The following is a 57,426-nucleotide window of genomic DNA, read 5'->3' as shown; positions in this document are numbered from 1 at the left end:
GGTACGCTGAGCGACGCGGTGGCGGCGCTGACCGGACTGCCCGCCGCGACGCCAGTGGCCGCCGGGGCGCTGGATGTCTGTAGCGCCGCGCTGGGCTGCGGCGCGGTCAACGAAGGGGATATCTACACGATCCTCGGCACCACCTGCTGTACCGGAATCGTTTGCCGCGGTCCGCAGACGGTGAACGAGGCGACGCGCTTCGTCACTCACACCGAAGCCGGGCAGGTGATCTCGCTGTTTCCGATGCAGGCCGGTACGCCAAACATTGACTGGCTGCAGCAGCATATTTCGCTGGACGCCGATCTGGGTCGGCTGGAGCAGGCGATCGCGGAGGTGGAGCCAGGCAGCGGCGGCGTCTTCTGGCAGCCGTATCTCAATGGCGAACGCGCGCCGTTTTACAGCCCTGATGCGCGGGCCGGCTTTATCGGCATTAGCCCGCACACCACCCGCGCCGAACTACAGCGCGCGGTGTTTGAAGGCCTGGCCTTCGCCATTGTCGATGCGCTGCAGGGTTATCCCCAGGGCGGCGAGCTGTATCTGACCGGCGGCGGCGCAGCCTCGGCCACCTGGCTGCAGATTATCGCCGACTGTACCGGGCGCACGGTGGTCTCCAGCGCCTTTAATGAACTAAGCGCGCGCGGTGCGGCGATTCTGGCGGCCCGCAGCGTCGCGGCGCTGGCCGAGACGCCTCCGCTGGCGCAGACCCGCTATCAGCCGCGCCCTCAGGCGCATGCCCGCTACGCGGCGCTGTATCCCGTTTATCGCCTGCTGCGTGAGCAGATGCTGCCGGTATGGCAGGCCAGGCAGGCCGCTCTTCAACGTCTTTCTCAGGAAGTACAACCATGAAAATCGTTTTTACCGCCGAGCATGCTGGCGACCTTAGCGCCTTCCACCAGCTGGGTGAGCTGCTGGTGGAGGGGTGGGCGCTGGGCAAACCGAAACTCAGCGCCGGTCAGCTGATTGAGCTGGCCCACGACGCTGAGGTGCTGGTGACCAGCTATGATGAGGTGACGGATGCGGTGATGGCCGCCTGTCCGCGCCTGCAGGTTATCGCCTGTACCCGCGCGAATCCGGTGAATATTGATACCCAGGCCGCGCAGGCGCGCGGCATCCGGGTACTCTACACCCCGGGGCGCAATGCCGATGCCGCCGCGGAGCTGACGCTTGGCCTGATGCTCAGCCTGGCGCGCCATATTCCGCAATCCCATGCGGCGCTGAAGCGGGGGGAATTCACGCAGGCTGACAATGCCGCCGCCGCCACCCAGCAGGGGCTGCGCCGGGATGTGGTCTGGGACGTGAGTCCGGAAAGCCCCTATGAAGTGTTTAAGGGCAGTGAACTGCGCAATAAAACGCTGGGCCTGGTGGGGTATGGCAACATTGGCCGCCGGGTGGCGCGTATCGCCCGGGCGTTCGGTATGGCGGTGCGGGTGGTGGATCCGTTCGTCGCCGCAGAGGATATCAATGAGCCAGGGTTACAGAAAACCACCCTGGAGGCGCTGTTCCGAGAGGCGGATATCGTCAGCCTGCATCTGAGCAGCGGGCCGCACAGCGACGGGCTGGTGAATGCGGCGCTGTTAAACAGCATGAAGCCCGGCGCGCTGCTGATCAATACCTCCCGCGCGGCGGTGGTCGACGAAGCGGCGCTGATTGAGGCTCTGCGTCACGGCCCGTTGGGCGGCGCGGCGCTGGACGTGTATCATCGCGAACCGCTGTGGCGCGATCACCCTTTTGTCACCGAGTTCGATAACGTGATTATCACGCCGCATATCGCCGGGGCCACCCGGGAGAGTATCGCCAAACACACGGCGATGATTGCCGCCGATCTTCAGCGCTATGTCGCCGGGGAGCCGCTGCTGTACCAGTGGCGTTAAGCCGCTTGCGTCGCCGCGGCGGCGCGGGCCCGGCGTCAGGGGCGATGGGCCGCCATAAAAGCCTGGGTCTGTTCCCAGTCTACCACCCCGGCATCCGAGCCCATCCCGGTCGCCACCAGCGCGGCCACCGCCGAGGCGACGTCGCACGCCGCTTTCACGCTGAGCCCGCGCGCCAGCGCGGCAATAAACCCGCCGCAGTAGCTGTCGCCGCAGCCGGTGGTATCCACCGCCTCGACGGGCCACGGCGCAATATGCTCCAGCGCGCCATCGCGGCCGATAAGCCAGGAGCCGTTCTCGCCGTCTTTCAGAATGCAGGTGCCCACGCCCAGCGCAAAGAAGAAGCGGGCGATGGCCTCCGGCTGCGTCTCCCCGGAGAGAAAGGCGGCTTCCTCCAGCGAAGGCATAAAATAATCCACCGACGGCAGCAGGGGCCGCAGCAGTTCCAGGGTGTGTTCATTCGGCGCGATAAGGTCAAAGCTGGTGGTGACTCCACGCATTTTGGCCGCCTGCAGCAGCCGTGCGCTCTGTCCCTGGTCCATTGCCGCCAGCAGTCCGGTCCCGCCGTGATGCAGGAAGCGACAGTCAAGGACGGCGTCAAATTCCGCTTCACTGACGAACAGGGCGTCAGACGCGCCCCGACAGTGCAGGGCCGGACGTTCGCCGTTGGGGCGAATCGGCAGGATCGTCGCCGAGGTCTCCTTCAGCGCGGTGCGCTGGATAAGCGAGCAGTCAATGCCCAGCCGGGCATAGCTGGCGAGGATAAAGTCGGCCTTTTCATCTTCGCCCAGGCAGGCCACCGCCGCGGTGCGGATCCCGAGCTTCGCGGCGTTAATATTAGCCCCCGCGGCGGTGCCGGCGGGGTTGAGGCGAATTTGCTCAATAAAAGCGACGCCACCGCGCGGCGGGATCGCCACCACCGGGCGCCCGGCGATATCCAGAATAGTCAGGCCGACAAATACGGCGTCAAAGGTTGCCATCGTTCTCCCGTTTAGCGATGCGTTTGGCGCAGACGCGCCTGCCAGAAGGATAGGGCGAGGGCCACCACCAGAATCACGCCGACCAGCGCGTCCTTCACCAGATAATTGAGCCCCATCAGGTTCAGACCATTATCAATAATGGCGAGGAACAGCACGCCGCCGAGGGTGCCGGCGATGCTGACCCGGCCCAGACGGTTAAAGGCGGTGCCGATAAACACCGCCGCAATGGCGTCCATCAGGTAAGACTGCCCGGCCAGCGGGGTAAATTGCCGCAGGTTGGCGGAGAGGATCACCCCGCCGACGGCGCAGAGGGCTGAGGCGGCCACCAGCACGCCGAGCATGGTCAGGCGATCGCGGATCCCGGCGATGCGCGCCGCTTCGCTGTTCTGACCGATGGCGCGGATATATTTGCCCCACAGGGTGCGCTCGGTCACCAGCCAGGCCGCCAGCCACAGCGCCAGCACGATCGCTACCGGCGTGGGGATCCCGCCAAGGTTACCCACCGCCAGGTCGTGATACTCGGGAGCCATCCGCCGATAGGCTATCGCGCCGCCGCCATCGGTATAGATACGTTCGGCGCTGCTGGCGATAAACCAGGTGCCGAGGGTGGCGAGGAAGGGGCGGATCCGGCAGATGAGGATCAGAAAGGCATTGAGCAGACCAATCAGCACCCCGCCGAGCAGGGCGCAGCCCACCGCCGCCTGCCACGGCAGATGCCAGGTTTTCAGGGCGACGAGGGCGAAGGCGGCGCCGAAATCGAGCGCGACGCCCACCGACAGGTCAATCGCCCCGGCGCTGACAATCAGGGTCATCGCCATCGCCACAATCAGCAGGATCGCGCTGCCCTGCAGCAGGTTGGCCCAGTTATCCACGGTTAAAAATACTGGATTCGCCCAGCCGAACAGGGCGATGGCCAGCAGGGTGATGATGCCGAATCCGGCCCGCGACAGCCAGGCCAGCGGGCTGCTGGCCGTCTGTTCCGCAGGAGCTGGGGTTTTCAGAGTGATTTGGCTCATGCCTCGCCTCCTTTGTGTCTGACCGCCGAGGCCGCCAGTACCACCAGGATCAGGCCGCCTTTAATGGCGCCCATCCAGAAGATATTGACCCCCAGCAGGCCGAGTCCGTTAGAGAGGGCGTTAACCAGAATCGCCCCCAGCAGCGCGCCCCAGATGGTGACTACCCGACGGCGGGAGAAGGCGGCGCCGATAAAGGTCGCGAGCACGGTTTCCAGCAGCAGCGGCGTGGCCGTTCCGCTGGAGCTGCCGGAGCCCTGGCTGAGCAGCGGCAGAATAGCCAGCCCGGCGGCGATGCCGGCTAACAGCCAGACCTGCAGGGTTAAGCGGCGCACGTTCAGGCCGCTCATTTGCGCCATATCGCGATTGCCGCCCACCGCCTGCACATGCTGACCGAAGCGGGAGTGATGGAGCAGGAACTGGAACAGGATAAATACCCCCAGCAGATAGACCAGCGGCCAGGGCAGGCCGAGGAGGCTGTTATCGCGAAAGGCGACCATCAGCGGATCGCTGACCGCGATGCGCCGCTGGCCGGTCAGCAGGTCCGTCAGGCCGGTAAACGCCACGGAGGTCGAGAGGGTAGCCAGCAGCGGCGGCAGGCCGGCCGCCAGCACCAGGAAGCCGTTGATCGCCCCGCAGAGCAGGCAAACCGCCGCCAGCAGCGCCAGCAGCAGGAGATACGGCGTGTGCCATTCGGCCAGCCCGAGGCTGAGCAGCGCGACGCCGAGCACCGCCGTCGCCGGCAGGGAGAGGTCGATGCCGCCGGAGACCACGTCATCTCCGCCAACGGCGATGACGCAGACCAGGCCGAAACAGAGGATCGCCAGCGGAACGCTCTGGACCAGCATCAGGCTGATATTTTGCCAGCTGAGGAAGTAGGGCGACTGCACGCTCAGCCACACCAGCAGCGCCAGAAACAGGATCAGGGGGAATTTTTCAACAAGCGTCGCCAGGCCCGGACGGCCGCGACGCTGGATAGCGGTATTCATGGTGAAGGCTCCTGTCCGCCGTTGATCGCCACCAGCAGGGCGTCGAGGGTCAGCCCGCGGGTGGGCAGATTCGCCGCCAGCGCACCGCGCCAGAGGACGAGGATCCGGTCGCATAGTCCGAGCAGTTCGGTGGCGTCGCTGGAGGAGACCAGCACCGCCCGCCCTTTATCGGCCAGCTGGCGCGTACGTTGATAAATATCGCGGCGGGCGCCGATATCAACCCCGAGGGTGGGTTCATCGAGAATAAACAGCCGGGCATCGGTGCCGAGCCAGCGGGCGAGGATCGCTTTTTGCTGGTTGCCGCCGCTCATGTAGCGTACCGGCAGCGCCGGGCGACCCGGGCGGATCGCCAGCTGTTCTATCCAGTCGCGCGCTTTCCTCTCGGCGATCCCCCGCCGCTCCCAGCCAAAGGTGGCGGTCTCCGGCAGCGAGGCGAGATTAATATTGTCGGCGGTGGTGAAGGACAGGATCAGCCCCTGATGGCGGCGGTCGCGCGGGACCAGCGCCATTCCGGCGCGGATCGCCTGCTTTGGCGTACGGATTCGTCGCGGCAGGCCGTCGAGATGGATAGTGCCGCGCTCCGCCGGACGCAAGCCGTAGAGTAAGTCCACCAGCACATCGCGCCCGGCGCCGAGCAGGCCGGCGACGCCGACGATCTCCCCCGGGTGAATATCAAAAGAGAGATCCTGCAGCTGCCGTCCGTCGCTCAGCTGGCGCACCGAGAGCAGCGGAGCCTCCCCGTTGTCTGCCGCCGGGCGCTGGCGCGGAGTATACAGCTGGTCGATTTCCCGGCCGACCATCATGGCGATCAGCGCCTCGGTATTCTGCAGCAGGTCGCGGTCGGGATAACCGACCACTTCCCCGTTGCGCAGCACAGTGCCGCGGTCGCAGAGGCTGGCTATCTCATTGAGATAGTGGGAAATATACAGAATGGCAATGCCCTGGTCGCGCAGGCGCAGGATGGCGGAGGTGACCAGACTGGCCTCCTGGGCCTCGAGGGGGGCGGTGGGCTCGTCGAACACCACCAGCCGCGCCGCGCCGTCGATCAGCGCGCGGGCAATCTGCACCAGCTTGCGCTCGGCCAGGCTCAGGTCTCGCACCAGGCGTTCGGGGTCGATCGCCAACTGCCAGTTTTGCTGGAAAAATTGCGCCGTGGCGGCCTTCATCCGTCGGCGATCCAGCGCCCCCCAGCGGGTGCGATACTCCTGGCCCAGAAACACCGATTCCGCGACGGTAAAGTGCGGGATCAGGTTGAGCTCCTGGTGGATAACGCGGATGCCGGCGGCTTCGATGGCTGCCGGGTTGCCGAGGGGCAGCGGGCGACCGTCGAGGGTCGCGCTGCCGCTGTCGGCCTGATAAACGCCGGCGAGGATCTTGATCAGCGTCGATTTACCGGCGCCGTTCTCGCCAATCAGGCCATGAATCTCCCCCGGATTGAGGCGCAGGGTAACCGCATTAAGCGCCATTACGCTGGCAAAACGTTTGCCGATCTGGTCCATGACCAGACCCGCGGCGGGGCGCTCCCCGCCAGGGTGTTGATTTATCACTGCAGTTCGCCGTATCCCAACTGTTTATACACCGCTTTCGCTTCCTGCGGACCTTTCACCGGTATCACCGGGATAAAGGTTTGCACCGGCAGTTTCTGACCGGCAAAGTAGCGGGCCACGTTGTCGGCGGAGGTCTGGCCGATCAGATGCGGCTGCTGCGCGACGTTGGCCACGAAGGGACTGCCGGGCTCCGCCATGATCTCCAGCGTTTCCGGACCGGCGTCGATGGCCGTCACTTTCACGTCCTTATCACGACCAGTCTCTTCCAGCGCCTGGACGATACCGATGGCCGGTTGATCCCAGCAGGCGACATGGATGGCATCCAGTTTGCCTTTCGGATACTGGCTGAGTAATTCGAGGGTTTTCTTCCGCGCGTCTTCCGGCGAGTTGGCGAACTGTTCCGCGAGCTCGGGCTGGATAATATGAATATCCGGGTAATCCTTAAGGACATATTTCCACTGATCGTAACGAATTCCGCAAATACGCAGCGCGCTGGAGAACGCATTAAATACAGCGACGTTGCCTTTACCACCTAATTCGTCCGCCATGTAGCGACCGATGGTGGAGCCCAGAGTGTAGTTATCGGAGGTAGTATTATTGACCGAATATTGTGAAACATGATCCACGGTGAATACCGGGATACCAGCATCACGTAATGCTTTAAATTTGGGTTCGACGGCGCTGTCGCCGAGAATACTAATTACCGCATCCACCTTGCGTGACAGTAAAATATCGTGATTATTGGCATGAACCTGATTATCCCGGCCGCCATCGACGCCAATGACTTTGCCTCCCAGTTTCTCCACTTCCTCTGTCGCGCCTTTAAAAGCTTCGCGATCCCAGAAATGCTGGGTGCCTACAACGGCAACGCCAATGGTTTTTCCCTGTAAGGAGAGGGTATCAGCGGCAGTGACGCTCAACGAGGCAAGGGAAAGCAGTCCCAGCGCGGCAGGCAATAATTTTCTCTTCTGCGACATTGTTATTATGATCCTGTGATGAAGGTGGTTGCGGACCGGTAGCATGACAAGAAGCACCTCGCCACCTCAAATACAAAATAAGTCTAAGTTATGCCGGCAATGTTATATCGCGGAAACGCCAGAGAAAAAGTTTATTTTGTCATGAAGAACCTGAAAATATTTCATGATGGCGGATAGGCCTTTTTATTTTGTGGTTTTATTTTTGGCTTGTTCCGTGTTTATTTAGCAGATAAAGACAATTTTCTGTTTATTATGAGTGTATGGGAAATACGGCATCTAGAGAGAAAAAGAGAAGATTGCGCGGGCTAAAGCTTTTTTTAGCAGCGCAATGTCTGGCCGGGTAAGCAATATTACCGCATTTCCCCGCTTTATTTTAACGAACCTTAGGCTGAGAAGAACGCGGGCGCTATGAAGAAACAGCATAATTATACGGTGATGCACTGGGGAACCTGGCAGGTGGAGAGCCGCGAGGGCGAGATCGTGGCGGTTAAGCCGGTGCCCTGGGATAAAAACCCTTCACGCATCGGTCAGTCGCTCCCCGACGCGGTGACCAGCCAAACGCGCATTCGTCGCCCGGCGGTACGCGCCGGCTATCTGCAGCACGGGCCGGCGTCACGAGAAGGGCGAGGCAAGGAGCCCTTTGTCGAAGTCAGCTGGGAGGTGGCCCTGGACCTGGTGGCTCGCGAGCTGCGCTCGGTCAAGGCGCGCTGCGGCAATGAGGCGATTTACGGCGGCTCCTACGGCTGGGCCAGCGCCGGGCGCTTTCACCATGCGCAGAGCCAGCTGCACCGTTTTCTTAAGGGCTTTGGCGGGTATACCGCCAGCACCAATACCTATAGCAGCGCCGCGGGCGAGCGTATTCTGCCGCATATCCTTGGGCCGCTGAGCCCGCTACATCGTCAGCATACCCATTTTTCCGAGCTGGCGCGGGAGTGTCAGCTGTTTGTCGCGATTGGCGGCCTGCCGCTGCGCAATGCCCAGGTCAACGGCGGCGGCGCCAATGACCATATGTTGCCGTACTGGCTGGATAAGATGCAGGCCAACGGCACGCGGTTTATTAATATCAGTCCGGTGCGCAATGACCTCAGCGCGGTGCCCGACGCCGAGTGGCTGGCCATTCGGCCGGGCACCGATACCGCACTGCTGCTGGCGCTGAGCTATGTGCTGATCGCTGAGTCCCTTTACGACCAGGCGTTTATCGCCAGCCATACCGTCGGGTTTGCCCCTTACCGCGCTTATCTGTTGGGCGAGCATGACGGCATAGCGAAAACACCGGCGTGGGCGGCGGCAATTACCGGCCTTGACGCCCAGCGCATCGCCGAGCTGGCGCGGGAGATGGCCCGCCACCGGACGATGGTGAATATCTCCTGGTCCATCCAGCGCGCCCGTCAGGGGGAGCAGGCCTACTGGGCGACGGTGGCCCTGACCGCGCTGCTGGGACAGATCGGCACGCCGGGCGGCGGCCTCGGGTTTGGCTATGCCTGTACCAACCTGGCGGGGGCGGTGCGAAAAGCGTTTTCCGGCCCGCGCTTGCCCGCCGGCGAAAATGCGGTGGACAGCGTTATCCCGGTGGCGCGGCTGTCCGATATGCTGCTGCACCCGGGAGAAGCCTATGAGTTCGACGGTCAGCTGCTGCATTATCCCGACATCCGTCTGGTCTACTGGGCCGGAGGCAATGCGTTTCACCATCACCAGGATATTAACCGGCTGTGCGAGGCCTGGCGCCGTCCGGAGACGGTGGTGGTGCATGAGCAGTACTGGACCGCGCAGGCCAAATTCTCTGACATCGTTCTGCCGGCTACCACCTCGCTGGAGCGAGAGGATATCGGCAGCGGCGGTCATGACGGATTTATGATTGCCATGAGCGCGCAGATCCCGCCGGTGGGCGAGGCGCGTGATGATTACGCTATTTTCCTCGATCTTGCCGGGCGGCTGGGCTTCGGCGAACTGTTCAGCGAGGGGCGGGACGCCGGGCAGTGGCTGCGCCATCTCTATGAGGAGTCAAGGCCGCGGGCGCAGGAGGAGGGCATTGCGCTGCCCTCGTTCGAGGATTTCTGGCAGCAAGGGGTGCTGGAGTACAGTGCGCCGGAGCGGCCGCAGGTCTTTCTCGCCGATTTTCGCGCCGATCCGCAGCGCTATCCGCTTTCCACGCCCTCCGGTAAGATTGAACTCTTTTCCTCTACCGTCGCCGGGTTTGGCTATCGCGAATGCCCTGGCCATCCCTGGTGGGATGAGGAAGAGGCTGCCCGGCAACGACTGGAGGCGGCGCGCTGGCCGCTTCATCTGCTCTCCAGTCAGCCACGCGCCCGCCTGCACAGCCAGTATGATCACGGCAGCGTCAGTCGGGCGACGAAAATTCAGGGACGCGAACCGCTGTGGATGCATCCGCGGGACGCGCAGGCAAGAGACATCCGCGAAGGCAGCGTGGTGAAGGTGTATAACGACCGCGGGGCGATTCTGGCGGGCGTGCATTTGAGTGAACAGATTTTGCCGGGGGTGGTACAGATGTCCACCGGCGCCTGGTATGACCCTTTGGATCCGAATGAAAAAGGAACCCTCGATAAGCACGGTAATCCCAACGTGTTAACCGAGGATCGCGGCAGTTCGCGCCTGGGGCAGGGCTGTAGCGCCCAGAGTTGTTGGGTGGAAATCGCCCCGTGGCGAGAGGAACTGCCGCCGATCACCGCCTTTGACCCGCCGAAGTTTATTGCGGTTTAAGCGTGGGAGGATCGCCGGCGGCGGGGCGGGTAGCCCGGAGAAGGCGCAGTATGCGCCGCCTCCGGGAAAGCGCGGGCCAGGCAGTTTAAGGCTCCTGACCAGGCGGTAATGGATGACAGGACGACGTTACGCCAGCCGTGGGTAGGCGCTGGCGATATCGTCGCCGGTAAACTGGGCGATCCAGCCTTCCGGGTTATCAAAAATGCGAATGGCGGTGAAGTTCGGTTCTGATCCCATATCAAACCAGTGCGGAGTGTGGGCAGGAACCGAAATCAGATCGTTCTTTTCGCACAGCACCTGGAACACCTCGTCACCAATGTGCAGGCAGAACAGACCGGCGCCCTCGACAAAAAACCTGACCTCGTCTTCGCCATGGGTGTGCTCATTCAGGAATTTTTCCCGCAGCGCCTCTTTCTGCGGGTTATCGGCGCGCAGGCTGATGACGTCCCAGCTCTGATAGCCCTTTTCGGCGACCAGTTTGTCAATCGCATGCTGATAGGCGGCAATCACCGTTTCTGCGCTGGGGTCTGCGCCGAGGTCGCGGTCGGCCTGCCAGCGTTCGAAACGGACGCCTTTGGCGTTAAGCTGCTCCTGAATCGCTTTGGCGTCGGTGCTGTGCCAGACCGGCGTTTGCGGATCGGTCACAGAAAATAGGGTTAATGCGCTCATGCTGGGATCTGCTCCGGATGAATGTCGTCAAAACGCTGAACCTGAGGGTGGTGGCTTGCCGGGTCGCGATCGCCGCGTACCAACTGGACAGTGCGCAACCCCGCGGCTTCGGCGGCGTCGAGTTCCTGATGGATATCCGACAGGAACAGGATGGCCCCGGGGGCGTGGCCCAGGTGTTCAGCAATGTTGCGGTAGGACTGCGCTTCGCGTTTAGCGCCTACCAGGGTATCGAAATAGCCCGTAAACAGATGAGTAATATCACCTTCATCGCTGTAGCCAAATAACAATTTCTGCGCTGCCACGGAGCCAGAAGAATATACATACAAATCAATGCCCTGTGCTTTCCACTTCTCCAGCGCCGGCAGCACGTCCGGGTAGAGATGGCCGGTAAAGTCGCCGTTGAGGTAGCCATCGCGCCAGATGATCCCCTGGAGTGCCTTCAGCGCAGTGGATTTACGGTCTTCGTCCATAAAGGCGAAGAGGGTAGCAATCAGGTCGGCGGTGCTGGCGGCGGGGGAGTCTGTCTCTCGGCGCAAGTTGTCGAGAATCGTTCTCACCGGCTCAGCGTGCTGTTGAGCGGTCACAAAGCCGGCCAGTCGTTCGCGGGCGTAGGGGAACAGCACGTTATGCACGAAGCGGATATCGCTGGTAGTGCCTTCGATGTCGGTCACGATGGCGCGGATCATGGTTTCTCCAGAGTGGGCGTAGCGTGGAATAACATTAGCATTTAGACGTCTAAGCGTCTTGATTGCCAAATATTAACATCGTGTTATAGTGGCTTCAACAACAGCATTACAATCGGTAAAACAAGAATGAGCAATAACCCGTTGATTCCAGAGAGTAAACTTCCGGCGCTCGGTACCACCATTTTTACCCAGATGAGCGCCCTGGCCCAGCAGCATCAGGCCATCAACCTATCTCAGGGCTTTCCCGATTTTGACGGCCCGCGCTATCTTCAGGAGCGTCTGGCGTACCACGTGGCGCAGGGGGCGAACCAGTATGCCCCGATGACCGGCGTGCCGGCGCTGCGCGAGGCGATCGCTGACAAGACGGCGGAGCTGTATGGATATCGACCCGACGTCAACAGCGATATCACGGTCACCGCCGGGGCGACGGAGGCCCTGTACGCGGCGATCACCGCCCTGGTGCGCCGTGGCGACGAGGTGGTCTGTTTCGATCCCAGCTACGACAGCTATGCTCCCGCGGTGGCGCTGGCCGGCGGCGAATTACGCCGTATTGCCCTTCAGCCGCCGCATTTTCGCGTCGACTGGCAGCAGTTTGCCGCGACGCTGAGCGACAAAACCCGGCTGGTGATCCTCAATACCCCGCACAACCCCTCGGCCACGGTCTGGCAACGCGAGGATTTTGCCGCCCTGTGGCAGGCGATAGCCGAACGTGAGATCTATGTTCTCAGCGACGAGGTCTATGAGCATATCAACTTTGCCGAAAACGGCCACGCCAGCGTGCTGGCGCATCCGCAGCTGCGCGAGCGGGCGGTGGCAGTCTCTTCGTTTGGCAAAACGTTTCATATGACCGGCTGGAAGGTTGGCTACTGCGTGGCCCCGGCGGCCATCAGCGCGGAGTTGCGTAAGGTTCATCAGTATCTGACCTTCTCGGTGAATACCCCGGCGCAGCTGGCGATCGCCGATATGCTGCGCGAGGCGCCAGAGCACTATCTCGAGCTGCCGGCGTTTTATCGTGAACGCCGCGATCTGTTTATTGAGGCGCTGCGCCCCAGCCGGCTGAAACTCCTGCCATGTGAGGGCACCTACTTCCTGCTGGCGGACTACAGCGCCCTCTCCGATCTTGACGACGTGAGCTTCTGCCGCTGGCTGACGACAGAGGTTGGGGTGGCGGCGATCCCGCTCTCCGTCTTCTGCGCCGACCCGTTCCCGCACAAGCTGATCCGTTTGTGCTTCGCTAAACAACCGGAGACCCTGCTGGCCGCGGCGGCGCGTTTGTGCCAGCTATAGTTATTTAATGGTCCATGCCTGAGAGAACTGGCGGCCGGCGAACATTTCCGTCAGGCCGCTGATTTGCTTCAGACGCAGTACCTCATCGGCATCCATCCCCAACTCTTTGCCGATCTTTTGCGGTGTCCAGCCGAGCCGGGTCAGCTCGCGCACAATCTCCGACATGGCGTGGATTTGGTGACGTCCCCGCGCCCGGTTGTGGCGTATGGTTGCCGCCATCAGCCCATCGCGGGAGGCGGTTTCATTCGGCAGACAGGTCACCGGCAGATAGCCATGCAGGGCATTTTTCAATGACGCTTTGCTGCAGGCCAGCTCATGGCGGTGAAAACCATCGACAATGGTATACGCCTGCGGACCCTGGCGGATGACCACCACCGGCTGGGTAAAGCCATCGGCTTCCAGCGAGGTCTGCAGCAGACGTTTTTCCGGCGGCGCCACGTTGTTCGGATTGTAGTCATTGGGGGCGACCTGCTCCTGTTTGACCCACAGCACGCAGTCAACCGGCTGGGAGCGGAAGGGACTGCGCTGGTGGAGCACATGGCGAAACGCGTTGATAGCCTCGATGCGCGCTTCATCATCCAGCGTTTGCAGGAAAGCGTCCAGCGCCTGCGTTAGTTGTTGTTGCATAATATCCCCCATTGTTGACGATGTTTTTCCATACGTTTTCGGTAGCGCTGATAGTGGCTGCTTTTGGTCGGACTGAACGAGAGCTGACGGCACCAGTAGTCGTTATTGAGCAGCACTTTGCAGACTCGTCGCCAGGAGGGGATATCCTTTGTGCCAATGTCCCCGGGCTGGGTGTCGGGAATATCTTCCATCCCTTTTTTCTGATACCAGCGCAGGTAGACGGCGATTTTATTGCGATAGTGCTCGGCGGTGGTTTCCGGCATGCTGTCGAGCAGGAAAAGAGCATAGCTTTTCCATGTCAAATGGTCGGGTTTGTCGATTTTTCGGTGACCGTAGAACTGATTGTCATGCCCGGCATAGACGCCGCCGCTGTGCGCGCCGCTGACCCGCTGACACATCGCGGCCCAGCGTTCCGGCTCCAGCACATGGTACAGCCACAGCCCCTGGCGCTGCTCCGGACCGAAGGGTTCGCAGATGCGCATGTAGCGCAGCGGCACTCCGGCCTGATACATCAGATCGTACAGCGGATTATAGGGCTGGCCGCTTCTGGCAAACCAGGTCCAGATATCGGCGGTTTTCCAGTCATAGAGCGGATAGATGTACCAGGCGTGCCCTCCCGGCGCCGAGGTGGTCCACGGTTTATCGTCAGCGAAGCGCTGTTTGCGCTGGGAAGAGATGGTCATAAAGCGATTCAGCGACTCATCAGCCCGAATGCCCACCAGCACGGCGGCGGGCCGCCGCTGGGAAAACCACTCGGCAAAATGGCTGACGAAGGCCTCAAAGCTCATTCCGGGTTGGTAGAAAGGGAAATAATCCGGGTGGGCGATCGCCCCTGGCGGCGGCTGGCGGACCCAGCGGGCTCCGGGCTCCCAGCATTGCCATTGCGGCTTATACTGCGTCAGGGCATTTTGGGTCGTGAGCGGCAGGGCGACCCAGTAAAAGGTGTCGATGACATCCTGATACAGGGCGCGCAGTTTTTCACAGTGGGCGATGGTGCAAGAGAACTGTGCTTCCCAGTCAATAAACAGTACGCTGATTTTCTTGCCCTGTAACCGAGCTGCCTGCGCGGTTAAATGCAGCATAACGGTGGAGTCTTTTCCGCCAGAGAAAGAGACGCAAACGCGTGAAAAATTATCCAGAACCCATTGGATCCGCTGCTCCGTCGCCTGCAGCACCGACTCCGGTAAGGGATATTTGATAAACGACATGACCATTAATCCTTTAATACGAGATATTCCCATTTGGTCAGTATAAACGATGAGGGCCGGGAGTTTAATGGTCGTTTTTTTATTCGGGCAATGTGGGGTAAATAGTGGATATGTTATCCATTGTTATTAATTTTTGGTTGTGATGCTACTCTATCATTCATTAGAATGCTGATTAATTCAGATAAGAAATGATTCTGCGAAGATGAATGATGGTGGTTAATATATATTGTGATATCCGGGAAGAGATTGTCTATATTGATGACGTGAAACTGCATAGTGGGTGAAATAAAATCAAATAAATATGAAGGAACGAAGCCAATTAAGTCGGTTTTACTGATCATATTAAGAATGGTCATAAACGAGTCACTGCGAAAGGCGATATTGTTCGGGTTCAGCCACGGCATGCTGCTCTGCTGAACGCGCTGAATCACGGGATCGTTGGTGATGTAGTGGGTAAAAAACTCCTGCGCCAGCGCTTCAACCGATGTGAGTTCCTCACGCCGCGGATGGTCCATCCGGCACAACGCCAGCGTCTGCACCGTCTTATAGGGCTGACAAATAGTAGCGCGGTTGTTGATGGGCATTCGGGTGAATACCAGATCCGCCTGGCGATACGCCAGCAACTCCTCCGCCGATTCCGTGGTGGTCAGGTTATGGTGCTCAATCTGTAAATTAGCCTGATGACAGAGCTGGTTAATCATAAAATGGCTGTTTACTGAACAGAACAGCGGCGGGCCATATATCACAATACGCTTTCTCAGTTCGGTGCGTTTATTGAGATTGATTGTTTTTTCCAGTTGTTCAAGGTTTTGTTGCAGATGATAATGAAGATTGACGGAGGCGGTGGTGGGCGTCATGCCTTTCCCGACCCGAACAAATAGCGGATCATTTAATTGTTGGCGCAGACGCTGCAATGACTGACTCACCGCCGACGGGGTGATAAATAACGTCGCCGCCGCTTTGCTGATGCTTAAATGTTGATATATACACTCAAAAATAACCAATAGGTTTAAATCGAACTTTTTCAGGTCGTAAAGATTTGCCATTAATGCAGTCCTGTGTATTATCAGTGCGAATTGAAATATTCATAATAAGAATGTTGAATGGCTTAATATGCGTGGTGTGAATTTATTTTTGGCCAGTAATATTAAGCTTTGCTTAATATATCTTATTGTCGATAGCGGCGCCAGCGGTGGTTGTTGTCTGGCGCCACTCCACAATAAGATTATTTCTTTTCACCCATCATAATTTGTAGCTTCTCTTTATCCGGCAGGCCGACCACCTGCTGCAGCATATTGTCCTTATTCATATAATAAATGGCTGGCGTGACGTTGGCCCCCAGATCGTCCATCAGCTGCTGATTGACGTTGAGCATTTTCATTTTCTCGGGCGGGATAGCCTTTGGGATCGTCAGGGCCATTTTGCCGTTCGATTGCTCGTAATCATGCCAGGTTTTCGCCGGATCTTTACTGGCGAGAATCGCTGCGGCAGTGACCGGGCTCTCCGGCTTGATCACGCCCACCAGCAGGGTGCGGATCTGCACTTTACCGGCGTCTACCCAGGGACGGGACTGCTGCCAGAACTGTTTGCAGTAAGGGCAGAAGGGATCGGCAAAGACATACAGCACGATGGGGGCGTCTTTGTTGCCATCCTGCAGCCAGTGGGCGCTGGCCATCTTCTTCCACATCTCTTGTCCCGCCGGCGTGTAGAGCTCTTTTTGAAACAACTGCTCGCTGAGGTTGTTGCCGCTCTCGTCATACATATAGCCGGAAATGGCATGTTTGCCGTCTGGCGTGAGGTAGATGGCGACGCCCATATCCTGGTATTTACCCAGCCAGCCTTTCATTCCCCCCGGCGCGTCAAAGGGTTTGATGATGGTAATGCCTTGTTTTTCAATAGCTTTTACCGGGGCGGGTAGTTCTTCCGCATAGCTGCAAAAAGGCAAAAGGCTGAGCAACAGCAGACGTTTTAACATGAGTATTCCTTGTAAAATCAGCAGGAAAGGAAGAAAGATTGCCAAACCTATTACAGTTATAGGCAGGATCAGCAGAACGACGGATTGCCCTTTCCTGGCGTGGGTGATGTAATCCTGGATGCTGTTACATTAAGGTAATGTAGAGCGCAACACATAGCCAGTCTGACTGGCGCTGAACCTACCTTCGGGTATTTCAGGTAACGGGGCCGCCTGAAAAGGTGGCCTTTTTACTTTTGTCGCGGCAAATGATGCGAAAAACAGCGAACAGCGCTGAACGCGTCGCCAGGTTCACAAAGTTGTCTTGTTCCGGTTGTTAGATAACGCTTATTGATTCGATAATGTAAACGCATTGGTCGGGTCAGGAAAAATTCGTTAACTTAGACCTCAACGAAAACACGGAGGAAGTATAGATGTCCTTAATTAACACCAAAATCAAACCGTTCAAAAATCAGGCATTCAAAAATGGTGAATTCATCGAAGTCACCGAGAAAGACACCGAAGGCCGCTGGAGCGTCTTCTTCTTCTATCCGGCTGACTTCACCTTCGTCTGCCCGACCGAACTGGGCGACGTGGCTGACCATTACGAAGAACTGCAGAAGCTGGGCGTAGACGTTTACTCTGTTTCTACCGATACCCACTTCACCCACAAAGCGTGGCACAGCAGCTCTGAAACCATCGCGAAAATCAAATACGCGATGATTGGCGACCCGACTGGCGCCCTGACCCGTAACTTCGACAACATGCGTGAAGATGAAGGTCTGGCTGACCGCGCCACCTTCGTGGTTGACCCGCAGGGTATCATCCAGGCAATCGAAGTTACCGCTGAAGGTATCGGCCGTGATGCGTCTGACCTGCTGCGTAAAATCAAAGCGGCGCAGTATGTTGCTTCCCACCCAGGCGAAGTGTGCCCGGCGAAATGGAAAGAAGGCGAAGCGACGCTGGCTCCATCCCTGGACCTGGTCGGTAAAATCTAAATTTCCGTCGCCTTTCACGCTATAGCGGCGTTGGCGTTGCCTGCTCACCCCGGTCACTTACAGGTGTAAGCTCCCGGGGATTCTCAGGCTAGCCGCCTTGCTCTGGCGCGAAATGCTTAGGAAATTGCGTAGATTATCAGGGCGCTTTGGCGCCCATTTTATTCCAACACCATGATGCAAGCGCATTCAGGCAGCCTGACAAGGCCGCTTGCATGATGATGTTTTAAGCCCAGGAGATAACAATGCTCGACACCAACATGAAAACCCAGCTCAAGGCCTATCTTGAGAAGCTGACTAAGCCTGTTGAGCTGATTGCCACGCTGGATGACAGCGCTAAATCGGCAGAAATCAGGGAACTGCTGGCTGAAATTGCTGAACTGTCAGACAAAGTCACCTTTAAAGAAGACAACACGCTGGCGGTACGCAAGCCATCGTTCCTGATTACTAACCCAGGTTCCGACCAGGGCCCACGCTTTGCGGGCTCCCCGCTGGGCCACGAGTTTACCTCGCTGGTGCTGGCGCTGCTGTGGACCGGCGGTCATCCGTCGAAAGAGGCCCAGTCTCTGCTGGAGCAGATCCGCGATATCGATGGCGACTTTGAGTTTGAAACCTACTACTCGCTCTCCTGCCATAACTGCCCGGACGTAGTCCAGGCGCTGAACCTGATGGCGGTGCTCAACCCGCGTATCAAACATACGGCGATTGACGGCGGGACGTTCCAGAATGAGATCACCGAGCGCAACGTGATGGGCGTGCCGGCGGTGTTCATGAACGGCCAGGAGTTTGGTCAGGGACGGATGACGCTGACGGAAATCGTCGCCAAAGTGGATACCGGTGCGGAAAAACGCGCAGCGGAAGAGCTGAATCAGCGTGACGCTTACGATGTGCTGATCGTCGGTTCCGGCCCGTCCGGCGCGGCGGCCGCGGTTTACTCTGCGCGTAAAGGGATTCGTACCGGCCTGATGGGCGAACGCTTCGGCGGCCAGGTGCTGGATACCGTGGATATCGAAAACTACATTTCGGTGCCGAAAACCGAAGGCCAGAAGCTGGCCGGGGCCCTGAAAGCGCACGTTAGCGACTATAACGTCGATGTGATCGACTCCCAGAGCGCGACCAAACTGACGCCGGCGGCGACAGAGGGCGGCCTGCACCAGATCGAAACCGCCTCCGGCGCGGTGCTGAAGGCGCGCAGCGTCATCATTGCCACCGGGGCGAAATGGCGCAATATGAACGTGCCTGGCGAAGATCAGTATCGCACCAAGGGCGTAACCTACTGCCCACACTGCGACGGTCCGCTGTTTAAGGGCAAACGCGTGGCGGTAATTGGCGGCGGTAACTCCGGCGTGGAAGCGGCTATCGACCTGGCGGGCGTCGTGGAGCACGTGACCCTGCTGGAATTCGCACCGGAGATGAAGGCCGACCAGGTGCTGCAGGATAAAGTCCGCAGTCTGAAGAATGTCGATATCATTCTCAATGCGCAGACTACGGAAGTGAAAGGCGACGGCAGTAAGGTCACCGGTCTGCAGTACCGTGACCGGGTGAGCGGCGATGAGCATCATGTCGCGCTGGCGGGGATTTTCGTGCAGATCGGCCTGCTGCCTAACACCACCTGGCTGGAAGGCGCGGTTGAGCGAAACCGTATGGGTGAGATCATCATCGATGCGAAGTGCGAAACCAACGTCAAAGGCGTATTCGCCGCCGGTGACTGCACTACTGTGCCGTACAAGCAGATTATTATCGCGGCAGGGGAGGGGGCGAAAGCGTCGCTGAGCGCCTTTGACTACCTGATCCGCACGAAAACCGCATAACAAGTCAGACAATAGACCTGCATAACCAAGAGGCTACCCTGGGGTAGCCTCTTTTTTTATGCTCTTTTTCCTCATCCTTACCTGACGACCATCACCGGGATATGGGCATGACGGATGACGCTCGAGGCGTTGGATCCCAGCAGGTGGGTACTGATGGAGGGATTGCGTGAGCCAATCACCACCACGTCGGCGTTTATTTCACTGGCCAGTTCGTTGACCATGTCGCGCACGCTGCCGAAACGCACATGCAGCTTGATACGTGAGGGGTCAATGCTGAAATGGCTGACCATGGTCTGCAGGCGGGTTTCCGCCTCATGCTGCAGATGCTCCTCAAAACGCCGCAGGTCGGCGGTAAACCGGCTCATGGTGAAGCTCGCTGAACCGGGTAATACGTGGAGCAGATGGATCACCCCGTCCTGCTGGGCCAGAAACTCCGCGTGCCGGACGGCTTTATCGCTCAGCGCCATCTCAAAGACATCAACCGGCATAATGATAGTCTTATACATATGCAATCCTCCTTGTTCGTTTGCGTCTATATCAACATATTATATGCGGATATTGTGTCATTCAGGTCGCAAAACTGTCAGTCAGGCAGGCGCAAAGCGTAAAAAAAGGTTAGCGGGGGGAAAGACAGCAGAAAGAGGATGTGTGGACATCCTCTGAATAAAGCGCGATACGCCTCAGGCAGCGGAGATTAGCGGTGGAATTCGCCAGCGGCTTCCGGCTGGTACAGCAGCGCCAGCACTTCCAGGTGCGTTGACGCCCCGCCCGGCAGCTCCCAGTGAATGGTGCTGCCGACCTTGAGGCCGAGCAGAGCGGCGCCCACCGGCGCGAGGACCGAGAGCTGGCTGGCGCTGTCGGTCACCTGCGACGGAAACACCAGCGTCCGCACGCGCTCTTCACCGCTGGTTAAATCGCGGAATTTAACCGTACTGTTCATGGTGACGACATCGTGCGGCATCGCTTCCGGCGCCAGCATTTGCGCGCGGTCGAGCTCGTCGTTCAGGGCATCGGCAACCGGCGAGCTGGCGAAAGCTGGCTGCTCCAGCAGCCTGTCGATACGTTCGGCATCCAGTTCGTTAATGATGATTGCGGGTCTGGTCATTGCATACTCCATGTTATCCAGGAACCTGTCCGTAAAAGAAAACCCTCGCCGAAAAAGGCAAGGGTTAAGGTTCTCCCATCATACTGAGAGTTGCCGGCAGTTTGAAGTGATGAAACGCACAATCAGCGCGCAACGCCCCCCCGGCGAACGACGTTTTCTGGTCAGCACGCCGCGTCGCGCTAGTGGCCAACCTTATCGAGGATAAACTGCGCGCCGCAGTTACCTGGGTGAGGCTGAGGCAAAAAGGCGGAAGTGGCCAGCGGGGCATTGATGGTCGCGGCGTTGAGCGAGATTTGCATCTCGGTCAAATAGGCCGGATTACCGTTACAGGTTAATTTAAACGCCTTCACGCTCTGCGGACCCCAGGCGCGGGCCACAGCGGCGTCGAAGTCGGCGCGGCTAACGGTTTGGCCATAGTGTTTGGCAAGGAAATCGCCTACCGGGCTGCGCTTAATTTCTCCATTCAGGCGCACCATGGCGCCAAAATAGCTGTCGGGATCGAAGCCGAAGCAGACGCCATGTTTGGCGTATTCGTAACGTTCGAGGCAGGAGGCGCCGCCCGCGCCCGGCATCACGCTATTCAGTTTGTTGGCCATCTCCAGCGACAACCCGGTCTCCGCCGCCTGACATTTGCGGTTCGCTTTCACCTCCGGCATGTCGGGCACCGGGCGCGTGGCGCAGCCGTAGCGCATCCAGCGTCGTTCATCCACTCCGCGCGCGGCAATGGACTTTGGCAGCCCGGGCCACAGGCCATGCACGGTCAGAAAATCGGCTTTATTCGCGGTTTCCTGCTGCAGGCGACACTCTTCCGGTTCGTTGCGGTTACGGTCATACATGCTCTGACAGAATCCGGTTTGCCAGGAGAGGGCCAGGACATAGCGGTCAAAATCAGCGTATCGCGTCGCGGTGAGCGGTTCAGCGCCGGCCTGAGTGGCGGTAAGCACAAGGGCAAGCGCGGCGAATTCCTTCCTGAACATGTTTATTCCTGATTGTGGATGGCAAAAGATAACGGGGAGTTATTAAAGCATAAAAAAGGCGCCTGCTGGCGCCTTTTCACGTGGTTAGACCATTAGTGGACCGCGCTGCCGGGGACGAGGAGCTCGGTCGCGACGATCACCACCAGCAGGCCAACCATCACCGGCACCGAGGTGCGTTTGACCACTTCGAACGGGGAAATCTTCGCCATCCCGGCGACGGCCACCACCACGCCAGAGACTGGCGATATTGTGCGGCCAAGGTTTGAAGCCTGCAGCATCGGGATCGACAGATAGGCCGGATTGATACCGGAGGAGTGCGCCAGCTTGGGGATCATCTCGACAAAGGCGTAGAACGGGGCATTGCCGGAGCCGGTGGTCATCGCCGCCAGCATGGTCAGGATCACCAGCACCAGCATCAGAATAATACTGGCCGAGCCGAAGGAGGTGGCGATGGAGATCAGACCATTGATGAAGCCGATGGTGCTTAATCCCTGAGCAAAAACGCCGGCGGCGACCAGCAGCATCACCACGCCGGCGAAGGCGTCAGCCATCCCGCGGTAGGCGACTTCCAGTCCGCTGAAGACGTTTTTGGTGTTGAACCCGCGCAGGAATTCGAGGATCGCCGCCAGCAGCATGCAGCCGACGAGGATGGTAATAATGTGCAGTTCCGGTCCCCATTTGCCATCGAAGATCAGCACGCCAATAATAGGCGTAAACGGCAGGATGGCGTACAGCGCCGGAGCGTTGGTGGTGATCTCGTTGACGTCGAGCATTTCGTGGGAAATGTTCTCTTTTTTATCCAGGTAGCGCTGCCAGAAGAAGTGGGCGATCGCCATGCAGATGATAGCGGCGATGGAGATCGGCAGCGTGGTCTTAAAGGCAAAGTCGATCAGCGGCATTTCGGCCGCTTTGGCCGCCAGCACGACGTCGCCCGAGGTGGGCGAAAGGATAATCGCCGCCGGCGAGGCGCAGATGGCCGCCGCCGCCCCGCGGCTGATACCGACGTTTACCATCACCGGGAACAGGGTCGCCATCAGCAGCACGCCGAGGCCGGTCGCGGAGGAGACGGCCAGTGACATCAGGCAGGCGACAAAGTAGGCGGCAATCATCAGCAGATAGGGCGAATTGATATAGCGCAATGGCTTTGAGGCTAATTTCACCACCATATCATTGGCGCCAATATGAGTCATATAGGTGGCGAAGCCGCACAGCATCATGATCATCATACCCAGATCGCCGCCACGGCTCATGAGGAGAATCTTAATGTATTCAATAATGTCAGTGGCGGAGTAACCGGTGCCCGCGGTATTGCCTGGTAAGACTTTATGTCCCAGCAGGGCGCTGACGATCAATAAGATTAAGCCCCCGACGAACAGCACCCCGGTGGCCGAGTAGCCTTTGATGATATAGCGGGCGACGCCCACAATGACCACGATCCCGATCAGGATCTCAATAAACGTCAGCATTTATTACCCCTAAGCCCAAAGAATATGTAGTGAAAAAGCGTCACACCAAATTTTAATGTGCGAATGTGCCGAAAAAACGGACGAAACTCGCTGATGCAAATCAATAAAGCGACAAGAACTACGCGTCCCCGTTACGCCTGGATATAATCACCAGATGGATAGTTAAGTGGTTCTGATGGTCAGCGGGAGAAAATCAGGAGTTTGCCTTATTTCGTTCAACCTGTATTGAGACTATCTTTGCTATTTTAGGTGGCTTTTAAATGAAAGTGGTAATAGAAAAGTGTTGATGTTACGTCGTTTTTCATTGTTTTCTCTTGGTTTTTTAGGATGGTTATTGGTGTCCGGAAACGCCAGCGCGTCGTTTTCATCGACCCTTAGCGAAGGTTACCATACCTTAAGTAATAACGTTGCGCAGACCTGGAACGAGCCAGAGCACTATGATCTGTACGTTCCAGCCATCACCTGGCACGCGCGCTTTGCCTACGATAAGGAAAAGACGGATAAGTATAACGAACGTCCGTGGGGGGCCGGTTTCGGCGTCTCCCGCTGGGATGAGAAAGGGAACTGGCACGGCCTGTACCTGATGGCGTTTAAAGACTCTTTCAATAAGTGGGAGCCCATTGGCGGCTACGGCTGGGAGAAAACCTGGCGCCCGCTGACGGATCAGAACTTCCGCCTCGGTCTCGGCTATACCCTTGGGGTGACGGCGCGCGATAACTGGAACTACATTCCGATTCCGGTGATCTTGCCATTAGCGTCAATAGGTTACGGTCCGGCAACGTTCCAGATGACCTACATTCCCGGCACCTACAATAACGGTAACGTTTACTTCGCCTGGGCTCGCATACAGTTTTAATTCGCTAAGTCTTAGCAATAAATGAGATAAGTGACGCGTCTTGTGGAAAAACAAGGACTAAAGCGTTACCCACTAAAAAAGATAGCGACTTTTATCACTTTTTAGCAAAGTTGCACTGGACAAAAGGTACCACAATTGGTGTACTGATACCCGACACAGCATTAGTGTCGATTTTTCATATAAAGGTAATTTTGATGTCTAAGATTAAAGGTAACGTTAAGTGGTTTAATGAGTCCAAAGGATTCGGTTTCATTACTCCGGAAGATGGCAGCAAAGATGTATTCGTACACTTCTCTGCAATCCAGTCCAACGGTTTCAAAACTCTGGCTGAAGGTCAGCGCGTAGAGTTCGAAATCACTAACGGTGCCAAAGGCCCTTCTGCTGCAAACGTAATCGCTCTGTAAGCAACGCGTCAGTAGAATATAAAAACCCGCTAAACAGCGGGTTTTTTTTGCCTGTTGATTACGCCTTTAGCGGCTGGCGGCCTGCGAGAAGAGCCAGAAGGCGACAGCCGTCATGGCAAACGAACCCAGCAAGTTCACCGCAACGTTGAGGAGCGCCCAGCTCACTCGCCCCTGCTGCAGAAGAAACACCACTTCCGCAGAGAAGGTGGAAAAGGTGGTCAACCCGCCGCAGAAACCCGTGGTGATCAGTAGCTTCCACATCGGGTCAATGCCGGTCAGTCGATTAAACCACGCCAGCCCGGCGCCGATCACAAAGGCGCCTAACAGGTTGGCGGTCAGCGTTCCAATAGGGATAGCATGGTGCACAGGATTAAGCTTCATGCCGAGCCACCAGCGCAAAACGCTGCCGGTGCCGCCGCCAATAAAAACGGCGCAAAGAAGTTGAAACACGGTCGTTTCCTGCTATTTGATGTAAGAGAGTGTCAAGTGTAGCGCGCAACGGGCGCAATTGGCTATTCATAACCTGACGGGAGAAAAACATGCGGGTAGCGGCAGGGCAGTTTATCGTCACGCCAGTATGGCAGACGAATGCGCACACTTGTGTGGCGATGATGCAGCAGGCGGCGCGTGAAGGGGCGGCGCTGCTGGTGCTGCCGGAGGCGTTGCTGGCACGTGATGACAACGACCCGGATCTGTCGGTGAAATCGGCCCAAACGCTGGATGGGGCGTTTTTGCAGCTGCTGCTGGCCGAGAGCGCGCGTAACGGCCTGACGACGATCCTGACGCTGCATGTGCCGTCGGGGGAGGGAAGAGCAACCAACACGCTGGTGGTATTGCGTGAAGGGAAAATCATTGCCCATTATCACAAACTTCATTTATACGACGCCTTCGCAATGCAGGAGTCCCGGCGGGTGGATCCCGGCAGGCAAATTCCCCCGGTGATTGACGTGGCGGGATTTCGCGTTGGCCTGATGACCTGTTACGATCTGCGTTTTCCGGAACTGGCGCTGTCGCTGGCGCTGAACGGTGCGCAGCTGCTGGTGCTGCCCACCGCATGGGTGAAAGGGCCGCAAAAAGAGCATCACTGGGCGACGCTGCTGGCGGCGCGCGCGCTGGACACGACCTGCTACGTCGTGGCGGCAGGCGAATGCGGGACGCGTAACATCGGGCAGAGCCGCATCATCGATCCGCTGGGGACCACCGTGGCGGGCGCGGGGAGCGAGCCGCAGCTGATCTATGCCGATATTTCCGCAGACTACCTTACGCGGGTTCGCGAGCGTTTGCCGGTGCTGCAGAACCGACGGTTTGCGCCACCGCAATTATTGTGACGTTTTTTTAAACAAGGCTTGATTCACCTTGTTACAGATTGCTATTGTGTCCGCGCGCCAAATACCCGTATTGTTTATCCCAATAATTCGCTGTGCACGTCAGGACGGACACCCCAGCGCTCACTCCCGGAGGGGAGGCCTCGGGCTGAATCACGCGGCCCGCGCACAGGTGGATTACAATATGACGGATAAATACGTGTATGATGGCGTATTCGCAGCTTGTATAGAGAAGAAGGTTAGCTATGGGTGAGATTAGTATTACCAAACTGCTGGTCGTTGCAGCACTGATTATCTTAGTGTTTGGTACCAAGAAATTACGTACGCTGGGCGGCGACCTGGGTTCGGCTATCAAGGGCTTTAAAAAGGCCATGAACGAAGATGACGATAGCGCGAAGAAAACCACCGCTGAAGACGAAGTACCGGCGCAGAAGCTCTCTCATAAAGAGTAATTCTCCGGCTGCGTCCCCTAGCGGGATGCGGAAGGTTCGGCGAAGAGGCCGCGACGTTTACGTTGCGGCCTTTGTCGTTTTTATCGACGCCGCGCAGGAAAGATGCAACTAATTGTTACGGGAAGGCGAAGCGGAGAGCGCCGCTGCGCCGGGAAGTGACGCAGCGGGAGAAGCGGCAGGTTATTTAACTTCCATCCCTTTAGCCTGCAGGTCGGCATGATAGGAAGAGCGAACGAAGGGGCCGCAGGCGGCGTGGGTGAAGCCCATCGCCATGGCTTCTGCTTTCATCTCTTCAAACTCTTCCGGACTAACGTAACGCTGCACTGGCAGGTGGTGACGGCTCGGCTGCAGATACTGGCCTAACGTCAGCATGGTGACGCCATGACGGCGCAAGTCGCGCATGACTTCGATGATCTCGTCGTTGGTTTCGCCCAAGCCCACCATCAGGCCGGATTTTGTCGGGATCTCCGGGTGCGCTTCTTTAAAACGCTCCAGCAGCTTCAGCGACCAGTTGTAATCCGCGCCCGGACGCACCTGACGATAGAGGCGCGGTACGTTTTCGAGGTTGTGGTTGAAGACGTCCGGCGGGGTCACCGTCAGAATCTCCAGGGCGCGATCCATGCGGCCGCGGAAATCCGGGACCAGCGTTTCGATTTTAATCGTCGGGTTTTTCTCGCGAATGGCGCTGATGCAGTCGGCAAAATGCTGTGCGCCGCCATCGCGCAGGTCGTCACGGTCCACCGAGGTGACCACCACGTAGCGCAGCCCCATATCGGCGATAGTTTGCGCCAGCTTCTGTGGCTCGTTCGCATCTGGCGCGACCGGGCGGCCATGCGCGACGTCGCAGAATGGGCAACGGCGGGTACAGATCGCACCGAGGATCATAAAGGTCGCGGTACCGTGGTTGAAGCATTCTGCAAGGTTCGGGCAGGAGGCCTCTTCGCATACGGAGTGCAGGCCGTTCTTACGCATCGCTGCTTTGATTCCCTGGATACGGGACGAGTCTGCCGGAAGTTTGATTTTCATCCATTCCGGTTTTCTGAGCAGAGCTTCACGCTCAGTTGCCACGTTCTTCACCGGGATAAGGGCCATTTTATCGGCGTCGCGGTACTTAACACCGCGTTCCATCACAATGGGTTTACTCATAGCGTGCGTGTTCCAGTTGCGAGTCACGAAGGAAAGCGAATTAATTCAATGAAATGTTGCAATTATCAACTATTTTTGAATCAAGAGCAGGCAGTATACCATTGAAAAGGGGCAGAAAGCAGCCTGCCTGCCCGGCAAATTGTAAAATAGTTGTTGTTTTATCCTTTTCCCTTCCGTGCGCTACGCCTTAAACGCCTGGATCACGGTCTCAATGATCTCTTTCAGCAATGGCTCTTTCCCGCTCTGCTTATTGAAGTGCAGCGCAACATCAATCTGTTCTTCCCGCAGGGAGGGAACATCCAGGGTTTGCAGCGGCCAGAGACGGGATACCATGGCGAACAGGCGCTCGGTGGTTAGCCCCAGCATATCGCTCTCGGCGATCATTGCCGCCTGGGTCAGCAGGTTGAAGGTGCTGAAACCGCAGCGGCGCTCGCCCATCTCCTCCTGCAGTCGACGATGCAGCGTAGGGTAGCGCTGGCCTTCAGGCAGCAGCAGCGCAAACTCGTATTGCGCGAGGGCGGATTCATCTTGTGGACCGTCCAGCGCAGGATGCCCAGCGCGGCAGTACATCTGCACCCGGTCCTGATACAGCACGTGATGGCTTAGCGCCTGACCGCTGTGCAGATGGGTGTCGATTAACAGATCCACCTGGCGCTGGTCGAGCTGCCGCGCGGCGTCGGTAAGGGCGATGTTGTGCAGCAGGATCTGCGGAAAGGCCGGCTTCAGCGCGCTGGCCAGGCAAGGCATCAGCAGCGCCCCCATGGCTGGCGTAGTGGCGATAGTGATCACCCGTTGCTGGTCCGGGCTGCCGGTGATATCCAGCGCGCTAAGGAAAGCCTCCATACCGCGGCTGATGTACTGGTGAAGGTGGGTGGCATAGGCGGTGGGCGTCACGCCCTGGCCTTTGCGGATAAACAGCGGATCGGGGAACAGCGCCCGCAGTTTGTTAATTGACTGGCTAATGGCCGACGGCGTGATATTGAGTATCTTCGCGGCATTGACGATACCTTTGTGTACATACACGGCTTCGAAGATGGTCAACAGATTGAGGTCAATATTACGCAGGATGCGAAACATCTGACGGTCGTAACGTTCGTCCTGTCTGTCAGGAGATTCTGACGGCGGCGTATTCTCTGGCACGCGATGAGTCCGGTTGGGAATGATAGGCCAAGTATAGCGGCCCGCGGCGTTACCGTGCGTGACAATTGATTGCAAAAATAATGTGTTACTTGTTCAGCACCCCGCCGTCAGCGGGGCGCTGATCTGCCGCTTAACCCTGAGGAAGGTATTCGTGCGGGGGATGGTTCAACAGCGCCAGCAGATTGGCGACCAGCCGCGGAGCGACAGTCTCCGGGGTGGCTTCCGGTAGCCACTGACGCATTTGCGTCATCTCCATACCGGCATAGCCGCAGGGGTTGATACGCAGAAACGGCGTCAGATCCATCGCAATATTGAGCGCCAGGCCGTGGAAAGAGCAGCCTTTACGGATCCGCAATCCCAGAGAGCAGATTTTGCGATCGCCGACGTAGACGCCAGGGGCATCGGCGCGGGGGTGCGACTCAATCCCATATTCGGTAAGGGTATTGACGACCGTTTGCTCCAGCAGCGTCACCAGTTCACGCACCCCCAGCTTGCGGCGCTTGAGGTTCAACAGGACGTACATTACCTGCTGTCCCGGGCCGTGATAAGTTACCTGGCCGCCGCGATCGCTTTGGATAACCGGAATATCACCGGGCACCAGCAGGTGTTCCGCTTTGCCGGCCTGACCCTGGGTGAAGACCGGGTGATGTTCTACCAGCCAGATCTCATCGAGGGTATCTTCATCACGGGCGTCGGTAAATTCATGCATCGCCTGCGAGACGGGTTCGTAAGGTTGCAGGCCAAGCTGCCGGATTAGAATTTTATTGTGCTGCAAAACAACATCTCCGCCGGGAAGAGAGAATTCAGGTCGGGGAGTATATCACAGCCGTGTGAAAGGGAATGAGAAGACCCGGCACGGCGGCCGGGTCAGGGAAAGGGTTACAGCACCATCCGAACGATATCGATATTGCCTAACTCTTCGTACAGCGTTTCCACTTGTTCAATGTGGGTGGCGTTGATGGTGATGGAAACCGAGTGGTAGTTACCTTTGCTGCTCGGTTTTACTGACGGCGAGTAATCACCAGGCGCATGGCGCTGTACCACTTCCACCACCTGATCAACCAGCTCAGGCAACGCCTGCCCCATTACTTTGTAAGTAAATGGCGTAGGGAATTCAAGCAGTTCGTTAAGTTTGGTTTTCATGTCAGCTCCGGTGTTACGACAAAATAATAACTCCCACCAAGGGCGGGAGTTATCAGGTTACTTGGATGAATAGTATATGGGGATGGAAATCACACTTTCAAGCGTTCGATTTTTAACCAAACCAGTGGTGGAACATTAATTTAATGTAATCAATAATTTTACCGAAGAAATTACCTTCCGGAATTTCCTGCAGCACCACCAGCGGGCGCTGGTCAATGGTTTTACCATCCAGCTGGAAGTTAATGGTGCCGACGACCTGGTTTTTCTGCAGCGGGGCATGCAGCTCAGTGTTATTCAGCACGTAGCTGGCTTTCAGATCTTTCATCCGGCCGCGCGGGATGGTCAGGTAGACGTCTTTATCCACCCCCAGCGAAGCGCGATCGCTGTCGCCGAACCAGGCTGGTTCGGATGCAAACTCTTTGCCGGCTTTAATCGGGTTGACGGTTTCGAAGAAGCGGAAGCCCCAGGTCAGTAGTTTTTTGCTTTCCGACTCACGCCCTTTGAACGTCCGGCCGCCCATTACCGCCGAGATCAGACGCATCTGGCCTTCGGTGGCGGAAGCGACGAGGTTGTAGCCTGCTTTGTCGGTGTGGCCGGTTTTGATGCCGTCGACGTTCAGGCTGTTATCCCACAGCAGGCCATTACGGTTCAGCTGGCGGATGCCGTTGAAAGTGAACTCTTTCTCACGATAGATCGAGTATTCGTTCGGCACATCGCGGATCAGCGCCTGGCCAATCAGCGCCATGTCGCGCGCCGAGCTGTACTGGCCGTCAGCGTCGAGGCCGTGAACGGTCTGGAAATGGGTGTTTTTCAGGCCGAGGGCGTTGACGTAGTTGTTCATCAGGCTGACGAAGGCATCCTGGCTGCCGGCGACATAGTCGGCCATCGCCACGCAGGCATCGTTACCGGACTGCAGGTTGATACCGCGGATCAGCTGGGAAACCGGCACCTGCATCCCCGGTTTGAGGAACATCAGGGAAGAGCCTTTGAATACCGGGTTGCCGGTGGCCCAGGCGTCGTTGCCGACGGTGACCAGATCGGACTCTTTGAATTTGCCCGCTTTCATCGCCTGACCAATAACATAGCTGGTCATCATTTTGGTCAGACTGGCCGGGTCGCGGCGGGAGTCGGCGTTGTTTTCAGCCAGCACCTTGCCAGAATTGTAATCGATAAGGATCCAGGATTCGGCGTCAATCTGCGGGGCGCCTGGGATCATCGTTTTGATATTCAGGTCATCGGCGCGGGCAGCGGAGGAGAGCGCTGCAACGGAGAGCGCCGTGATGAGTAAACGAGCGGTGAAAGAGGTCTTCATGGTCAGAACAACGGCATCCGTGATGGAGTTAAAAAAAGTGCCTTACTATAGCAAATGCTCTGCGGGCCAGCATCCGACATTGCGCATGAGTTTGTTAATGACTTTTACATGCGCAAGGTGAACGGGCTGCCCGCGGCCTTTAGTTGGCGCGAGTAATAAAGGACTGCAGCTGCGCTTCGCTTTGCAGGCGCTGCTGAACGGCGCTGGCCTGCGCCTTGTCGGCAAATGGTCCCAGCTGAATACGCCACACCGCGCCGTTTTGCATGACCCGGCCTGGCACAGAGAACTGCTGGCTCAGACGCTGCTGATACTGCTGCGCCCGCGCCTGGTCGCTCACTGCGCCCACCTGGACGACAAAGTTACCGCTGGCGCTGGAGGTGGCGGAAGAGGAAGCGGCAACGGCGCCGGCGGCTGCGGCCGCTGCGGGCGCGACGCTACCCTGGATGGAGCCGGGGGCGGTCACCGGCGCTGCTGGCGTGGCGCCGGCGGCAGGTGCGGTCACGGTGGCGGCCGCGGGTTCGCTGCTCTCCAGCACGCCGCTGTTCAGCGGCGTCGGGGCGCCGAGGAAACCGCCGCTGTTCACCGGAGCGCCAACGCTATCTTCCGGCTTCAGCGTGCTGTTGCTGATCGGGCGAACGTCAGTGGGCGCAGGCTGGTTCATGCCAGCAGCGTCACCGCCGTCCAGATTCGGACGGGCGGGCAGAGCGTAAGTCTGTTTGGCGACGGTGGTACAAGCCATTCCCGGGCCGGAAAGCGAACCGTCAGGCGCGACGATGATGGGGTCGATACGCACTTTGGTGTTGTTCGAGGTGTTCAGGCGGTCGGCGGACGCGCGAGAGAGCGAGATAACCCGATCGTTGCCGTAGGGACCGCGATCGTTAATCCGCACGACGATCATGCGCCCGTTGGCGAGGTTGGTGATCCGCGCATAGCTCGGGATCGGCAGCGTCGGGTGCGCCGCGGTCAACTGCGTCGGGTCGAAGGTTTCACCGCTGGCGGTCAGGTTGCTGTTGGGTTCCGCGTCATAGATCGCCGCGAAACCGGCCTGAGTAAAGTTTGCCGGATCCTGGACGATTTTGTAGCGCTTACCGTCGCGCTCATAATCCTGATTCGCCGTCGCGTTCGGCGTTTCATACTGCGGATCGGCGCCGCTGATCTCAACCGTCGGGCCATTACAGACGGCCGGCTGTGGAGTACTGACCGTCTTTTGTTGCACGTCATCACTCGAACATGCCGCCAGCAGCCCCGCTGCTATGCAGATCCCCAGCCATTGCTTACGCATTGCGAACCCCTTTAAACGCTTTTCGACAACATTTTTCTGTGGGTATGGATCGACATCACGATACCAAACCCGGCCATCAATACGATCAGGGCGGAGCCCCCGTAGCTCACCAGCGGCAACGGTACGCCCACCACCGGTAAAATACCACTCACCATACCAATATTTACGAAGACATAAACGAATAAAATCAACATTAAACCACCGGCCATGACCCGGCCAAAGGTGGTCTGCGCCTGAGCGGCGATCCACAGTCCGCGCATGATCAGCAGAATATAGAGCGCCAGCAGGATCAGCACGCCAATCAGGCCCAACTCTTCGGCGAGAACGGCGAAGATAAAGTCGGTATGGCGTTCCGGCAGGAACTCCAGCTGCGACTGGGTGCCGTGCAGCCAGCCTTTGCCGCGCAGACCGCCAGAGCCAATGGCAATTTTAGACTGAATAATATGATACCCCGCGCCCAGCGGGTCGGTTTCCGGATCGAGCAGCATCATCACGCGCTGGCGCTGATAGTCGTGCATCAGGAAGAACCACAAAATCGGGATAAAGGCGGCGACCAGCACCACCGCAATGCCGATCAGTCGCCAGCTGAGGCCGGAGAGGAACAGCACAAACAGACCGGAGAGGGCGATCAGAATCGAGGTCCCGAGGTCAGGCTGCGCCGCTACCAGCAGCGTCGGCAGAAAGATCAGCACCAGGGCAATACCGGTGTTCTTCAGCGAAGGGGGGCAGACGTCGCGGTTAATAAAGCGCGCCACCATCAGCGGCACGGCAATTTTTGCAATCTCCGACGGCTGAAAGCGGACGATACCGAGATCCAGCCAGCGCTGCGCCCCTTTGGAGATGGCGCCGAAGGCGTCGACGGCCACCAGCAGAATAATACAGAAAATATAGAGATAGGGCGCCCAGCCTTCATAGACCCGCGGCGGGATCTGCGCCATGACGATCATGATCACCACGCCCATGGCGATCTGGCCGATTTTACGCTCCATCATGCCGACGTCCTGACCGCTGGCGCTCCAGATAACCAGTGCGCTGTAGGTCAGCAGCGCCAGCAGGATCAGCACCATGGTGGGGTCAAGATGGATCTTATCCCACAGCGATTTTTTGTTCGGATTATCCGTCATTATTGATCCTCCCCTGCGGTCACCGCCGGGTTTTCGCTTGGTAGCGTGGTGTTGTTATCGCCCAGCATGATGTGATCGAGGATTTGGCGCATAATCGTACCGACCGCCGGGCCGGCACCGCCGTTTTCCAGGATCATCGCCACGGCAACCTGCGGGTTGTTATAAGGCGCAAACGCCGTCATCAGTTTATGGTCACGCAGACGCTCAGAGATTCGGTGCGCGTTATAGGTTTCGTTGGCCTTCAGGCCAAACACCTGGGCGGTACCGGACTTGGCCGCGATTTTATACGGCGCGCTGGCGAAATACTTGTGCGCGGTGCCGTTGCCGCGGTTGGCCACGCCGAACATGCCGTCTTTGGCGATTTCCCAGTAGCCGGAATGAATGTCGCCTACCGGCGGCTCATGAGGCTGGACCCACGGAACGGGCTTGCCGTCTTCCACGGTGCTTTGCAGCAGGTGCGGCACTTTCACCACCCCGTCGTTAATCAGGATCATCAGCGCTTTGTTCATCTGGATCGGCGTGGCAGTCCAGTAACCCTGGCCGATGCCCACCGGAATAGTGTCCCCCTGGTACCAGGGTTTCTTAAAGCGTTTGAGCTTCCATTCGCGGGTCGGCATGTTGCCCGAGCGCTCTTCGGCGAGGTCGATACCGGTATAGTGGCCGTAGCCGAACTTGCTCATCCACTCCGCGAGGCGATCGATGCCCATGTCATAGGCGACCTGATAGAAATAGGTATCCGCGGACTCCTCCAGCGCTTTGGTGACGTTCAGGTGGCCGTGGCCCCATTTTTTCCAGTCACGATAGCGTTTTTCTGAGCCGGGCAGCTGCCACCAGCCCGGGTCAAACAGGCTGGTATTGCGGGTGATCACCCCGGCGCTCAGCGCCGAGACGGCGACGTACGGTTTGACCGTCGATGCCGGCGGATAGACCCCTTGCGTCGCACGGTTGACCAGAGGCGTGTTCGGATCGTTGAGCAGGCCGGAGTAATCTTTACTGGAGATGCCGTCGACGAACAGGTTCGGGTCGTAGCTCGGCGTCGAAACCAGCGCCAGAATGGCGCCGGTACGCGGGTCGGTGACCACCACTGCGGCGCGGCTACCAGCCAGCAGCGTTTCGATATACTGCTGCAGCTTGAGGTCGAGGGTGAGGTAGATGTCGCGCCCGGCCTGCGGCGGCACCTCTTTGAGCTGACGAATCACGCGGCCGCGGTTGTTCACTTCAACCTCCTCGTAGCCGGTCTGACCGTGCAGGACGTCCTCGTAATAACGCTCAATACCCAGCTTACCGATGTCGTGGGTCGAGGCGTAGTTGGCCAGTTTGCCCTCTTTATCGAGGCGGTCGACGTCTTTATCGTTAATTTTCGAAACGTAGCCGATGACGTGCGTCAGCGCCGAGTTATAGGGATAGTAACGGCGCTTGTAGCCTTTGACTTCCACGCCGGGAAAGCGGTACTGGTTGACGGCAAAGCGGGCCACCTGCACTTCGCTGAGGTTGACCTTTACCGGAATCGAGGTAAAGCGATGGGAGCGGGCGCGCTCCTTTTTGAAGCCGGCGATATCATCGTCGGTTAAATCGACGACGTCGCGCAGCGCATCCAGCGTTTGCTGCACGTTATCGACTTTCTCCGGCATCATCTCCAGCTGATAAATGGTGCGGTTAAGCGCCAGCGGAGTGCCGTTACGATCGTAAATAATGCCGCGGCTCGGCGGGATCGGCACCAGCTTGATGCGGTTTTCGTTCGAACGCGTCTGATAGTCGTCGAAGCGAACGATTTGCACATTGTACAGGTTGGCGATCAGAACGCCGGTAAGCAGCAAAATCCCCAAAAAAGCGACCAGCGCCCGGCGCACGAACAGCGAGGATTCAGCCGTATAGTCGCGGAAAGAATTCTGTAATTTCATTCGCTGCTCAGTCTACCCTGATCATCATTACTCACGGTGGTACGGATGGTTGGTGGTAATGCTCCACGCCCGATACAGGCTCTCGGCCACCAGTACGCGCACCAGCGGGTGAGGTAAGGTGAGGGTGGAGAGCGACCAACTCTGTTCCGCCGCTGCTTTACAGGCTGGAGAGAGGCCTTCCGGGCCGCCGACCAGCAAACTGACGTCGCGCCCGTCCTGTTTCCAGCGTTCCAGTTCGCGCGCCAGCTGCGGCGTATCCCATGGTTTACCCGGAATATCCAGGGTCACGATGCGGTTTTTACCGGCAGCGGCTAACATCATCTCGCCCTCTTTTTCGAGGATGCGCTTGATATCAGCGTTCTTGCCGCGCTTACCGGCTGGGATCTCCACCAGTTCGAACGGCATATCTTTGGGAAAACGGCGCAGATACTCGCTAAAGCCGGTCTGTACCCAGTCCGGCATTTTGGTGCCAACGGCCACCAGCTGCAACTTCACGCATTAACTCCAGAGTTTTTCCAGCTCGTACAAACGACGGCTCTCTTCCTGCATGACGTGAACCATCACGTCGCCGAGGTCGACGACGATCCAGTCGGCGGCGGCTTCCCCTTCAACGCCCAGCGGCAGCATGCCGGCGGCGCGGGATTCCTGAACCACGTGGTCGGCGATGGACATCACATGACGCGTGGAGGTGCCGGTGCAGATAATCATGCAATCGGTGATGCTGGATTTGCCATGTACATCAATGGCAACGATGTCCTGACCTTTCAGGTCATCAATTTTGTCGATAACAAAATCCTGGAGTGCTTTACCCTGCAAGTGTTCCCCCTGGGTGCGTGAAGATTGATAATCATAAAGAGCCTGACAGTATACCTGAACTGATGAAAAAGTCGGGTGAAATGTCTGTCGGCAGGCGTTCGCGGCGGGGTATCATCCCATCCCTCGCCGAGGATTGCATCGCCATTTTTGTAAAACAATTTTCTGCAAAGCGGCTTTGGCGGATGCTGCCTGGCAGCGGAGAATAGCAGCCTGCTCTGGCCTGTCAATGGTTCGGCGGGAATTCTTCTTCCGACTGCCAGACGGCCTGGCTATTTAATACCCGCAGGGTGGTGAAATCGTGGCGGATTTCGAGCAGGCTCCAGGCGCCATGGGCTATCGGAAAGTGCCACATCGCCGCGGCGGGCATCTGCAACAGCAGGGCGGTCAGCAGGCTCAGAACGCCCTGATGGCCGACGATCAGCAGATGGTCAAGATGGCGGCAGTCGGTCAGCGTGGGGATAAACTCGCTGACGCGGCGGGCAAAACGCTGAAAGCTTTCGCCGTTAGTAGGGGCCGCGTGCTGCCAGTCAGCACACCACGCGGCATAGTTTTGCGCATCTTCTCGTTGAAGGTCGCGATGATGACGCATCTCCCAGTCGCCGAAAAACATCTCATTGAGCGCGGCATGGCATTCGCGCGGGATAGCGCGATCGCCAAGCAGCAGATCGGCCGTTGTCCCGGTCCGCGCCAGCTCGCTACAGAAGACTTTATCGAAAGGCACCGCGCGCAGCCGTTCGCCGAGCGCTCGCGCCTGAGCGACGCCTCGCGGCGTCAGGGGCGTTGGGGCATGGCCGCTGTATAATCCGGCAACGTTGGCTTCGGTTTCGCCATGGCGAACTAACCATAATTTCATGAACAGGCTCTGACAGGCGATGGAGAGGTGGCGTTACCATAGCGCTTTTTTCGCGTCAGGCCCAGCGCGGGGTCAGCAATAGAGACCCTGCTCGCGGATGTAGTCCAGCACCGCGGCCGGCAGCATCTCGGCGCAGGACTCGCCGCGCTCGAGGCGCTGGCGAATGATCGTCGCCGAAATATCGAACCACGGTGTCTCAGCCAGGTAGATCACGCCGGAAGGGCGGCGATGCAGAGATTCCACATCGTGGGTTAAATGGCGATCCAGCCAGCGCTGATCGGCCTCATGGGCCATGGTCAGTGGGTAACCCGGCCGGCGGCAGACAATCAGGTGAACATTGTCGAGGATGGTTTCATAGCGGTGCCAGGTGGGAAAGGTGAGCAGCGAATCCTGGCCAATGATAAACGCCAGCGGCTTGTGCGGCCCCTGCTCCTGGCGCCACTCCTGCAGCGTTTGCGCCGTCCAGGAGGGGGTATCGCGCTGCAGTTCGCGTTCATCGAGCGTGAACAGCGGCTTATCGGCAATCGCCAGCTTCAGCATGTGCACGCGCTGGGCGCTGGTGGCTTCCGGTTGTGGACGGTGCGGCGGGACGTTATTAGGCATGATGATGACCTTGCTCAGGCCAATCTGATTCGCCAGGATCTCGACCGGCTTGAGGTGACCATAATGCACCGGATCGAAGGTGCCGCCATAGATTGCCTGTAAGTGAGTCATATCAACCATCAATAAAAACGTCCGCCAGGGCTTTGTGGCAGAGCAACAACGAAAGACTTTCCAGTTCGGGCCAGACGTCGTACCCGTAATCCTGTTTAAAGGTCAGTTCCGCGCGGGTCAGAAGCGTCACCGCCTGGCGAAGCTGTTCGCCGCTCAGTCGGGCGAGGGCGTCGCTGAGCAGCTGACGGCGGTTTTGCCAGACCCGATGTTTATCAAACAGCGAACGCAGCGGCGTCTGTGCCGACTGGCGCTTGAGGGTCACCAGCAGCAGCAGCTCCCGCTGTAGCGTACGCAGCAGGATCGCCGGCTCGCAGCCTTCAAGACGGAGCTGCTGCAGGACGTGCAGCACGCGCTTACTTTTGCCTGCCAGTAGGGCATCGACCCAATGGTAAGGGGTAAAGTGCGCGGCATCGTTCACCGCCTGCTCAACGCGGGGCAGCGTCAGCTTACCGTCCGGCCAGAGTAGCGCCAGACGCTCCAGCGCCTGCGCCAGCGCCAGCAGATTGCCTTCGTAACAGTAGCACAGCAGCTGGCTGGCCGCGTCGTCGAGCTGCAGCTGATGCTGTTTGGCCCGGGCGGCAAGCCAGCGCGGCAGCTGCGCGTATTCCGGCGTCTGGCAGCTGACCTGGACGGCGCGCTGCGCCAGCGCGGTGAGCCACGCGGCATTCTCCTGGGCTTTGGTCAACTTACTACCGCGAACTATCAGCAGCAGGTCGTCGTGCAGCAGACCGACCAGCGTCGCCAGCTGTTCGTTGATCGCCGCGTTGGGGCCATTCTCTGGCAGGATTAGCAACAGGGTTTGCCGGCTGGCAAACAGGCTCATCGCCTGGCTTAAGGCGAAAAGCGCCTGCCAGTCGGTGCTGTTGTCGATAGAAAAGGTATGGTGTTCGGTAAAGCCTTGTGCGGCAGCGGCTTCGCGAATAGCGTCCTGGCTTTCCTGCAATAGCAAAGGATCGTTGCCAAGCAGCAGATAGGCCGCGCGCAGCCCTTCAGTGAGCTGCGCGCGGAGCTGTTCCGGGTACAACCGAATCATCATTGACCCAGCGTGGTGGAGACGCGGTTACCCGAGGACGCCGGCGCGGTGCTGCCCGCGACCGGTTTTTCTTCCTGCTGGGTGGCTTCAACATCCGCTACCTGAACGCTTGGTAGTTTACGAATCAGCTGTTCCGCCGCTTTATCGTACATTTCCTGGATAATCATATCCTGCTCGGCGTCTTTGGCTAACGCCGCCTGCGGGTTATCAAAGAACGAACGATAGACCTTAGTGGTTATCGGATAGATATCGTGACCCGGGATCAGAACGCTGGCATGGACGGTCATGACCATCTGATATTCCGCCGTACGACCGTCCTGGAACACCGAGGCCGTATCTTTCTGAATCGACGAACCATCGAGGCGCAGAGAAGGGACATCTTTACGCAGCGTGCTGGCGTCGATCAGTTCCACGCCGTTAAGACGCAGCTGATTGCGCACCGCGCGGCTTAATGGGCCATTCGGATCGCTCGACTGGAAAATCATGGTTTTCATGGTGGTGGGCACCTTGGTAGTGCTACGCAGATGCCAGCCACAGCCGGCGGTGGCAAGCACCGCCAGAGATAACAACATTGTTACCAGATATCGCACGCTTCCTCCCGCGCTTAGCCAACGACCAGATTGAGCAGTTTACCCGGGACGTAAATCACTTTACGCACGGTTTTGCCGTCGAGATACTTCGCCACCAGATGCTCCTGGCCGGCGCGCTCGCGGACCTGCTCTTCAGTTGCGTCTACCGCAACGGTAATTTTACCACGAACTTTGCCGTTGACCTGGACGACGACGAGGGTGCTGTCTTCCACCATCGCGCTTTCATCCGCCACCGGCCACGGCGCGTTGTCGATATCACCTTCGCCGTTCAGCTCACGCCACAGGGTGAAGCTGACGTGCGGGGTGAACGGGTTGAGCATACGCACTACCGCCAGCAGGGCTTCCTGCATCAGGGCGCGATCCTGCTCATCTTCTTGCGGCGCTTTCGCCAGCTTGTTCATCAGCTCCATGATCGCCGCGATGGCGGTGTTGAAGGTCTGACGACGGCCGATGTCATCGGTCACTTTGGCGATAGTTTTGTGGATATCGCGACGCAGCGCTTTCTGATCTTCACTCAGCGCCGCCACGTTCAGGGCCGCAACGTCCCCTTTGGTGGTGTGTTCGTAGACCAGCTTCCAGACGCGTTTCAGGAAGCGGTTCGCCCCTTCGACGCCAGATTCCTGCCACTCGAGGGTCATATCCGCCGGGGATGCGAACATCATGAACAGACGGACAGTATCCGCGCCGTAGCGCTCAACCATGACCTGCGGATCGATGCCGTTGTTTTTCGACTTGGACATCTTGCTCATGCCGGTGTACACCAGCTCGTGACCCGCCGCGTCTTTCGCTTTCACGATGCGGCCTTTTTCGTCACGTTCGACGATGGCGTCAACCGGGGAGACCCAGTTACGTTCGCCGTTTTCGCCTACGTAGTAGAAGGCGTCAGCCAGCACCATGCCCTGGCACAGCAGCTGTTTCGCCGGCTCATCGGAGTTGACCATCCCCGCGTCGCGCATCAGCTTGTGGAAGAAGCGGAAGTAGAGCAGGTGCATGATCGCGTGTTCGATGCCGCCGATGTAGATATCGACCGGCAGCCAGTAGTTGGCCGCTTGCGAATCCAGCATCCCTTCCTGATACTGCGGGCAGGTGTAGCGCGCATAGTACCAGGAGGATTCCATAAAGGTGTCAAAGGTGTCGGTTTCGCGCAGCGCCGGCTGGCCGTTAACCGTGGTTTTGGCCCATTCAGGATCGGCTTTGATCGGGCTGGTGATACCGTCCATGACCACGTCTTCCGGCAGGATCACCGGCAGCTGATCTTCCGGGGTCGGCAGCACGGTGCCGTCTTCCAGGGTAACCATCGGGATCGGCGCGCCCCAGTAGCGCTGACGGGATACGCCCCAGTCACGCAGGCGGTAGTTAATTTTACGCTCACCTACGCCCATGGCAGCCAGTTTGTCAGCAATAGCGTTGAAGCCCGCTTCATAATCGAGGCCGCTGAATTCGCCGGAGTTAAACAGGACGCCTTTCTCGGTCAGCGCCTGCTGGGAAAGATCCGGCTCGGAGCCGTCGGCGGCGAGGATCACCGGCTTGATGTTCAGCCCGTATTTGCTGGCGAACTCGTAGTCGCGCTGGTCGTGGCCCGGAACGGCCATCACCGCGCCGGTGCCGTACTCCATCAGCACAAAGTTAGCCGCCCATACCGGAATTTCTTCACCGGTCAGCGGGTGGATAGCTTTAAAGCCGGTATCGACGCCTTTTTTCTCCATCGTCGCCATGTCGGCTTCCGCCACTTTGGTGTTGCGGCATTCGTCGATGAAGGTGGCCAGCGCCGGATTGTTCGCCGCAGCCTGCTGCGCCAGCGGGTGACCCGCAGCGACCGCCAGGTAGGTACAGCCCATAAAGGTGTCCGGGCGGGTGGTATAGACGGTCAGCTTGTCGGCGTAGTTATTGACGTCAAAGGAGATTTCCACCCCTTCAGAACGGCCGATCCAGTTGCGCTGCATGGTCTTCACGGTGTCCGGCCAGTGGTCCAGCTTATCCAGATCGTTCAGCAGCTCATCGGCGTAGGCGGTGATTTTAATAAACCACTGCGGGATCTCTTTACGCTCGACTTTGGTGTCGCAGCGCCAGCAGCAGCCGTCGATAACCTGCTCGTTGGCCAGCACGGTCTGGTCGTTCGGGCACCAGTTCACTGCGGAGGTTTTTTTGTACACCAGGCCTTTTTTATACAGCTCAGTGAAGAACTTCTGCTCCCAGCGGTAGTATTCCGGGGTGCAGGTTGCCAGCTCGCGGCTCCAGTCATAGCCGAAGCCCAGCATTTTGAGCTGGTTTTTCATGTAGGCGATGTTGTCGTAGGTCCACGGCGCTGGCGCGGTGTTGTTTTTTACCGCCGCCCCTTCCGCCGGCAGACCGAACGCATCCCAGCCAATTGGCTGCAGGACGTTTTTACCCAGCATGCGCTGATAGCGGGCAATCACGTCGCCGATGGTGTAGTTACGCACGTGACCCATGTGTAGTCGACCAGAAGGATAAGGAAGCATCGACAGGCAGTAATACTTCTCTTTGCTCTCGTCTTCAGTTACTTCAAATGTACGATTTTCGTCCCAGTGAAGCTGGACTTTCGATTCTATCTCTTCCGGGCGGTATTGCTCTTGCATGGCAGCCAGTGGTCCTGTTTTCAATACAGCTACAAAATGTAGCCAATGGATGTGTTATTTCAGATCGGCATAGCATAGCCCAAACGCCAACGTCAAAACAGCTTTTCGCACATCAACATCGGCAAAAGCTGGGCAGATTATTTCGCGAGTCTGTGGCTTGTCAGACACAGCGGGAGAGGAATAAGGTCTATTATCAGAAGACGTTAACCACACCGGAGGCGAAATGATGAACAAGGTTGCTCAATATTACCGTGAACTGGTCTCCTCGCTCAGCGAACGGCTCCGCCATGGAGAACGCGATATTGACGCGCTGGTGACGCAGGCACGCGATAAAATTGTCCGCGCCGGCGATCTGACGCAGAGCGAGATTGAGTCGGTGATAGCCGCGGTCAAGCGCGATCTTGAGGAGTTTGCCCGCAGCTACGAAGAGAGTCATGAAGACGAGAGCGACAGCGTGTTTATGCGGGTGATCAAAGAGAGCCTGTGGCAGGAGCTGGCCGATATCACTGACAAAACCCAGCTTGAGTGGCGGGAGGTTTTTCAGGATCTGAATCACCACGGCGTATACCACAGCGGCGAAGTGGTCGGTTTAGGCAACCTGGTGTGTGAGAAGTGTCACTATCACCTGGCGGTGTATACCCCGGATGTGCTACCGCGCTGTCCGAAATGCGGCCACGATCAGTTCCAGCGCCGGCCATTTGAACCCTGATGCATCCGGCCCGGTGCGTATTAATAGCATCGGGCCTGATTAAAAACGACCTATCATTGCATTAACGAGATAGATAAACGTCTTCCCTGTGATTGTAAAATATCTCAGCTGTCTCTTTTACCCCTGATCACTTCGCGCTTCATATAATCATTATGAGCGAGCAGAGCACTCGTCCTCAGCATGAATGCGGCTTGATGATTACTATCTCGTGATAGATCTTTCCGCGCGAATGGAAAGCGTGTGCCAGCATGGTGCGCCATAATAAAATGACTACCGGCGATGCGCTGACATCAGCGCATCGCCTGCTCTTACCGCTTGGTCGTGATTTCAGCTTGTTTAAACTGCTGATGACCGCCCATCTCGGAAACATAGTTGTGCGCGGAGTTCAGCACCAGTTTGTTAGTGGAGATAGAACCAACATTACAAGTTGAAAGCTTCAGGAAACCACAGCGATAGCCGCCATTATAGACTTTATTAGCGATAATCGTCAGATTCTCTCCTGCCTGAAGAGTGCCGTAGTTGGTGATATCGGCAAAATTTTTCGTATCCAAGGTGAGATCTTTGGCTGCGATGATTTGGCCTTCATTTTTCATACCATAATAAGCGATGATATTCGCATCGACACTATCAATAGTTGCCTTATTGTGAACGTTATTACTCTCAATCTGTACGGATTTTCCGTAAACGTAGTTGTTATTTTTGAATTGGACGCTTTTAACCGTCATAGAGTTTCCGCTAACAAGGTTACCGTCCTGGATGATATCGCCATTAGTGATAAGCGATATATCGATACCAGAAATTCGCCCTGTATTATGGATGTTGCCTGAACTGACGTTGCTATCCTTTGCCGACACGATAGCCAGATTAGTGTAGCCCCAAAGGTTACCGGTGACGGTGAGATTATCCCCGCTAAACTTGACGTTGGTGATTTCGCCCCACATTGTACCGCCGTTGTTGATATTGTGGGCAGAAATATTTAACTGGCCATCGGCGTTAATCGTTGAACCATAGGTGGTATTGATATCGCCGAGGGTGGTTAAGGTTAATGCCTTGGTGCCATTAATTCTGCCGGTATTGACGAGGTTGCCGGCGGCGCTCACGTTAAGCGTTTTGTCACTGGTAATCGTGCCTTCATTGGTCAATGTGTTCAGAGTGGTGACCTGAGTGGCGAGGGCGCTGCTGTTAATGCTGCCCTTATTTTTCATCTCACCTGCTGAGACGATTTGCGTCGCGATGCCTTTCCCAGTGATAGCGCCTTCATTAATCAGTGAACCGTTGCTGGTCATGGTGAGAAGGGTGTTTGTAGCCATCGTGCCTTTATTCCGGACGCCGAAACCCAGATTATTACCAGTCATGGTGATACTGTTGGCCTTGATTCCGCCTAGTTGGCTAATATCAATGCTGTATTCCGGATATAATATTTGTTTGGCTGTGGCTGCTTTTCCAAGGCTGGTCATCTTTCCGGTTTTGTTATCAAACGTTAAGTTGCCCGCGCCCACCATAGCGTTGGCTGCCGTCATTGTGCCGTTAATCGCGATGGCGTCGGCCAGCAAGGCTGCATAGCTGTTAGACGCGTTCATACCTTTATCGTCAATGGTGATTTTACCCTGCGTGACCGTATAGCTATCAATCGCGCCGGTATCGCTCAGATTGACCTGGCCTGTCGTCAGCACTGCTTTGTTAGTATTAATAAAACTGCACCCGGAGCAGGTGATGCCGTTAGGGTTGGCGATAACGACATCGGCTTTTTGTCCGTTAACTTCGATAAAGCCCTGCAGATTACTCATTTTATTGGAGGTGACTTCATTTAAAATAACGGAAGCGCTGCCGTTGGTCAGATTATTATTCTTAGCGATATTACCGTGAGTGCTGTGGTTCACGTCGCTGGCGCTGTTGTTTAAAATAGTGCCGTTAGGGCCGACGTTGAATTCGCGATATAAGTTATGCGAGACGCCAGCGGCATTAGGAGCTTCGATATCAATAACATTTGCCCCTGATCTATGCGTATAGCTTGACGGATCGGCATAAACAACGGATGAACTTAGCGCTGCAGCCAGAGCAACATATGAAACCTTGAATTTAAACATGTAATTTATTCCTTTAAATAGTAAAAAATGAATCAGTAAATTGCAGTAATGCGCCGATGAAAACTAATACCTCCACTGTAATGAAAAGCCCAGGTTCATGGCATCGCTATGAAAGTCATCAGGTTTACTGATGGGCGTGCCGATAAAAAAATCATATTGCGTAGACGCTATTTCTCCGCGGACGCCGCCGACTGCGCCTGAAAGGCTTTTTCCCTGCCTGGCGCGCTCGGTACCAATGATCCTGCCGAAGTCAAGGCCAAGATATACCTGCTGGTCGGGGGTGGGAATATTCCAGCTAAAATCATTGCGCCAGTACCAGCCTTGATTGGCCGAAAGCGTATTTTCACCGTCAAAGCCGCGAACCGTCCAGCGATTGCCGATATTAAACTGGTTGTCCGAAGATAATCTATCCGGGCTGAACTGGGCATGGAAACGCGGCATCCAGCTAAACTTATCGCCGGTTGCGGCAAACTGCATCAAGGCCTGTATATCGGCGTGAACAATGCGCGATTGATGGCTATATAAACCGCCTTTTTCCTCGGGGGTGGGGACGGAGCTCAGCCACGGCAGGCTGCGCTGAACGCCCAGGCTTGCGTCGATAATTTTCCTGTTGAAATAGTGCTGATGGCGCACGGTAAATTCCCAGACAGGATTTTGTTTACGCATCACATACAACTCATCGCCGCCAAAGAAATAGTGCGAACTGCTCTTCGCTATGCGCAGATCGGCGGTCGTTTTTTGTTGTCGGGTATGCGAAAGCAGGCGGCTAAGGGTCGCGCTGTAATAACGGTTTTTACTTTTATAGTCGATGCTTGACCATCTTCCTTTAAACAGCTGGCGGTACTGGCTGTAGGAGCCGTACAGGCTCAATGACCAGTAACCAAAAGGCACGGAGTAGTAAAGGTTGCCGTTATGGTTGCCGTCGTTGTGCTGGTTGAATTCAACGTCGCCGCCTGCCGAGATGGAAAGAATATCGTTCAATGAAGATAAATCGTAAAGGTATAGCGCGCCGCCACCCTGATAGCGACCGCTGGCGCGGCTGCCTGCGTCATCAAGCCAGGCGCCAACCTGCCACTGTTTATCCATTACCCGGGCGATTTCAATATCACTTTCGCCAATGTGTTCCCCGGGCCGCAGCTTCATATGGGCGCTGGCGCCAGGCAGGCGCTGCAGGTTAGCCATCCCTTGTTCAAGATCGCTGAGGCGCAGGATTTTACCGGTATGGGTGGGCATGGAGGTCCACAGGTTCGTCACGGCACTATTTGGCGCAAAATCAATATGCCCCGTTTTGCCATAAGTCAGCGTTATTTTGAGAATGCCCCCTTCTAGTGACTGAGAAGGGATATCGATCAGGGAAGTAATATACCCTTGTGTTATCAGTTCATTTTGTAGGGCGTTCGTCAGCAGGCGAATCCCTTCTATTCCGAGGCAATGGCCGGGCGCCTGGGCAGCGATCTTCCCGAGGAGGGCGGTGGTTTTTGCGTTGTCCTCGGAGGCAATATCAACTTTCGTGATGTACCGACAGGTCGCTTCCTCGGGAAATATCAAGGTTTGCGTTTTCGCATAGGTGCGAGAAGATTGGTATTGCTGCTGATGGGGCATTAATGCGCTTTCACGGGCTTTATCCTGTTCTACCTGGTTTACCGTGGCGGAGTCAATACCCGCCCGCGCGGTAAAGCAGGTGAGCAAATTTAAACACAAAATAATGGCCAGTCCGTTAGTGTTAGTCCGCATGAAGCAATATCCGTTTGTTTCATTGAGTAAGATTATAATTAATGGTTGTGCACGGCATGAAATAGCCTGCGCGGCGTATAGCAAGTCAATTGAAATATTATTTCAAGAAATTTAAACTCACGGGGATTATTACAAGATGCCGTATGCTAACGATGACGTGGCGGTTAATCTATTCTACGGCCCCTGAATTCTTTGTGAAATTTTTACTTCACGTTGTGAAGCTGTCGCTTTGAGATGAAGCAATTGAAAAGGGGAGGGGCTGACAGGCGCGCACGGTGATATCGTGCGCGCCGCAGAAGTTAGTGCAGAATTTTGGCGAGGAAATCTTTAGCGCGATCGGATTGTGGATTGGCGAAGAAGGCCTCTTTATCGGCATCTTCGACTATCTTTCCTTCATCCATAAAGATCACCCGGTTGGCCACCTTACGGGCGAAGCCCATTTCATGGGTAACCACCATCATCGTCATCCCTTCGTTGGCCAGTTCCACCATGACGTCCAGTACCTCGTTGATCATCTCCGGGTCGAGCGCTGAGGTGGGCTCATCAAACAGCATAGCGATCGGGTCCATACACAGGGCTCGGGCAATGGCCACGCGCTGCTGCTGGCCGCCGGAGAGCTGCGCCGGGTATTTTTCCGCATGCGCCGCCAGGCCCACGCGCTCCAGCAGTTTGAGCCCCTTCTTGCGCGATGACGCTTTGTCACGATTGAGCACCTTAACCTGCGCCAGCGTCAGGTTGTCGATAATCGACAGGTGTGGGAATAGTTCAAAATGCTGAAACACCATTCCGACATGCGAGCGCAGTTTGGCAAGATTGGTCTTTTTATCGTTAACCACGGTGCCATCGACGATAATCTGCCCCTGCTGCACCGGCTCAAGGCCGTTCACGGTTTTAATCAGTGTGGATTTACCGGAGCCTGACGGCCCGCAGACCACCACGACTTCGCCTTTTTTCACTTCCGTGGAGCAATCGGTCAGCACCTGAAAGTGACCATACCATTTTGAAACATTTTTCAGGGTAATCATTACACAGTCCTTTTCTTCAACCAGCTGACCAACAGCGAGGCGCTGAGGCTAATCACAAAATAGACGCCGCCCGCGAACAGGATCATTTCGACCTGGGTCCCGTCACGCTCGCCAATCGTGGAGGCGGTACGGAAGAAGTCGGCGAGGCTCAATACATACACCAGCGAGGTATCCTGGAACAGGACGATCCCCTGGGTTAACAGCAGCGGCACCATGGCGCGGAAGGCCTGCGGCAGGATCACCAGCCGCATCGACTGCCAGTGGGTCATTCCCAGCGCCAGCGCGGCGCTTGACTGGCCGCGGGAGATGCTCTGGATACCGGCGCGGATAATCTCTGAATAGTAGGCGGCCTCGAACATCGAAAAGGCCACCATCGCCGAGATCAGGCGAATATCCGTTTTCGGCGACAGTCCCAGCACGTTCTGCAGGAAGCCCGGGACAATCAGGTAGAACCACAGCAGAACCATCACCAGCGGGATAGAACGGAACACGTTAACGTAGGATTTAGCAAACCAGGCCAGCGGCAGAAAGCTGGACAGGCGCATGACCGCCAGCAGGGTGCCCCAGACGATGCCGACCACGATGGCGATCACCGTAATCTTCAGGGTGATCACCAGCCCTGCCAGCAGGTAGGGCATGGAGGGAACGATCGAACTCCAGTCAAAATCGTACATTATTTGCCTCCCATATTGCCAGGCAGGCGAACCTTACGCTCGACCACATACATAATCAGCATAATCACCGCGTTGATGAAAACATAGGCCAGGGTGATGGCGGTAAAAGACTCCCAGGCATGAGCGGAGTAGTCCAGCAGTTTGCCCGCCTGCGCGGCCATATCGGCCAGACCGATGGTGGAGGCGATGGCCGAGTTTTTCACCAGGTTCATCATCTCCGAGGTCATCGGCGGCACGATAACGCGATAGGCGTTCGGCAGCAGCACGTAGCGGTAGGTTTGCGGCAGGGTCAACCCCATCGCCAGACCGGCGTTCTTTTGCCCGCGCGGCAGCGACTGGATAGCGGCGCGTACCTGCTCGCAGACGCGAGCGGCGGTAAACAGCCCCAGGCACAGCATGGAGGAGACAAAGAACTGAATGTTTGGGTCCAGCTCCGATTTAAACCACATGCCGATATTTTCCGGCAGGAATTCCGGCACCACCAGGTACCAGGTAAAGAACTGCACGATCAGCGGCACGTTGCGAAACAGTTCGACATAGCAGGTGCCAATGCCCGAGAGGAAGCGATTGGGGACCGTGCGTAAAATGCCGAACAGCGAGCCGACGAGAAAAGCGATGATCCAGGCCGAGATGGAGAGGGCGACGGTGATCTGAAAACCGCTCCACAGCCAGCCCAGGTAGGTAGTGTTGCCGAAGGGGGCCTGTTGCAGGAATATCCCCCAGTTCCAGTCTATTGACATACATGACTCCTGGAAAAAAAAGGGTAGCCATTGCTACCCTCGAAGACGGTTGTCCAGCTTGTTTCGGTATTCGCGGCGGCTGGGGAACGACCAGCCGCCGTATAGTCTGTCCGTGCTGTGACAATCATCGGGAGGGCAGGATATCCCGCCCCTGGTTGTTATAATTAGTTCAGTGCTTTGTCATTAGGTGATTTGAACAGCGCTTTCATGTCGTCCGACAGCTCGAAGTTCAGGTTAAGATTTTTTGGCGGAATCGGGTTTTTGAACCATTTGTCGAACCACTTCGCTGCTTCGCCAGAGGTCTGGGCCTGGGCAACGGTTTCATCGACCAGCGCCTTGAAGGCCGGATCGTCCTTACGCAGCATGCAGCCATAGGCTTCTTTCGACTGCGCGGTGCCGACGATTTCCCAGTTATCCGGTTTCTTCGCCTTGGCACGTTCGCCAGCCAGCAGGGCATCATCCATCATAAAGGCCACCGCGCGTCCGCTCTCCAGGGTGCGGAAAGAGTCGCCATGATCTTTGGCGCTGATAATGCGCATATTCATTTTTTTCTCATCGTTCAGCTTGTGCAGCAGGATCTCTGAGGTGGTTCCGGAGGTGACGACGACCGCTTTATCCTTCAGGTCAGGGAAATCTTTAATCGGGCCGCCTTTCTTCACCAGCAGACGAGTGCCGACGACGAAGATAGTATCGGAGAAGGCCGCCTGTTTCTGGCGCTCAAGGTTGTTGGTGGTAGAGCCGCACTCGAAATCAAAGGTGCCATTCTGCAGCAGCGGAATACGATTCTGCGAGGTGACCGGGATCAGTTTGACCTGCAGATCGGGTTTGTTCAGTTTTTTCTTGATGGCATCGACGATGGCGTTGGAGTAGTCCTGAGAGTAACCCACAACCTTCTGTTGGTTATCGTAGTAAGAGAAAGGGACGGAAGATTCGCGATGGCCGACAACGATAACGCCATTTTTCGCGATCTTATCCAGAGTGCTCTGGCCAGCCGCCGGGGCAGCATCTTCCGCCTGCGCCAGACCAGCGGTCATTCCCATTACCAGCATTGCCGTGGCCAGTTTACGTAATTGCATATCCAACTCCTTATCCGCAGCGTCACCGACGCTATTGATACCCATTGTGATTGTGTGTGTTGTTATTAGGGGCACGCATCCACGTGCCGCATTTGTATGTGTTTGTTAGCATTTAGTTTGGCTTAATGTAAATATTTTGCTGCTTTATTGTTTATTTTTGCGAAGCGCTCCGCACCAATGGGAGGCAAATATCTTCCATTGCACCAAAATAGCGCGACCACCGATCGTTTATGGTGCAACCCGGTTGCACTGGGCCGGAGGACGGCGCTACCCGATTAAATAAAGCAATGACTGTGCCAGGGTGGCAAATGACGGGAAGAAAAAAGCCGGCGACGGGCGTCGCCGGTAGAGAACTTATCGGCGACGCTGACGCAGGCTCATCAGCAGCGCACCGAAGCCGAGCAGCGCCGTCAGCGCCCACAGCGGCCAGTTGCCAGTGCGAGCGTAAGGGGTCATGCCGCTGGTGGGCGTCACGGTGGTGGTCAACACCTCACGGGTAAACTGCGGGATCATCTTCTGGATCTCGCCGCGCGGGCCGATCACGGCGGTAATGCCGTTGTTGGTACTGCGCAGCAGGGGGCGGGCCAGCTCCAGGGCGCGCATCCGCGCCATCTGGAAGTGTTGCCACGGGCCGATGGACTTGCCGAACCAGGCGTCGTTAGAGATGGTCAGCAGGAAGTCGGTATCCGGACGGAAGTTATCCCGCACCTGTTCCCCGAGGATGATCTCGTAGCAGATGGCCGCGGTCAGCTTCAGGTTATGCGCCATCAGCTGCGGCTGCACGTAGGGACCGCGGCTGAAGGAGGACATCGGCAGGTCGAAGAATGGCGCCAGCGGACGCAGAATCGACTCCAGCGGTACAAACTCGCCGAACGGCACCAGATGGTTCTTGTTGTAGCGGTTGGTCGAGTCGTAGCGGTACGGGTTATCTTTGCCGAGGGTAATGATGGTGTTGTAGGTGTCGTAGCGATTCTGCTTATTAAGACGCGCGTCGACGATGCCGGTGATCAGCGAGCTGTCTTTTGCGCGCAGCAGATCGTCCATCATGCTGAGGAACTGCTGCTGGTTGATCTCCAGATCCGGGATCGCCGATTCAGGCCAGATAATCAGCTGCGAGTGGCCGATATGCGGCTGGGTCAGCGCCAGGTAGGTTTTCAGGGTATTAACCAGCTGTTTCTCGTCCCACTTCATGGCCTGCGGGATATCGCCTTGCACCAGCGAGACCTGCGTCGCGCGCTCCGGCAGCAGCTGATACCACTGGATATAGCGCAGCGGGAACGGCAGGGCGAACAGCACCGCGGCGATCACCAGCGCCTTCCCGTTGCGCTGCACGAGGGCCAGAGCCAGCAGGCCGCTAACCATCATCAGCAGGAAGTTGATCGACTCAACCCCCATCACCGGCGCCAGGCCTTTCAGCGGGCCGTCGATCTGGCTATAGCCGAACTGCAGCCACGGAAAGCCGGTCAGCACCCAGCCGCGCAGGAACTCGGTGATCTGCCAGACGACGGGGGCGGCGATCGCCACCCGTAGCCAGCTGGTTTTGGGCCACAGCCGGGCGAGCAGGCCGGCAAACAGGCCGGTGTAGAGCGACAGATAGGCCGCCAGCAAAACGACGAGGAAGACGTTAACCGGACCCGGCATACCGCCAAACTGCGCGATACTGACATAAACCCAGTTGATTCCCGTGCCGAACAGGCCGAGTCCCCAGAAATAGCCGATGCCGGCGCTTTGCAGCGGGCGGCGGTTGAGGGTTAACGCCTGCAGACCGACCAGTGAAATAATCGCTGCGGGCCAGAAGTCGTAAGGTGAAAAAGCCAGCGTTCCGCTGGCTCCGAATAGCAGCGCCAGCAGCAGACGTACGCGCTGGCGTTCAAGAAGAGAGGCAAATACCATTTAGGCTAATCGTCCCGTAAATTAACGCCTGTTGCCACAGGCTATGCTGTTTGCCAGCCGGGGAGGGGACAACCGAGTATCGCCACGGTCTGTCTCCCGGCTGGCCGTGACCTTCAGCGCCGCCGCTTACTCTTCCAGCTTCGGCTGGGGAGCATCATCCGGCAGCTTAACATGCACCTGAATGATACGACGACTATCTGCCATTGCTACCTTGAATTGGTAACCATCAATGTCGATAGATTCGCCGCGAGCCGGCAGGTGGCCAAAGGCCTGCATTACCAGCCCGCCAATGGTATCCACTTCTTCATCGCTGAAGTGCGTATCGAAGGCGTCGTTGAAGTCTTCAATGGAGGCCAGGGCGCGTACCGTCCAGGTATGGCGGCTCAGCTGGCGGAAATCGATATCTTCTTCTTCGTCGTACTCGTCTTCAATTTCCCCGACGATGAGCTCAAGGATATCCTCGATGGTCACCAGACCGGAGACGCCGCCGAATTCGTCAATAACGATCGCCATATGGTAGCGCTGTGAGCGAAACTCTTTCAGCATGCGGTCGACCCGCTTGCTTTCCGGAACGACAACCGCCGGCCGTAACACTTTTTCCATGCTGAAGGCTTCGGCGTCGCTGCGCATAAACGGCAGCAGATCCTTGGCCATCAGAATCCCTTCGATGTGATCTTTATCTTCACTGATGACCGGGAAGCGCGAGTGAGCGGATTCGATGATGACATCGAGGCACTCGTCCAGCGTCTGATTGCGTTTCAGGGTAATCATTTGTGAACGGGGGATCATAATGTCGCGGACCCGCTGGTCGGCGATATCCATTACCCCTTCGAGCATGTCACGCGTATCTTCATCGATAAGATCGTTCTGCCCGGAATCACGGATCAGCGCCAGCAGTTCATCGCGGTTTTTCGGTTCCCCGTGAAAGAGCTGGCTGAGTAACAGGGAGAAAAATCCCTTTTTGCTGTTTACTGTGTCACTACTGTGTGAATTGTCGTCGCTCATGGCGTCGTTTGGGTTCTCATGTTGATTTAATGTCGCTCGTCGCGCGTAAACTCAGCGCCGGACGGCATGGGTTGCCTGACGTTCAGGCGGGTAAAATGCATGAACAGCGGCCGGATGAGGCGCAAGCGCCACGATCCGGCAGGGGGCTATTCAGCAATCTTCTCGGAAATGTACGGGTCCTCATAGCCCAGAGCAAGCATTATCTCTGTTTCGAGGCCTTCCATCTCTTCCGCTTCGTCATCTTCGATGTGATCGTAGCCCAGCAGATGCAGGCTGCCGTGCACCACCATATGCGCCCAGTGCGCCTCCAGCGGTTTACCTTGCTCGCTGGCTTCCTGCTCCACCACCTGACGGCAAATGATCAGATCGCCGAGCAGCGGCATTTCAATCCCCGGCGGCGCTTCAAACGGGAAAGAGAGGACGTTGGTCGGCTTATCCTTGCCGCGATAGGTCAGGTTCAGCTCATGGCTTTCTGCAACGTCGACCAGACGAATCGTTAACTCTGACTCCTCCTGAAACGGCGGAATGACGGCGTCGACCCAGCGTTGAAAAAGGGCTTCGTCCGGCAGGCCGCTGGTCTCTTCGCAGGCCAGTTGTAAATCGAGGATCACCTGACTCATTTTTGCTCCTGTTCCTGGGCTTCGCGTTTGCGCTCGGCGGCCAGTTCTGCTTTACGTTTCTGGTCTGCGGCTTCCCATGCCTCATAGGCGTTCACGATGCGGGCGACCACCGGATGGCGGACCACGTCTTCGCTATGGAAGAAGTTAAAGCTGATCTCATCGACTTCCGCCAGCACTTCGATGGCGTGGCGCAGACCGGATTTGGTGCTGCGCGGCAGGTCAATCTGCGTGATATCGCCGGTGATCACCGCCTTGGAGTTAAAGCCGATGCGGGTCAGGAACATTTTCATCTGCTCGATGGTGGTGTTCTGGCTTTCATCAAGAATGATAAAGGCGTCATTCAGCGTCCGTCCGCGCATATAGGCCAGCGGGGCCACTTCGATGACGTTACGCTCAATCAGCTTTTCCACCTTCTCAAAGCCGAGCATCTCGAACAGCGCGTCGTACAGCGGGCGCAAATACGGGTCGACCTTCTGGCTCAGATCGCCGGGCAGGAAGCCGAGCTTTTCACCCGCTTCGACGGCCGGACGGGTCAGCAGAATGCGGCGGATCTCCTGACGCTCCAGCGCATCAACCGCCGCCGCCACCGCCAGATAGGTTTTCCCGGTACCCGCCGGACCCACGCCGAAGGTGATGTCGTGATCGAGGATATTGGCGATGTACTGCGCCTGGTTCGGCGTACGCGGTTTGATCACCCCGCGCTTGGTCTTGATATTGACGGCTTTTCCGTACTCCGGCACGCTCTCGGCGCTTTGCTCAAGCACGCGCGCCTCTTTGATCGCCAGATGGATCTGCTCTGGTTCAATATCCTGAATCTGACCGCGCATCGGCGCCGTGTCGACATACAGGCTGCGCAGAATATCGGCGGCGGCGTGTACGCAAAGGGCGCGTCCGGTCAGCTTAAAGTGATTGTCACGGCGGTTGATCTCAATGCCTAACCGACGCTCCAGCTGTTTGATGTTGTCGTCAAACGGGCCGCACAGGGCTAACAGGCGTGCGTTATCCGCTGGCTCCAGGGTAATTTCACGAGTGTCTATGTTCAAACTGTTCCTCTTTACGCAGGTGGCCGGACGCGGCGCGTGGCCGGCTAATCAGGAAATTATTTACGTCACAGGAAAATGGCGCAAGCATTGCTGTAGATATAGGGACGGAGAGAGGAATTACAAGGCCTGCCGGAACCGACAGGCCTGAAGGGATCACGGCTGATAGATACCCACGCCAAGATCGTTCTCTTTACGGGTGCGGGCAATCACTGATTCGGGTGATTCAGCGATACGCAGACCCATCTCCGCTTCGGTGCGCACGATTTTGCCGCGCAGCGAGTTGGTGTAAACATCGACGATTTCGACATCGACAAACTTGCCGACGAGGTCCGGGGTGCCTTCGAAATTGACCACCCGGTTGTTCTCCGTCCGTCCGGAGAGCTCCATGATGTTCTTGCGCGACGTGCCTTCCACCAGGATGCGCTGTACCGTGCCGAGCATGCGACGGCTCCAGGCCATCGCCTGCTGGTTGATGCGCTCCTGCAGAATATACAGACGCTGTTTCTTGTCGGCATCCGGCACGTCGTCGACCATATCGGCCGCCGGGGTGCCCGGACGGGCGGAGAAGATAAAGCTGTAGCTCATATCGAAATTGACGTCGGCGATAAGCTTCATCGTCTTTTCGAAATCTTCCGTGGTTTCGCCGGGGAAGCCGACGATAAAGTCGGAGCTAATCTGAATATCCGGACGCGCTTCACGCAGCTTGCGAATAATCGCTTTATACTCCAGCGCGGTATGGGTGCGTCCCATCAGGTTAAGCACGCGGTCGGAGCCGCTCTGCACCGGCAAGTGCAGGAAGCTCACCAGCTCCGGCGTATCGCGATAGACGTCGATGATGTCGTCGGTAAATTCGATCGGGTGGCTGGTGGTGAAGCGAATGCGGTCGATGCCGTCGATAGCGGCCACCAGGCGCAGCAGATCGGCAAAGCTGCCGGTGGTGCCGTCGTAGTTCTCACCGCGCCAGGCGTTCACGTTCTGGCCCAGCAGGTTGACTTCACGCACGCCCTGCGCCGCCAGTTGGGCGATTTCAAACAGGATATCGTCGCACGGGCGGCTGACTTCTTCACCGCGGGTGTAGGGCACCACGCAGTAGGTGCAGTATTTGTTGCAGCCTTCCATAATCGAGACAAAGGCGGTCGGGCCTTCGGCGCGCGGTTCTGGCAGGCGATCGAATTTTTCAATTTCCGGGAAGCTGATATCAACCACCGGGCTGCGGTTGCCGCGCACAGAGTTAATCATCTCCGGCAGGCGGTGCAGGGTTTGCGGCCCGAAAATAATATCGACATAGTGCGCGCGCTGACGAATATGGTCGCCTTCCTGGGAGGCCACGCAGCCGCCAACGCCAATAATCAGGTCCGGGTTCTTCTCTTTCAGCAGCTTCCAGCGTCCAAGCTGATGGAAAACTTTTTCCTGGGCCTTCTCACGAATTGAGCAGGTATTGAGCAACAGCACATCTGCTTCTTCCGCCACTTCGGTCAGTTGATACCCATGTGTCGCATCCAGCAGATCGGCCATCTTTGATGAATCATACTCGTTCATCTGACAGCCCCAGGTTTTAATATGGAGTTTTTTTGTCATTGACTTGCTCATGCTCAGTAATAGATATCCAAAACGCGGGGATATATACAGGGTGAATTTCGCATTCCAGGGCGCGTATTGTAATGCTTTGGTCGCCCCCTGACCAGTGCGAGCGTTATCACCGCAAGAGGGCGAAAAATCCGGTAAACTTAACGGATTCTGCTTTAAGGATAATAGCCATGACAATTCACGCAACAGATGTCGCCATCGTGGGCGGCGGCATGGTCGGCGGCGCCCTGGCGTTAGGGCTGGCGCAACAGGGATTTACCGTGACGGTGCTTGAGAAAACGGCGCCCCCGGCTTTCGATCCGGCATCCGCCCCGGATGTGCGGATCTCGGCGATCAGCGCGGCCTCGGTCGGCCTGCTGAAAAGCCTTGACGTCTGGGATGCCGTGCGGGCGATGCGCGTCCACGCTTACCGTCGTCTGGAGACCTGGGAGTGGGAGAGCGCGCACGTCGCCTTTGACGCCGCAGAGCTCAAGCTGCCAGAGCTGGGCTATATGGTTGAGAACAAGGTCCTGCAGTGGGGCCTGTGGCAAGCGCTGGCGGCGCACGAAGGGGTTACCCTCCGCGTTGGCGGCGAACTGGAGGCGATGCAGCGCGGCGAGGCGCAGACGGTGCTGCGTTTACGCGAGGGGGAGACGATCCACGCCCGGCTGGTTATCGGCGCCGACGGCGCCAGCTCTCAGGTGCGGGAGATGGCCGGCATCGGCGTGCATGCCTGGCAATATCAGCAGTCCTGTATGCTGATCAGCGTCGAATGCGCCGACGATCCCGGCGACAGCACCTGGCAGCAGTTTACCCCCAGCGGACCGCGCGCCTTCCTGCCGCTGTTCGACAACTGGGCCTCGCTGGTGTGGTATGACGCCCCGGCGCGGATCCGTCAGCTACAGGGCATGTCCATGCCCCAGCTTCAGCAGGAGATCGCCCGCCATTTCCCGGCGCGTCTCGGACGGGTGACGCCGCGGGCGGCCGGCGCCTTCCCGCTCACCCGGCGTCATGCGCTGCAGTATGTTCAGCCCGGTCTGGCGCTGGTGGGCGATGCGGCGCACACCATTCATCCGCTGGCGGGGCAGGGGGTTAACCTTGGCTATCGCGATGTCGACGCCCTGCTGGAGATCCTGGCGCAAGCGCGCGGCCGAGGCGAAGAGTGGGCCAGCCTGCCGGTGCTCAAGCGCTACCAGGCGCGGCGGCGGGCGGATAATTTTATTATGCAGTCGGGGATGGATCTGTTTTACGCCGGATTCAGCAATGACCTGGCGCCGGTGCGGATGCTGCGTAATATTGGCCTGATGGCGGCCGAACGCGCCGGGGTGCTGAAGCGTCAGGCGCTGAAGTATGCGTTAGGCTTGTAACTCCGGCTTCCCGGGCGGGGGCGTAGTGGAAAGCGCCTGCCCGGCAGTCAGTAACGCGCCAGGATGGCTATACGCCAATAGCAAAAAAGCCCACCGAGGTGGGCTTTTTTGCATTTAAGTGGCTGGGGTACGAGGATTCGAACCTCGGAATGCCGGAATCAGAATCCGGTGCCTTACCGCTTGGCGATACCCCAATTGTCTGTTGCGCCTGACCGTCACTATCCCGGTTTAAGAGCAACAGTGCGTTCATTGCTGAACGACTTTTTAATTTGGCTGGGGTACGAGGATTCGAACCTCGGAATGCCGGAATCAGAATCCGGTGCCT

The 57,426-nt window shown here is 57.4% G+C and carries 54 protein-coding genes and 1 tRNA gene (1 of these 55 only partly in view); 12 read left to right on the top strand and 43 right to left on the bottom strand.

The annotated features are described in order from the left end of the window. On the top strand, window positions 1–846 hold the 3' portion of the coding sequence (locus ABLV76_RS12990) for an FGGY-family carbohydrate kinase (RefSeq protein ID WP_004885807.1). Its footprint begins 651 nt before the window's first position; only the last 846 of its 1,497 coding nucleotides appear in the window; its start codon lies beyond the left edge, outside the window; it ends in the stop codon at window positions 844–846. Next, window positions 843–1,871 carry a 2-hydroxyacid dehydrogenase gene (locus ABLV76_RS12985; protein ID WP_004885809.1) on the top strand — a complete coding sequence of 343 codons (1,029 nt, stop codon included), beginning with the start codon at window positions 843–845 and terminating at the stop codon, window positions 1,869–1,871. Before ABLV76_RS12990 ends, ABLV76_RS12985 begins: the two co-directional genes overlap by 4 nt. Before the next feature lie 35 nt (window positions 1,872–1,906). Here ABLV76_RS12985 and ABLV76_RS12980 read toward each other — a convergent pair whose 3' ends face one another. From ABLV76_RS12980 to ABLV76_RS12960, 5 genes are read right to left on the bottom strand one after another with little or no spacing between them, the layout of a single operon-like run. Further along, a complete protein-coding gene (locus ABLV76_RS12980) occupies window positions 1,907–2,848 on the bottom strand; it encodes a sugar kinase (RefSeq protein WP_049093806.1) in 942 nt (313 codons plus the stop codon). A gap of 11 nt (window positions 2,849–2,859) precedes the next feature. Beyond that, on the bottom strand, window positions 2,860–3,864 hold the full coding sequence (locus tag ABLV76_RS12975) for an ABC transporter permease (RefSeq protein WP_017899077.1): 1,005 nt from the start codon (window positions 3,862–3,864) through the stop codon (window positions 2,860–2,862). Continuing rightward, window positions 3,861–4,850, bottom strand: a complete 990-nt coding sequence (locus ABLV76_RS12970) for an ABC transporter permease (protein WP_004885817.1) — start codon at window positions 4,848–4,850, stop codon at window positions 3,861–3,863. Before ABLV76_RS12970 ends, ABLV76_RS12975 begins: the two co-directional genes overlap by 4 nt. After that, window positions 4,847–6,349, bottom strand: coding sequence for a sugar ABC transporter ATP-binding protein (locus ABLV76_RS12965; protein WP_025999138.1), 1,503 nt, complete (start codon window positions 6,347–6,349; stop codon window positions 4,847–4,849). The genes ABLV76_RS12970 and ABLV76_RS12965 overlap by 4 nt, the downstream gene beginning before the upstream one ends. A 44-nt stretch (window positions 6,350–6,393) precedes the next feature. Next, on the bottom strand, window positions 6,394–7,374 hold the full coding sequence (locus tag ABLV76_RS12960; RefSeq protein WP_004885820.1) for a sugar ABC transporter substrate-binding protein: 981 nt from the start codon (window positions 7,372–7,374) through the stop codon (window positions 6,394–6,396). Window positions 7,375–7,782: 408 nt separating this feature from the next. On the opposite strand from ABLV76_RS12960, the gene ABLV76_RS12955 reads away from it, so the two are divergent. Continuing rightward, the gene (locus tag ABLV76_RS12955; protein WP_065696713.1) at window positions 7,783–10,092 is read left to right on the top strand and encodes a molybdopterin-dependent oxidoreductase; all 2,310 of its coding nucleotides are present in this window, start codon (window positions 7,783–7,785) and stop codon (window positions 10,090–10,092) included. Between the two features lie 126 nt (window positions 10,093–10,218). Here the strand turns inward: ABLV76_RS12955 and ABLV76_RS12950 are convergent, their stop codons facing one another. Next, the gene (locus ABLV76_RS12950; RefSeq protein ID WP_004885825.1) at window positions 10,219–10,761 is read right to left on the bottom strand and encodes a 1,2-dihydroxy-3-keto-5-methylthiopentene dioxygenase; all 543 of its coding nucleotides are present in this window, start codon (window positions 10,759–10,761) and stop codon (window positions 10,219–10,221) included. Next, window positions 10,758–11,447, bottom strand: a complete 690-nt coding sequence (mtnC, locus tag ABLV76_RS12945; protein WP_004885828.1) for an acireductone synthase — start codon at window positions 11,445–11,447, stop codon at window positions 10,758–10,760. The genes ABLV76_RS12950 and mtnC overlap by 4 nt, the downstream gene beginning before the upstream one ends. 141 nt (window positions 11,448–11,588) lie before the next feature. On the opposite strand from mtnC, the gene ABLV76_RS12940 reads away from it, so the two are divergent. Continuing rightward, complete coding sequence (locus ABLV76_RS12940) at window positions 11,589–12,734, top strand: pyridoxal phosphate-dependent aminotransferase (RefSeq protein ID WP_074384386.1); 1,146 nt, start codon at window positions 11,589–11,591, stop codon at window positions 12,732–12,734. Here the strand turns inward: ABLV76_RS12940 and ABLV76_RS12935 are convergent, their stop codons facing one another. From ABLV76_RS12935 to dsbG, 4 genes are all read right to left on the bottom strand, one after another. Continuing rightward, window positions 12,735–13,361, bottom strand: a complete 627-nt coding sequence (locus ABLV76_RS12935; protein ID WP_004885834.1) for a ParB/RepB/Spo0J family partition protein — start codon at window positions 13,359–13,361, stop codon at window positions 12,735–12,737. After that, window positions 13,346–14,569: a DUF3440 domain-containing protein gene (locus tag ABLV76_RS12930; RefSeq protein WP_004885837.1), complete on the bottom strand. Its 1,224-nt coding sequence runs from the start codon at window positions 14,567–14,569 to the stop codon at window positions 13,346–13,348. Before ABLV76_RS12930 ends, ABLV76_RS12935 begins: the two co-directional genes overlap by 16 nt. A gap of 113 nt (window positions 14,570–14,682) precedes the next feature. Beyond that, window positions 14,683–15,615 carry a LysR family transcriptional regulator gene (locus ABLV76_RS12925; protein ID WP_065696715.1) on the bottom strand — a complete coding sequence of 311 codons (933 nt, stop codon included), beginning with the start codon at window positions 15,613–15,615 and terminating at the stop codon, window positions 14,683–14,685. 179 nt (window positions 15,616–15,794) lie between these two features. Further along, the gene (dsbG, locus tag ABLV76_RS12920; protein ID WP_065696716.1) at window positions 15,795–16,544 is read right to left on the bottom strand and encodes a thiol:disulfide interchange protein DsbG; all 750 of its coding nucleotides are present in this window, start codon (window positions 16,542–16,544) and stop codon (window positions 15,795–15,797) included. A 410-nt stretch (window positions 16,545–16,954) separates the two neighbouring features. Here dsbG and ahpC point away from each other — a divergent pair, with 410 nt between their 5' ends. Beyond that, window positions 16,955–17,518 (top strand): alkyl hydroperoxide reductase subunit C, encoded by a 564-nt coding sequence (gene ahpC / locus ABLV76_RS12915; RefSeq protein ID WP_002894394.1) that lies wholly within the window; start codon window positions 16,955–16,957, stop codon window positions 17,516–17,518. A gap of 242 nt (window positions 17,519–17,760) precedes the next feature. Next, window positions 17,761–19,326 (top strand): alkyl hydroperoxide reductase subunit F, encoded by a 1,566-nt coding sequence (gene ahpF, locus ABLV76_RS12910; protein ID WP_017899084.1) that lies wholly within the window; start codon window positions 17,761–17,763, stop codon window positions 19,324–19,326. 77 nt (window positions 19,327–19,403) lie between these two features. Here ahpF and uspG read toward each other — a convergent pair whose 3' ends face one another. The 4 genes from uspG to dcuC form a co-directional block, all read right to left on the bottom strand. Further along, the gene (uspG, locus tag ABLV76_RS12905) at window positions 19,404–19,832 is read right to left on the bottom strand and encodes a universal stress protein UspG (protein ID WP_002894401.1); all 429 of its coding nucleotides are present in this window, start codon (window positions 19,830–19,832) and stop codon (window positions 19,404–19,406) included. Window positions 19,833–20,020: 188 nt separating this feature from the next. Beyond that, the gene (gene rnk, locus ABLV76_RS12900; protein ID WP_004885849.1) at window positions 20,021–20,431 is read right to left on the bottom strand and encodes a nucleoside diphosphate kinase regulator; all 411 of its coding nucleotides are present in this window, start codon (window positions 20,429–20,431) and stop codon (window positions 20,021–20,023) included. Window positions 20,432–20,610: 179 nt separating this feature from the next. After that, complete coding sequence (rna, locus tag ABLV76_RS12895; RefSeq protein ID WP_048323383.1) at window positions 20,611–21,408, bottom strand: ribonuclease I; 798 nt, start codon at window positions 21,406–21,408, stop codon at window positions 20,611–20,613. Between the two features lie 92 nt (window positions 21,409–21,500). Beyond that, window positions 21,501–22,874, bottom strand: coding sequence for an anaerobic C4-dicarboxylate transporter DcuC (gene dcuC / locus ABLV76_RS12890; RefSeq protein WP_004885851.1), 1,374 nt, complete (start codon window positions 22,872–22,874; stop codon window positions 21,501–21,503). A gap of 337 nt (window positions 22,875–23,211) precedes the next feature. Here dcuC and pagP point away from each other — a divergent pair, with 337 nt between their 5' ends. Next, window positions 23,212–23,730 (top strand): lipid IV(A) palmitoyltransferase PagP, encoded by a 519-nt coding sequence (pagP, locus tag ABLV76_RS12885; protein WP_004885852.1) that lies wholly within the window; start codon window positions 23,212–23,214, stop codon window positions 23,728–23,730. A 194-nt stretch (window positions 23,731–23,924) separates the two neighbouring features. Continuing rightward, a complete protein-coding gene (gene cspE, locus ABLV76_RS12880) occupies window positions 23,925–24,134 on the top strand; it encodes a transcription antiterminator/RNA stability regulator CspE (RefSeq protein WP_002439184.1) in 210 nt (69 codons plus the stop codon). A 66-nt stretch (window positions 24,135–24,200) separates the two neighbouring features. On the opposite strand, the gene crcB is transcribed toward cspE, so the two are convergent. Next, window positions 24,201–24,584 (bottom strand): fluoride efflux transporter CrcB, encoded by a 384-nt coding sequence (crcB, locus tag ABLV76_RS12875; RefSeq protein ID WP_002894459.1) that lies wholly within the window; start codon window positions 24,582–24,584, stop codon window positions 24,201–24,203. 89 nt (window positions 24,585–24,673) lie between these two features. On the opposite strand from crcB, the gene ABLV76_RS12870 reads away from it, so the two are divergent. Beyond that, window positions 24,674–25,462: a deaminated glutathione amidase gene (locus tag ABLV76_RS12870; protein WP_043521639.1), complete on the top strand. Its 789-nt coding sequence runs from the start codon at window positions 24,674–24,676 to the stop codon at window positions 25,460–25,462. Between the two features lie 242 nt (window positions 25,463–25,704). Beyond that, window positions 25,705–25,911, top strand: a complete 207-nt coding sequence (gene tatE, locus ABLV76_RS12865) for a twin-arginine translocase subunit TatE (RefSeq protein WP_004885862.1) — start codon at window positions 25,705–25,707, stop codon at window positions 25,909–25,911. A 180-nt stretch (window positions 25,912–26,091) separates the two neighbouring features. Here the strand turns inward: tatE and lipA are convergent, their stop codons facing one another. The 15 genes from lipA to leuS all read right to left on the bottom strand — a co-directional run bounded on the left by lipA (window position 26,092) and on the right by leuS (window position 41,562). Further along, a complete protein-coding gene (gene lipA, locus ABLV76_RS12860) occupies window positions 26,092–27,057 on the bottom strand; it encodes a lipoyl synthase (RefSeq protein ID WP_004885864.1) in 966 nt (321 codons plus the stop codon). Window positions 27,058–27,237: 180 nt separating this feature from the next. Then, window positions 27,238–28,197 (bottom strand): YbeF family transcriptional regulator, encoded by a 960-nt coding sequence (locus ABLV76_RS12855; RefSeq protein WP_017899088.1) that lies wholly within the window; start codon window positions 28,195–28,197, stop codon window positions 27,238–27,240. A gap of 130 nt (window positions 28,198–28,327) precedes the next feature. Further along, window positions 28,328–28,972 (bottom strand): lipoyl(octanoyl) transferase LipB, encoded by a 645-nt coding sequence (gene lipB, locus ABLV76_RS12850; protein ID WP_004885871.1) that lies wholly within the window; start codon window positions 28,970–28,972, stop codon window positions 28,328–28,330. A gap of 104 nt (window positions 28,973–29,076) precedes the next feature. Further along, window positions 29,077–29,340 carry a DUF493 family protein YbeD gene (gene ybeD / locus ABLV76_RS12845; protein WP_002894474.1) on the bottom strand — a complete coding sequence of 88 codons (264 nt, stop codon included), beginning with the start codon at window positions 29,338–29,340 and terminating at the stop codon, window positions 29,077–29,079. A 112-nt stretch (window positions 29,341–29,452) separates the two neighbouring features. Then, on the bottom strand, window positions 29,453–30,652 hold the full coding sequence (gene dacA / locus ABLV76_RS12840; RefSeq protein ID WP_002894539.1) for a D-alanyl-D-alanine carboxypeptidase DacA: 1,200 nt from the start codon (window positions 30,650–30,652) through the stop codon (window positions 29,453–29,455). Between the two features lie 139 nt (window positions 30,653–30,791). Further along, window positions 30,792–31,934, bottom strand: a complete 1,143-nt coding sequence (rlpA, locus tag ABLV76_RS12835; RefSeq protein ID WP_043521635.1) for an endolytic peptidoglycan transglycosylase RlpA — start codon at window positions 31,932–31,934, stop codon at window positions 30,792–30,794. A gap of 11 nt (window positions 31,935–31,945) precedes the next feature. Beyond that, window positions 31,946–33,058 (bottom strand): peptidoglycan glycosyltransferase MrdB, encoded by a 1,113-nt coding sequence (gene mrdB / locus ABLV76_RS12830; protein ID WP_004885876.1) that lies wholly within the window; start codon window positions 33,056–33,058, stop codon window positions 31,946–31,948. After that, entirely contained in the window at window positions 33,058–34,959 is a 1,902-nt protein-coding gene (mrdA, locus tag ABLV76_RS12825; RefSeq protein ID WP_004885880.1) for a peptidoglycan DD-transpeptidase MrdA, read from the bottom strand. The genes mrdB and mrdA overlap by 1 nt, the downstream gene beginning before the upstream one ends. Window positions 34,960–34,986: 27 nt before the next feature. After that, entirely contained in the window at window positions 34,987–35,454 is a 468-nt protein-coding gene (gene rlmH / locus ABLV76_RS12820; RefSeq protein WP_002894620.1) for a 23S rRNA (pseudouridine(1915)-N(3))-methyltransferase RlmH, read from the bottom strand. 3 nt (window positions 35,455–35,457) lie between these two features. Next, window positions 35,458–35,775 carry a ribosome silencing factor gene (gene rsfS, locus ABLV76_RS12815; RefSeq protein WP_002894623.1) on the bottom strand — a complete coding sequence of 106 codons (318 nt, stop codon included), beginning with the start codon at window positions 35,773–35,775 and terminating at the stop codon, window positions 35,458–35,460. A gap of 223 nt (window positions 35,776–35,998) precedes the next feature. Beyond that, entirely contained in the window at window positions 35,999–36,628 is a 630-nt protein-coding gene (locus tag ABLV76_RS12810; RefSeq protein ID WP_004885883.1) for an adenosylcobalamin/alpha-ribazole phosphatase, read from the bottom strand. Between the two features lie 72 nt (window positions 36,629–36,700). Continuing rightward, on the bottom strand, window positions 36,701–37,351 hold the full coding sequence (gene nadD / locus ABLV76_RS12805) for a nicotinate-nucleotide adenylyltransferase (RefSeq protein WP_023319968.1): 651 nt from the start codon (window positions 37,349–37,351) through the stop codon (window positions 36,701–36,703). Beyond that, a complete protein-coding gene (holA, locus tag ABLV76_RS12800; RefSeq protein WP_004885888.1) occupies window positions 37,344–38,375 on the bottom strand; it encodes a DNA polymerase III subunit delta in 1,032 nt (343 codons plus the stop codon). Before holA ends, nadD begins: the two co-directional genes overlap by 8 nt. Beyond that, on the bottom strand, window positions 38,375–38,965 hold the full coding sequence (gene lptE, locus ABLV76_RS12795) for an LPS assembly lipoprotein LptE (protein ID WP_004885890.1): 591 nt from the start codon (window positions 38,963–38,965) through the stop codon (window positions 38,375–38,377). Before lptE ends, holA begins: the two co-directional genes overlap by 1 nt. A 14-nt stretch (window positions 38,966–38,979) precedes the next feature. Further along, window positions 38,980–41,562 (bottom strand): leucine--tRNA ligase, encoded by a 2,583-nt coding sequence (gene leuS, locus ABLV76_RS12790; RefSeq protein WP_017899092.1) that lies wholly within the window; start codon window positions 41,560–41,562, stop codon window positions 38,980–38,982. 226 nt (window positions 41,563–41,788) lie between these two features. Between leuS and ABLV76_RS12785 the strand changes: the two genes are divergently transcribed. Further along, on the top strand, window positions 41,789–42,271 hold the full coding sequence (locus tag ABLV76_RS12785) for a zinc ribbon-containing protein (RefSeq protein ID WP_025999140.1): 483 nt from the start codon (window positions 41,789–41,791) through the stop codon (window positions 42,269–42,271). Window positions 42,272–42,579: 308 nt separating this feature from the next. Here ABLV76_RS12785 and ABLV76_RS12780 read toward each other — a convergent pair whose 3' ends face one another. From ABLV76_RS12780 to miaB, 11 genes are all read right to left on the bottom strand, one after another. Beyond that, on the bottom strand, window positions 42,580–44,358 hold the full coding sequence (locus ABLV76_RS12780) for a filamentous hemagglutinin N-terminal domain-containing protein (protein ID WP_064190107.1): 1,779 nt from the start codon (window positions 44,356–44,358) through the stop codon (window positions 42,580–42,582). A gap of 63 nt (window positions 44,359–44,421) precedes the next feature. Further along, window positions 44,422–46,092 (bottom strand): ShlB/FhaC/HecB family hemolysin secretion/activation protein, encoded by a 1,671-nt coding sequence (locus tag ABLV76_RS12775; RefSeq protein WP_017901432.1) that lies wholly within the window; start codon window positions 46,090–46,092, stop codon window positions 44,422–44,424. 299 nt (window positions 46,093–46,391) lie between these two features. After that, on the bottom strand, window positions 46,392–47,117 hold the full coding sequence (locus tag ABLV76_RS12770) for an amino acid ABC transporter ATP-binding protein (protein WP_004885898.1): 726 nt from the start codon (window positions 47,115–47,117) through the stop codon (window positions 46,392–46,394). Next, window positions 47,117–47,791 (bottom strand): glutamate/aspartate ABC transporter permease GltK, encoded by a 675-nt coding sequence (gene gltK / locus ABLV76_RS12765; RefSeq protein ID WP_002894707.1) that lies wholly within the window; start codon window positions 47,789–47,791, stop codon window positions 47,117–47,119. Before gltK ends, ABLV76_RS12770 begins: the two co-directional genes overlap by 1 nt. Next, window positions 47,791–48,531, bottom strand: coding sequence for an amino acid ABC transporter permease (locus ABLV76_RS12760; protein ID WP_002894709.1), 741 nt, complete (start codon window positions 48,529–48,531; stop codon window positions 47,791–47,793). Before ABLV76_RS12760 ends, gltK begins: the two co-directional genes overlap by 1 nt. 164 nt (window positions 48,532–48,695) lie before the next feature. Next, on the bottom strand, window positions 48,696–49,607 hold the full coding sequence (locus ABLV76_RS12755) for an amino acid ABC transporter substrate-binding protein (RefSeq protein ID WP_023288842.1): 912 nt from the start codon (window positions 49,605–49,607) through the stop codon (window positions 48,696–48,698). 354 nt (window positions 49,608–49,961) lie between these two features. Then, a complete protein-coding gene (gene lnt / locus ABLV76_RS12750; protein WP_064150460.1) occupies window positions 49,962–51,500 on the bottom strand; it encodes an apolipoprotein N-acyltransferase in 1,539 nt (512 codons plus the stop codon). Window positions 51,501–51,626: 126 nt separating this feature from the next. After that, window positions 51,627–52,505, bottom strand: coding sequence for a CNNM family magnesium/cobalt transport protein CorC (gene corC / locus ABLV76_RS12745; RefSeq protein WP_004197606.1), 879 nt, complete (start codon window positions 52,503–52,505; stop codon window positions 51,627–51,629). 146 nt (window positions 52,506–52,651) lie between these two features. Further along, the gene (gene ybeY / locus ABLV76_RS12740) at window positions 52,652–53,125 is read right to left on the bottom strand and encodes an rRNA maturation RNase YbeY (protein ID WP_002894722.1); all 474 of its coding nucleotides are present in this window, start codon (window positions 53,123–53,125) and stop codon (window positions 52,652–52,654) included. Continuing rightward, a complete protein-coding gene (locus ABLV76_RS12735) occupies window positions 53,122–54,168 on the bottom strand; it encodes a PhoH family protein (RefSeq protein WP_004176871.1) in 1,047 nt (348 codons plus the stop codon). The genes ybeY and ABLV76_RS12735 overlap by 4 nt, the downstream gene beginning before the upstream one ends. Window positions 54,169–54,321: 153 nt before the next feature. Next, on the bottom strand, window positions 54,322–55,746 hold the full coding sequence (gene miaB / locus ABLV76_RS12730) for a tRNA (N6-isopentenyl adenosine(37)-C2)-methylthiotransferase MiaB (RefSeq protein ID WP_004885906.1): 1,425 nt from the start codon (window positions 55,744–55,746) through the stop codon (window positions 54,322–54,324). A gap of 179 nt (window positions 55,747–55,925) precedes the next feature. Here miaB and ubiF point away from each other — a divergent pair, with 179 nt between their 5' ends. Beyond that, a complete protein-coding gene (gene ubiF, locus ABLV76_RS12725) occupies window positions 55,926–57,101 on the top strand; it encodes a 3-demethoxyubiquinol 3-hydroxylase (RefSeq protein WP_080837347.1) in 1,176 nt (391 codons plus the stop codon). 119 nt (window positions 57,102–57,220) lie between these two features. Here the strand turns inward: ubiF and ABLV76_RS12720 are convergent. Further along, window positions 57,221–57,295 (bottom strand) — tRNA-Gln (locus ABLV76_RS12720). Window positions 57,296–57,426: the final 131 nt, after the last annotated feature.

The organism is Klebsiella sp. GB_Kp047 (assembly GCF_040065235.1).
GTDB lineage: Bacteria > Pseudomonadota > Gammaproteobacteria > Enterobacterales > Enterobacteriaceae > Klebsiella > Klebsiella quasipneumoniae.
This window is presented reverse-complemented; position numbering and strand designations above follow the sequence as displayed.

Coding starts and splice junctions, on each gene's coding strand:
- ABLV76_RS12985 (WP_004885809.1), top strand. CDS start 843: ATGAAAATCGTTTTTACCGCCGAGCATGCTGGCGACCTTAGCGCCTTC.
- ABLV76_RS12980 (WP_049093806.1), bottom strand. CDS start 2,848: ATGGCAACCTTTGACGCCGTATTTGTCGGCCTGACTATTCTGGATATC.
- ABLV76_RS12975 (WP_017899077.1), bottom strand. CDS start 3,864: ATGAGCCAAATCACTCTGAAAACCCCAGCTCCTGCGGAACAGACGGCC.
- ABLV76_RS12970 (WP_004885817.1), bottom strand. CDS start 4,850: ATGAATACCGCTATCCAGCGTCGCGGCCGTCCGGGCCTGGCGACGCTT.
- ABLV76_RS12965 (WP_025999138.1), bottom strand. CDS start 6,349: ATGGACCAGATCGGCAAACGTTTTGCCAGCGTAATGGCGCTTAATGCG.
- ABLV76_RS12960 (WP_004885820.1), bottom strand. CDS start 7,374: ATGTCGCAGAAGAGAAAATTATTGCCTGCCGCGCTGGGACTGCTTTCC.
- ABLV76_RS12955 (WP_065696713.1), top strand. CDS start 7,783: ATGAAGAAACAGCATAATTATACGGTGATGCACTGGGGAACCTGGCAG.
- ABLV76_RS12950 (WP_004885825.1), bottom strand. CDS start 10,761: ATGAGCGCATTAACCCTATTTTCTGTGACCGATCCGCAAACGCCGGTC.
- mtnC (WP_004885828.1), bottom strand. CDS start 11,447: ATGATCCGCGCCATCGTGACCGACATCGAAGGCACTACCAGCGATATC.
- ABLV76_RS12935 (WP_004885834.1), bottom strand. CDS start 13,361: ATGCAACAACAACTAACGCAGGCGCTGGACGCTTTCCTGCAAACGCTG.
- ABLV76_RS12930 (WP_004885837.1), bottom strand. CDS start 14,569: ATGTCGTTTATCAAATATCCCTTACCGGAGTCGGTGCTGCAGGCGACG.
- ABLV76_RS12925 (WP_065696715.1), bottom strand. CDS start 15,615: ATGGCAAATCTTTACGACCTGAAAAAGTTCGATTTAAACCTATTGGTT.
- dsbG (WP_065696716.1), bottom strand. CDS start 16,544: ATGTTAAAACGTCTGCTGTTGCTCAGCCTTTTGCCTTTTTGCAGCTAT.
- ahpC (WP_002894394.1), top strand. CDS start 16,955: ATGTCCTTAATTAACACCAAAATCAAACCGTTCAAAAATCAGGCATTC.
- ahpF (WP_017899084.1), top strand. CDS start 17,761: ATGCTCGACACCAACATGAAAACCCAGCTCAAGGCCTATCTTGAGAAG.
- uspG (WP_002894401.1), bottom strand. CDS start 19,832: ATGTATAAGACTATCATTATGCCGGTTGATGTCTTTGAGATGGCGCTG.
- rnk (WP_004885849.1), bottom strand. CDS start 20,431: ATGACCAGACCCGCAATCATCATTAACGAACTGGATGCCGAACGTATC.
- rna (WP_048323383.1), bottom strand. CDS start 21,408: ATGTTCAGGAAGGAATTCGCCGCGCTTGCCCTTGTGCTTACCGCCACT.
- dcuC (WP_004885851.1), bottom strand. CDS start 22,874: ATGCTGACGTTTATTGAGATCCTGATCGGGATCGTGGTCATTGTGGGC.
- cspE (WP_002439184.1), top strand. CDS start 23,925: ATGTCTAAGATTAAAGGTAACGTTAAGTGGTTTAATGAGTCCAAAGGA.
- ABLV76_RS12870 (WP_043521639.1), top strand. CDS start 24,674: ATGCGGGTAGCGGCAGGGCAGTTTATCGTCACGCCAGTATGGCAGACG.
- tatE (WP_004885862.1), top strand. CDS start 25,705: ATGGGTGAGATTAGTATTACCAAACTGCTGGTCGTTGCAGCACTGATT.
- lipA (WP_004885864.1), bottom strand. CDS start 27,057: ATGAGTAAACCCATTGTGATGGAACGCGGTGTTAAGTACCGCGACGCC.
- ybeD (WP_002894474.1), bottom strand. CDS start 29,340: ATGAAAACCAAACTTAACGAACTGCTTGAATTCCCTACGCCATTTACT.
- dacA (WP_002894539.1), bottom strand. CDS start 30,652: ATGAAGACCTCTTTCACCGCTCGTTTACTCATCACGGCGCTCTCCGTT.
- rlpA (WP_043521635.1), bottom strand. CDS start 31,934: ATGCGTAAGCAATGGCTGGGGATCTGCATAGCAGCGGGGCTGCTGGCG.
- mrdB (WP_004885876.1), bottom strand. CDS start 33,058: ATGACGGATAATCCGAACAAAAAATCGCTGTGGGATAAGATCCATCTT.
- mrdA (WP_004885880.1), bottom strand. CDS start 34,959: ATGAAATTACAGAATTCTTTCCGCGACTATACGGCTGAATCCTCGCTG.
- ABLV76_RS12810 (WP_004885883.1), bottom strand. CDS start 36,628: ATGAAATTATGGTTAGTTCGCCATGGCGAAACCGAAGCCAACGTTGCC.
- nadD (WP_023319968.1), bottom strand. CDS start 37,351: ATGGTTGATATGACTCACTTACAGGCAATCTATGGCGGCACCTTCGAT.
- holA (WP_004885888.1), bottom strand. CDS start 38,375: ATGATTCGGTTGTACCCGGAACAGCTCCGCGCGCAGCTCACTGAAGGG.
- leuS (WP_017899092.1), bottom strand. CDS start 41,562: ATGCAAGAGCAATACCGCCCGGAAGAGATAGAATCGAAAGTCCAGCTT.
- ABLV76_RS12785 (WP_025999140.1), top strand. CDS start 41,789: ATGAACAAGGTTGCTCAATATTACCGTGAACTGGTCTCCTCGCTCAGC.
- ABLV76_RS12780 (WP_064190107.1), bottom strand. CDS start 44,358: ATGTTTAAATTCAAGGTTTCATATGTTGCTCTGGCTGCAGCGCTAAGT.
- ABLV76_RS12775 (WP_017901432.1), bottom strand. CDS start 46,092: ATGCGGACTAACACTAACGGACTGGCCATTATTTTGTGTTTAAATTTG.
- ABLV76_RS12770 (WP_004885898.1), bottom strand. CDS start 47,117: ATGATTACCCTGAAAAATGTTTCAAAATGGTATGGTCACTTTCAGGTG.
- gltK (WP_002894707.1), bottom strand. CDS start 47,791: ATGTACGATTTTGACTGGAGTTCGATCGTTCCCTCCATGCCCTACCTG.
- ABLV76_RS12760 (WP_002894709.1), bottom strand. CDS start 48,531: ATGTCAATAGACTGGAACTGGGGGATATTCCTGCAACAGGCCCCCTTC.
- ABLV76_RS12755 (WP_023288842.1), bottom strand. CDS start 49,607: ATGCAATTACGTAAACTGGCCACGGCAATGCTGGTAATGGGAATGACC.
- lnt (WP_064150460.1), bottom strand. CDS start 51,500: ATGGTATTTGCCTCTCTTCTTGAACGCCAGCGCGTACGTCTGCTGCTG.
- corC (WP_004197606.1), bottom strand. CDS start 52,505: ATGAGCGACGACAATTCACACAGTAGTGACACAGTAAACAGCAAAAAG.
- ybeY (WP_002894722.1), bottom strand. CDS start 53,125: ATGAGTCAGGTGATCCTCGATTTACAACTGGCCTGCGAAGAGACCAGC.
- miaB (WP_004885906.1), bottom strand. CDS start 55,746: ATGACAAAAAAACTCCATATTAAAACCTGGGGCTGTCAGATGAACGAG.
- ubiF (WP_080837347.1), top strand. CDS start 55,926: ATGACAATTCACGCAACAGATGTCGCCATCGTGGGCGGCGGCATGGTC.